This is a genomic window from Tropicimonas aquimaris (assembly GCF_042676185.1).
Taxonomy (GTDB): domain Bacteria; phylum Pseudomonadota; class Alphaproteobacteria; order Rhodobacterales; family Rhodobacteraceae; genus Tropicimonas; species Tropicimonas aquimaris.
In genome coordinates this window covers 163,463-221,133 of record NZ_JBHTJT010000051.1, presented here as the reverse complement: position 1 = coordinate 221,133, position 57,671 = coordinate 163,463, and the positions used below count along the sequence as shown (strand labels likewise).

Sequence of the window (57,671 nt, the reverse complement as noted above, 5' to 3'; positions counted from 1 at the left end):
ACGGCGAGCGCAACCGTCGCCTGGCGAACCAGCTCGCCGAACTTGCCCTTGCCCTCAACAAGGTCGGCGTCACGCCGATTGTCATAAAGGGCGCGGCGATCCTCGCGAACGCGCCTCACCCCGAGCACTGTACCCGTATGCTGGTCGATCTCGATATTCTCGTGGAACCCTCGGAAGTCACGGCCTCCGACGAGGCGCTGCGTGGGATCGGCTACAAGATCTTCGAGGAAAGCGAGGACGAGCATTCCTCCGGCAGTTACTACCGCAACCGCGATGTCGGGGCGGTCGATCTTCATTTCTGCCTCGCGGACCGCATTGCCGAGGTGATCACGCCGGAAGACCTCGAAGCCCGCACGCGCGACGTTCCCTTCGGCAACGCCCGCATCCGGATTCCGGATGCGAGCCTGCTCTTCGTGATGAACATCGCCCACGAGATGCTGCACGACGAGGTGCTGTCCAAGGGGCGGGTCAGTCTCCGCTACCTGCTGGATCTTGTCGACCTGTCAACCGACGACGAGGCCGCCCTGGATCTTGGCTGGATCGAGGCGAAGTGCGCGCATTGGAAGTTCGACCTCGCGCTGGAACTCCAGTCCCGCATGACCGACGAACTTCTCGGCCTCCCGCTCGCAGCCGGCAGGAAACGCACTCGGCTCGGCGCGCTGCTGCATCGCCGGCGATTGCTCAAGGCGCACAGCCAGACGCTCGACGAGTTGGAATGGACGCTGATCTGGCGCTTCAAGAACCTGCTTCGGGCGACCCGTCTCGACCCGACACCGCTCATCGCCCGGCGCCACCACGGCGAACGCTAGGCCCTCCCTTTCGTCCTCACCCAAAGGTGCCACCCAGAGTCTCTCCGGTGTCGACCGTCAGCGGCACCAAGCCACGACGGATCAGCTCCAGTCGAGCACGACCTTGCCGGAGGAGCCGCCACGCATGGTCTCGAATCCTTCGCGGAAGTCGTCCACCCCGAAGCGGTGGGTGATAACGTTGCGCACATCGAGCCCGTTCTCCAGCATCGCGATCATCTTGTACCACGTCTCGAAGATCTCGCGGCCATAGACGCCCTTGATGGTGATCGCCTTGAAGACGATCCGCGACCAGTCCACCGGCGACTTGCCCGGCGGGATGCCGAGCAGCGCGATCCGCCCGCCCATGGTGAGGGATTCGACCATCTGGTCGAGCGCCGCCTGGTTGCCGGACATCTCCAGACCGACGTCGAAACCCTGCTTCATGCCGAGTTCGTGGACCACATCGGCCAGATCTTCCTCCAGCACGTTCACCGGACGCACGTCAGCCACCTGCACGGCTAGCGCGAGGCGGTCGGAGTTCACGTCGGTGATGACCACGTGGCGGGCGCCGACGTGGCGCGCGACGGCCGCCGCCATGATGCCGATCGGGCCGGCGCCGGTGATCAGCACGTCCTCGCCCACCAGATCGAAGGAGAGCGCCGTGTGCACGGCGTTGCCGAGCGGATCGAGGATCGCCCCGATCTCGTCGTCGATCCCGTCCGGCAGCGGCACGACGTTGAAGGCCGGCAGGCAGAGGTATTCGGCGAAGGCCCCCGGCACGTTGACGCCGACCCCCTTTGTCTCCGGGTCGAGGTGGAACTTGCCGGCGCGGACCTGCCGCGAATGGTGGCCGATCAGGTGGCCCTCGCCAGAGCAGCGCTGACCGATGCGAAGATCTTCCACGTCGCGGCCGATCTCGACGATCTCGCCGGCGAATTCGTGGCCGGTCACCATCGGCACCGGCACGGTGCGCTGCGCCCACTCGTCCCAGTTCCAGATATGGATGTCGGTGCCGCAGATCCCTGTCTTGCGGATGCGGATCAGCACGTCGTCCGGGCCGATCTCGGGTACCGGCACCTGCTCCATCCACAACCCGACCTCGGGCTTCGCCTTGACCAGCGCCTTCATCTGTTTGCTCATGACCCTGGGCCCTTCTTCTGCAATGCAAGCCAGGTCCAGGTGATCCCGGCGGCAATGTTTTCCGGCTGGAGCGAGGGCGCGGTCGCCTCCCGAGCGAGCGACAGACCCGCGGCCTCCGCCATTTCGATCTCCTCGGCCAGATCGAGGGAGTAGACCGGCTGGCCGCCATGGATGGCCCCGTGCCGAAGCGACAGGACCAGAACCCCGTTCGGTTCCAACAGCGCGGCGACGCGCCCATAGGCGGCGCGGCGAGCCTCCGGCGGCAGGTGGTGCCAGACCGCGACCGCAAGCACGATGTCGAACGCCCCTGCGACCCCCTCCAGCTCGGGCAGTTGCGCGGCGAGGCAGACCGCCTCCGGCATCCGCGCCGAGATGGCGTCCCGGAAGGCCGAGACCGGCTCCGCCGCCGTCACCGGGTGGCCGCGCGCCGCGAACCAGGCGAGGTCACGGCCACTGCCTGCCCCGATATCGAGAACTGTCGCCGGGGGCGGCGGCAGAAGGTCGGCCACGGGCGCAAAGAGGTCCTCCGCCGAGACGGCGTCGTATCGATGGCGCAACGCCTCCGAATGGGCTTCGTAGATCCCGATGGCCGCGTGATCGCTCACTGGAGCACGCCCGTTTCCCGCCCGGCCCTGCCGAAGGCGTCGAGTGCCCGGTCGAGGTCCGCGCGGGTCAGTGCGGCGTTCATCTGCGTCCGGATCCGCGCCGTGCCGCGCGGCACGACCGGGAAGAAGAAGCCGGCCACGTAGACGCCGTGCTCGTAGAGCCGCGCCGCCATGTCCTGGCTGAGCTTCGCATCGCCCAGCATCACCGGCACGATCGGGTGCTCGCCGGGCAACAGCTCGAAGCCGAGGGACTCGAGCCCCGCCCGCCAGTAGGCGGCATTGTCGAACAGTTGCGCCCGCAGGGCGTCTCCTTCCTCCACGATCCTCAGAACCTCCAGCCCGGCCGCCACCACGGACGGCGGCAGCGAATTGGAGAAGAGATAGGGGCGCGCGCGCTGGCGGAGAAGGTCCACCACCGCTTGCGGCCCCGCGATATATCCGCCGATCGCCCCGCCAAGCGCCTTGCCGAGCGTGCCGGTCAGGATGTCGACCTTGTCGGCGACCCCGTGGTGATGCGGCGTGCCCCGGCCCTGCGGCCCCATGAACCCGGTGGCATGGCAATCGTCCACCATCACCAGCGCCTCGTAGCGTTCGGCGAGCGCGGTGATCTCGGGCAGCTTCGCAAGGTAGCCGTCCATCGAGAACACGCCGTCGGTGGCGATCATGATGTGCCGCGCGCCGCCGTCACGCGCCGCCCTGAGCTGCGCCTCCAGCTCGTCCATGTCGGAATTGGCGTAGCGATAGCGGCGCGCCTTGCAGAGCCGGATGCCGTCGATGATCGAGGCGTGGTTCAGCGCGTCGGAGACAATCGCGTCCTCCTCGCCCAGAAGCGGCTCGAACAGCCCGCCGTTTGCGTCGAAGCAGGCGGCGAAGAGGATCGCGTCGTCCTTGCCGAGGAACCGCGCGAGCGCCTGTTCGAGCTCCCGGTGCAGCGGCTTGGTGCCGCAGATGAAGCGTACCGAGGCCATGCCGAAACCGTCCCGGTCCAGCGACGCCTTGGCAGCGGCGACGAGCCGCGGATCGTCCGCGAGGCCGAGGTAATTGTTGGCGCAGAGGTTCAGCATGTCCCGCCCGGCGACGTCGATATGCCCACCCTGCGGCGAGTCGATAGGGCGCTCGCGCTTCAGAAGGCCCTGGGCCTCGATCTCCTGAAGCGTCTGTGCGAGATGGCTGGCGAAGTCGGGCGTCATGAGGCCTCCTGCGGGTTGGCGGCAGTCTGGCGCATCGTGTCCGGTTTCGCACCGGAAGGCGAGCCCGCTTGACCATTTCGCCCGCTTGTCGCAGCTAGGGCGCGACAGACGAAAGGCACACGGCATGAGCGACTTCGACCTCGACAGCTTCCTGCCCTACCGGCTGGCGGTCCTTGCCGGACAGATCAGCCGCGAGTTCTCCCGCCGCTACAACGAGCGCTTCGGCATATCGCGCCCGGAATGGCGGGTGGTTGCGCACCTGGCGCAGTCGGGGCCGGCCAGTGTCGGCGAGATCCACCAGCGCGTCGACATGGACAAGTCGCGCGTCTCCCGCGCCGCGACGCGGCTGGAGCAGGCGGGCTATATCCGCAAGGACGCGCACCCGACCGACGGCCGCCTGGTGACCCTTCGGCTGACCCAGGCGGGGCGGGCGATGATGCAGGAGCTCAGCGAGATGGCCCGCGCCTACCAGGCCGAACTGGCCGAACGCCTCGGTCCGCAGGCCGAACATCTCGACCTCGCGATGCAGAAACTTTACGTCAGCGAGGACTGAGGGGCGGCGAGAGCCCTCCCACCATCGGCGCGCGCGGGCTATGCTGGCGGCTGAATGAGGGAGGATTCTATGGAAGATATCGTGATACTGGGCGGTGCGCGCACCGCCATCGGGACCTTTGGCGGATCGCTCGCCGGCACGCCGCCGATCACGCTCGGCAAGGTCGTCGCCGGGGCGGCGTTGGAGCGGGCCGGGGTGGAGCCCGGGCAGATCGGCGCGGTGGTCTTCGGCCACGTCATCAATACCGAGCCGCGCGACATGTACCTGAGCCGCGCCGCCGCCATCGAAGCGGGCATCCCCGACACCGCGCCCGCGATGAACGTCAACCGGCTCTGCGGCTCGGGCGCGCAGGCCATCGTCTCGGCGGCGCAGTCGCTGATGCTGGGAGACGCGGATTTCGCGCTGGCCGGCGGCGCCGAGAACATGAGCCGCTCGCCCTATGTCGTGCCCGCCGCCCGCTGGGGCGCGAAGATGGGCGATGCCGGCGGCGTCGACATGATGCTGGGCGCGCTGACCTGCCCGTTCGGCACCGGGCACATGGGCGTGACGGCGGAGAACGTGGCCGACGAGAACGGGATCGACCGCGCGGCGCAGGATGCCTTTGCGCTCGAAAGCCAGAGCCGCGCCGCGCGGGCCATCGCCGAGGGCCGCTTCGCGAGCCAGATCGTGCCGGTGGAGGTGCGGGTGAAGCGCGACACGGTGGCCTTCGACACCGACGAACACCCCAAGGCGACCACGCTGGACAAGCTCGCCGCCCTGCGCCCGGCCTTCCGCAAGGAGGGCTCCGTCACCGCCGGCAACGCCAGCGGGCTGAACGATGGCGCGGCGGCGCTGGTGCTGGCCCGCGCATCGGCAGCGGAGGCGGCAGGGCTGACGCCCAGAGCGCGGCTTCTGGGCTATGCCCATGCAGGTGTGCGGCCGGAGGTGATGGGGATCGGGCCGGTTCCGGCAGTTCAGAAGCTGCTCGAGAAGACCGGACTCTCGATCGCCGATTTCGACGTGATCGAGTCGAACGAGGCCTTCGCGGCGCAGGCGCTGGCGGTGAACGCGGGGCTCGGGCTGGATCCGGCCAAGGTGAACCCCAACGGAGGCGCCATCGCGCTCGGCCATCCGGTGGGCGCCACCGGCGCGATCATCACCGTCAAGGCGCTCTACGAGCTTGAGCGGATCGGCGGCAGAAAGGCGCTCGTCACCATGTGCATCGGCGGCGGCCAGGGGATCGCGCTGGCGCTCGAACGGATCTGAGGCTCACCGCAGCAAAACGGAGGCGCGCGCGGCCATGCCTCGCGCGTCGATCACCGAGAGGGTGACGAAGCCCTTGCCGGGGCTCTCGACGAAACTCTCCCGACTGCGCGCCTGCAGCACCAGCGGCGCGCCGTTGACCAGCCATGTGAACGGCGGCGTGCCGTCCCGCACCTTGAGCACCAGACCGTCCGGCGCCTCGATCTCGGCGCCATCGGGCGGAAAGGCGAGCTTGGGTGCTTCTGGCGGCGGCTGGAAGGCAGCGGAACGAGAGCGGAAGCGCTGCAGCGGCTGCGGCAAGCTGGCCGTCGGCAGCAGCAGGACCCCGTCCGGTGGCGGCGGCAGGGGCTCGGCGCGCGGCGCGATGGTGTCGAAGACCCGGAAGAGCAGCGGCGCGGCCAGCCCGCCGCCGAACGCGCCGGGAACGGAGGTGCCGTCCGGCCGCCCCAGCCAGACCCCGACGACATGCCGCCCGTCGAACCCGATCGCCCAGGCGTCCCGGTGGCCGTAGCTCGTGCCCGTCTTGTAGGCGAGTTTGACCCGCGCGGCGTGCGGCGGGGGGGCGATGCCAGCAAGGATATGGCCGACCTCCCAGGCCGCTTCCTCGGAGAGCACCTGCTTCACGGGTTCGGACGGCACGTCCGAGGCATAGCGCAGCGCCATCGCCTCCCCGCCGCGGGCCAGCGCCCCGTAGAGCCGCACCAGATCCTCCAGTGTCACGCCCACGCCCCCGAGCGCGACCGCGAGGCCCGGCGCGCCCTCCGGCAGCACCGGCGTCACCCCAGCCCGCCGTAGCCGCGCCATCAGCCGCGCCGGGCCGATGGCCTCGGTCAGCGCCACGGCCGGGATGTTGAGCGACAGCTCCAGCGCCTGCCGGACCCGGATCGTGCCGCGATAAAGGCCATCGAAGTTCACCGGAGCGTAGCCGCCGAACGCGGTCGGGCGATCCTCGATCAAGGTCTCCGGATGGGCGAGGCCGAGGTCGAAGGCGAGCCCGTAGATCAGCGGTTTCAGGGTCGAGCCGGGCGAACGCAGGGCGCGGGTCATGTCGAGCCAGCCGCCGCGCCGCTCGTCGAGGTAGCCGGCCGATCCGACACTGGCCAGCACCTCGCCACTCCGATGATCCGCCACGAGGATCGCCGCCGAAAGCTGCTCGCCGGCCGTCCCGGCGGTCTCGGCGGCCAGCCGTTCCAGCGCCGCCTGCAGGTCGCGGTCGAGCGTGGTGTCGTGGCTTCCCCTAAGCGGTTGGTCTGCGCGCAGCCGTTCGGCAAGATGCGGCGCGAAGGCCGGGAAGCTGCGTCGGATCGCCGGAATCGGCGTGGTCCGTGCCGCCGCCGCGGCCTCCGCCGCGAGCACGCCGGCGCCTTCCATCCGCGACAGAACCCGGTCGCGGGCGATCGTCGCCGAGCCCGTGTCGCGGTCCGGCCGGCGGCTCGCCGGCGCCTGGGGGATCGCCACCAGCAGCGCCGCTTCTGCGGGGGTGAGCCGCCGCGGCTCCTTGCCGAAGTAGGCCAGCGTCGCGGCGCGCACGCCCTCGAGGTTGCCGCCGAAGGGTGCCCGGTCGAGATAGAGCCCCAGGATCCGCTCCTTGGAAAGGCGCCGTTCCAGCGCAAGCGCCACCCGCATCTGCCGCAGCTTGCCCTTCATCTGGCCGGTGGTGCCGTCTTCCAGCAGCCGCGCCACCTGCATCGTCAGGGTCGAGCCGCCGGAGACGACCTCGCCGTTCCGGACCGCCTGTCCGGCGGCACGCATCATCGCGATCCAGTCCACCCCGCCGTGCCGGTAGAAACGCTTGTCCTCGAACGCGACCAGCATCTCCAGGTAGAGCGGGTCCACGCCGCCCGGCCGACTGGCCAGACGCCAGCGGCCATCACCGACGGTGAAGGCGCGGAGCAGCCGGCCCTCCCGGTCGAGCACCTCCACCGAGGTCTCGCTCACCAGCACCGGCAGGTCGGTGGCGTCGACCCAGGCGTCGAAGCCATCGCGCGCCGCCGCACCCAGAAACAGCAGCAGCGCCAGCAGAAGCAGGCCACGCCGCTTCACGGCGTCACCGTCACCCGGCCGGCCTCGGTGCTGGCGCGGAACTGCGGCCGGTACATGTCCTCAACGCTCGCAGCCGGGTGATGGTAGCTGCCGGGCGAGACCGCCCGCACCACATAGGCGAGGCGGAACGGATCGTCGGAGCGCCAATCGACGGCGGCGAGGAAGCGCTCCTGCCGGAACTCCGCGGTGCGGGTCTCGGCCGTCTCCAGCCAGGGGAGCGCACGGATGTCGCCGCCCTGCACGAGGCTCGGATTGTCGATCTCGAACCCGGCGGGCAGCGGGTCGTCGACCATCAGCCGCGCCTCCACCAGGTCGAAGGGCGTGACCGTCAGCACCGCGACCAGTCGCGTGCCCTGCGTCACCTGCGCGGGATCGGCCGGCGCGCCCTCGGTGGTGAAATACTCCCGGGTCAGCGCATAGCCGTCGCTGCGGCGCGTTGCGGGATCGGAGGGCACGCCAAAGGTGGTCAACGTGAGTTCCGTGTCGCGGCCGGAAGTGTTGGCGACCACGACGGGCTCGGCCCTCGCGTCATCCTGCAGAACCCAGACAAGCGGCCCCGTGGCCGGCTGGCCGTCGATCATGAAGCCCTCGCCGGCGCTGACCACCAGCGCATGGGCGGCGAGCAGCGACCAGGCGGATTCCTGGGTCGAGCGGGCGCGCGAAGCGGAGGCAACCCGCTGGCTGAGCGCCTCCCGGTCCACCGCCATGCTGCCGGCCTCTGCAGCAAGCGCCAGAACGCCGGCGCTGTCGCGCAGGTTGGTGCCGTAATCGGCGCGCCAGAGCTGCTCCGACTCGTCCTGCAGACGCGGCAGCAGTTGCGCCGCAGCGCGGGCGAACATTGCGTCGGCCCGCTTCTGATCGCCGTAGAGCGCAAGCGCGGCGCCGATCTGCGCCGTGGCGAGCGGCGTGGCAAAGGCCGCGCCCTTGACGTCGGCATAGTAGCGCAGGTCGCCGATCGGGGCAGCGCCCTCGCGCGCGAGCACTAGCAGCGCATAGGCCAGATCCTCGCCGCCCTCGTCGAAATCGGGCGCGTAGTTGAGCTTGTTGCGCAGGTTGTCCAGCGCCTGGGTGAAGGCGCGCTCCGGCACCTCGTGCCCCTGCGCCCGCGCCCGGCTGAGGAAGTCGGAGACATAGGCGTCGAGCCAGAAATCGTCGTCCCCCGGCCGCCAGAGGCCGAAACCGCCGGTGCCGGACTGCCGCGACAGAACCCAGTCGACCGCCTCCCCGATCCGGGCGTCGACCGCCTCGCGGTCGCCGAGGCCGAGCGCCTGCGCCATCTCGTCGAAGTAAAGCAGCGGCAGCGCCTGGCTGGTGACCTGTTCGGTGCAGCCATAGGGATAGCGGTCGAGCGCTTTGAGCAACCCGGGCGCGTCGAACCGCGCCACCGGGCCGAGCGCCAGCGTGGCGGAGCCGGTGCCGGGCCGAAGTCCCGCGAAGACATCGCGCGAGAGCATGAAGCTGTCGCCCGCGGCGAGCGGGAAGCGATGGGTCGTGGCGACCTCTGGATCGTTGACCTGCACCGGAAGCGCGAGCGTCTTGTCGAGCACCTCGCCGCCCGGCGTGGTCAGGGCGATCTCGACAGTGGCAAGGCCCGGCGCACCCGCCCGGATCGGCACCTCGAAACTCCGCCGCCCCTGTTCGGAAAGCTCGATCTCGGCGGGTACGGCCGCGCCGTCCAGTGTCAGCCCTTCGGCCGTGATCGCGAGGCCGGCCTGACCAATGGGTCCCTCGGCGTGAACCAGTTCCAGCAGCAACCGGCTCTCGTCGCCCGGCGCGAGGAACCGCGGCAGCGACGCGGTGAGCACCACCGGGTCGCGCACCAAAATGTCGGAAGCGGCCTTGCCGACCCCGCTGTCGGACCAGACCACCGCCATCAGCTTCACCTGCCCGTTGAAGGCGGGCAGGTCGAAACGCGCGCGGGCGTAGCCGTCCTCCCCGACCTCCACAGGGCCGAAGAAATAGGCGACCAGCTCCTCGGTCGGCGGCGGGCTTTCCATGCGCATCTCGGCCAGCGCGTCACCGCCAGAGCGGATCAGCCCGCGGGCGCCGGTCTGGCCATCGATCAGCCTGCCATAGATGTCTCGCAGCCCCATGCCGAGCTTGCGCTGACCAAAGTAATAGCCCGGTGCGTCGGGCGGCTGGTGGCCGGTGAGGTTCAGGATACCCTGATCCACCGCCGCGATGGTGGCATAGGCGCGCTGGCCCACCACCAGCCCGTCGACCTTGAGCGCAACGTCCAATGGCGCGCGCGGTCGTGCGGTCTCCGGCACGTCGAAAGCGGCTGCGAGCCGGGCATCACCCGGGTCCACCGCGGCATGGGCCAGCCCGAGGGCCCGGGTCGGCCCGCGCCCCTCGGCGCCCTCCATCGGCCGGATCAGGGTGGCGGTGACATAGGCGCCAGCGCCCCAGTCATCGGTCACCGGCAGCTCCACGGTGCTCTCGCCCTCGGGCAGGTCCAGCGTCTTCATGGCGATCAGCCGGTTGGAGACGACCGTGACCAACGCCTTGCCGGCCTCGCGCGGCACCACTCGCAAGCGGGCGGTTTCGCCCGGAAGGTAAGCGGACTTGTCGAGCGAAACCTCCAGAACGTCCGGCGTCACGCTGGCATCGGCCGGCGCATACCAGCCGGCTTTGAAATCGATCGAACTGGCCGCGTAGGGCCCGTCGATCCGCTCCACCACCAACTCGTACTGGCCCCAGTCGACCGGTGCGGCGACGCGGGCCGGCTCTGCGCCCAGGGCCACGTCGCCCGAAGCGACGCGGCTGCGGCGGGTGATCGGCTCCCAGTCCCAGCTGCCGTACTGGGAATACCACTGGTACCGGGTCTCGATCCGGTTGAGCACCCATTTCACCCGCATCGGCATGGCCGCGCCATCCGGACCGACCCCCAACAGGTCAAATGCCGCCTCGGTGCCTTCTGCGACAACGCCGTCAAAGGCCGGGCGGATGCCGATCATCGGCAGAGACGGGGTGAGCGCGCGGGTCAGGCGGCGCTCCACCGGGCGACCGGAGCCTTCGGAGACGCGCAAGGTGAGCCGGGCTTCCAACGGCCGCGCCGGGTCGGCGATCTCGGGGAAGGCGAGCGGAAGTACAGCGATACCGGCCGCATCCGTCCGGGCGTTCTCCAGCACCTCCATCCGCGGTTCGAACGGGGCATCGTGGAGGCCGAAGCGGTAGCCGGGCAGCCCCGCAAGCCCCTCGGCCGCGCGCAGGTGCACCTCGCCCTCGACAGGCAGCTCGGCCCCCGGCGCACCGAAAAGATAGCGCGCCTCCACCCGAAGCGGCGGCGTGTCCTCCAGCCGGATCTCGCCCTCGGGCAGGCGCATCTCCACGTCGATCCGCTCGGGCAGGAAATCCTCGACCAGCACCGTCTGGCTGGCCAGCGCCGGCGCCTCCGGGTCGGCATGGAGCGCGAGCGTCCAGGTGCCGCGCGGTGCCGTCCCACCCACTGGCAGGGCAAAGACATGGCCACCCGCGACGCCGCCATCGCTGACGAGGCGGCTGTACTCGACGCCATCGGGCCGGGTCAGGATCGCGGTCAGCGGCAGCCCGTCAATGGCCTTCGCCTCGCCATCGCGGGCGAGCGCGGTGACGTGGATCGTCTCTCCCGCCCGGTATGCGCCGCGGTCCGTGGCGAGGAACACGTCGATCGGCCCGGCGGCCGGCCGGCCCTCGACGCCGCGGTCCGACAGGTCGAACTCCGGATCGGTCAGCGGCAGGAAGCCGAGATCCTCCTCCCCCAGCTTCGCCAGCACCAGAGCCGGTGCGGCCCCGCCGCGTCCCAGCGTCAGGCCGGGCGCGAACCGGGCGTAGCCCTCGGCATCGGCCTCGACGGTCGCGAGCACCCGGTTGGAACGGGACAGCAAAGAGAGCTCGACGCCGTCCAGCGGCTCGGCGCTGGCGAGGCTCCGCGCGAACACGTGCAGACCGTCGGCGCCGCTCATGCTGGCCAGCCCGATGTCGGAGATCACGAACCACTGGGTCGCGGGCGGCGCGTCGTAGGGGTCTGCGCCCGGAATGGCGGCCTTGAGCGCATAGAGCCCCGGCGCCAGCCCCGCGATGGCCTCGCCCATCGGAAGGAGGGTCGTGACATCGCGGTTCAACTCCGAGACGACCTCGCCCGTGCCGCTCCAGACCTCTTCCGCCAGCGTGCCGCCGAGCCGGCGGTCCTCCCATTCGGAGACCGGCTGGCCGAACATGTTCTCCTGTATCATCTGGAGGATGTTGCGGTCGCTCACCCGCCGCAGGGCCAACTCCACCTCGGGAAGGTTCACGGTCACGATCGGAAGGGCGGCGTCCCCGGTGCGGGGCAGTACGAAGGCGCGGCCGGGAAAGCGGACCGACGGCGCACGGTCGCGTACGTAGATGTCAAGCGGCATGTCGCGGATCAGCCCCTCGCCGGACGCCGCCGGCAGGCCGGCCCGGAAGGTCACGCGGTAGCGTGCGCCATGCTCCACGCCCTCGATGCAGAGTTGCCGGTCGCCGGGCTCCACCGCAAGGCTGACCGCCGGAAGCTGCACATAGGGCTCGAACTCGACGCCCTTCGCCAGCGGCTCGCTGAAGGTCACGCAGAGGTTCGGTACGGCAAGGTCGCTGTTGACCTGGTGATCGACGATGCGGAATCCGTATTTCCCGATGGCGGCATCGAGCGCCCCGGCCACGCGCGGGCCGGGCGCAAGCCGCTCGGCCAGCCGCAGGGCGGGCAGCATGTCGCCCCCGCGCCGGGCTGCCTCCAGCGCCTCCGACAGGGTGATGAGCGACTCGGCCTGCGCCGCTGGCGTGGCGGAGCGGAGATAGGCGTTCACCGCAGCCGGCAGGGCGCGGGCCCGGTAGGTTTCGGTCTCCTGTCGGGAGTTCCCCTCGGCGGCCAGAGCCTCGCTGGCGTAGGCGCGCCAGTGGTCCGCGCTGTCGGTGACGACCAGCGCCAGACCGATCCAGCGCATCCGCTCGGCGGCAGAGCCCGCGCCGCGAATGGCGGCCTCGATCTCGTCCAGGCCGACACCCCCGGCCAGATGGCGGCGCGGCAACGCCTCCGCCTCCCGAAGTCCAGCGTCGAGGTCCTCGGGCCGCAGGAAATCGAGCTCCGCCGCCCGCTGCCGCGCGGCCTCCAGCATCGCCGGCGGCGTTTCCAGCACCACCGCGGACATCGCCCCCTGATACGGCTCCCGCCGGGTCATGCCCCGCTTGGGAAAGCAGCTCCCTGAGCGCGCGTTGAAGGTAAATGCCCCGCATTCGGCATCCGTCAGACAGGCGGTGCGGCAGGCCTCGTAGCTGGTGTCGAACAGCGCCCGCAGGTCCGCGCCGTAGTAATCCATGTCGCGCTCGACGATCACGCGGCGCGCGGGCACCGGATCGGACACGGGCTGCGCCAGCGCCGGGCCGGGACGTTCGATAAGCAGAACGAGAGCGAGGAAAAGCAGAACAAGCTGTCGCATCGGGACGCGGCTCCGTGAATGATCGGGCACCCCGAGCGTGACACAGCGTGCTTTCGGTTGGCAACGATTCCCCCACCGCATCGTCAACGCCTGTGCCGGGCTGCGGTTAAAGCTCCCTTCACCATCAGTCGGCAGGATGCTCGCCAGATCCCGTCGGCTCATTTCCAGGGAGAGTGCACCGATGAACATCACCGAGCGACTGGCCGCAGAACGCCGCGGACGCCTTGCCGCGGAACGTCTCCTCGAGCTCAAGAGCCGGGAGCTGTTCGAGGCCAACCGCAAGCTCTCGCAACACGCGCTCGAACTGTCCGGGCAGATTGTGGAGCAGCGCGAAGAGGCAGCAGAGCTGAAGGACAGGAACGTGCGCGCCGAGGCCGACCTCAGGCGCGCCGAGGCGCAGGTGGGTATCGTGGAGCGGCGGCTGTGGGACTCGGTCGAGACCATCGCCGACGGCTTCGCTGTTTTCGACGCGCAGGACCGGCTGATCGCCGCCAACCGCGCCTGGCTCTCGCTCTTCGACCATGCGGACCTGATCCAGCCGGGACTCTCCTACCTCGAGCTCCTGCGCTTCGCCACCGAACAGGGGATCGTCGACATCGGCGATGCCGCGCCCAGCGAATGGATCGGCGCCATGCTGGATCGCTGGGACGCCGTCCCGGTTTCGGAAGTCACGGTCAAGCTGTGGAACGGTCGGCACTACCGGATGCTCGACCGCCGCTCGCGCGATGGCGACATGGTCTGCCTTGCCCTCGATGTCACCGCGACCATCGCCCGGGAGGCGGAGCTGCGTGAGGCCCGGGCGCGCGCCGAGGCGGCCAGCCGGGCCAAGTCCGCCTTTCTGGCCAACATGAGCCACGAGCTTCGCACGCCGATGAACGGCGTGGTGGCGATGACGGATCTCCTGCTGGAGGGCGACATGGACGAGGAACAGCGGCTCTACCTCCGCACCATCCGCAGCTCCGGCGACGCGCTGCTCGCGATCATCAACGACGTGCTGGATTTCTCCCGTATCGAGGCCGACCAGATGGCGTTCCGCCCTGAATCTTTCGACATGGAGCGGATGCTGCACGAGGTCCTGACCCTCGTGGCCCCTCTCGCGCGGGAAAAGGGTCTGGATCTGCACGTGGACTACGACCTCTTCCTGCCAACGCGGCTGATTGGCGACCCCGGGCGTATCCGGCAGGTGCTCACCAACCTGATCGGAAACGCCGTGAAGTTCACGGACGAGGGGCACGTCCTGATCCGCGTCGTCGGCATGGAGGCCGCCGATAATACCTGGCAGATCCATCTCACGGTCGAGGACACCGGGATCGGCATCGATCCCGACATGCAGGAGCATATCTTCGCCTCCTTCGCCCAGGTCGAACAGGACAGGAACCGCAGCTTCGAAGGCACCGGGCTCGGGCTGGCGATCAGCCGGGAAATCGTCGCGCGCATGGGCGGGCAGATCTGGGTCGAGTCGGAGAAGGGCAAGGGCGCGTGTTTCGGGTTCCGCGTCACCCTGCCCGGGGCCGAGCAGCGCCACCCCGCGCCGCGGGGCCTGAACCCCGGGGAGGTTCGCGCCATGATGGTGGGCAGCGGCGAAGATCTCGACCAGGTGATCCTGTCCCGGCAGTTGCGGCAGCTCGGGCTGGAGGTGCGACAGGTGGACACCGGCGCCAAGGCAATGCAAGCGCTCCGGACCGAGGCGCTCCCGCAGATCGTCCTGATCGACGAGCGCCTGCCGGACCTGCTTGGGTTGGACCTCGCCGCCGCGATGCGCGAGGCCGGCCTGCATTCCGCGACCGTGCTGCTCTGCGCCGATCCGCATCACGCCGCAGCCACCGCCGGGCAGGAGAGCGTCGACGCCACGCTGGTCCGTCCCATCCTGAGAAGTGCGCTCTTCGACACCCTTACGAGGCTGGCCGCGCGGCAGGAGCCGAGCCCGATAACGCATGTCCCGCCGTCCGGCTTGCCCGCCGCCGGGTCGAACACTCCAGGCAAGACGCAAGCTGACCCGGGGGCGACGCCCCTCCACCCGGTCCAGCCGCCCCGGATGCGGGTGCTCGCTGCCGAGGACAACCGCACAAACCAGTTCGTCTTCCGCAAGATCGTCAAGGAACTCGACATCGACCTCGCCTTTGCCGGCACCGGGCGCGAAGCGGTGGACCTGTTCCGGTCCTTCGCACCGGATCTCGTGTTCATGGACATCTCTATGCCGGAGATGGACGGCAAGGAGGCCACGCGGCGCATCCGGGCGCAGGAGGCGGCCGGCACGCGTATCCCGATCATCGCGCTCACCGCCCACGCGCTCGCCGGGGATCGGGAGGAAATCCTCGCCGCCGGGCTGGATTCCTACCTCACCAAACCCCTGAGGAAGTCCGAGATCGTCGAGGCGATCCTCGCCGGCTGCCCGGAGAGCTGCCGCCCCCCGCTGGAGGCCCTTCCCGCCGCGGTCGAGTAGAATAGCCTGCACCGAAGGTGCCACGCCCAACCGCCGGGGCCCCGCCTCTGGCGGGGTTCTGGTGGGCGGGAGCCTTTCCCCGTCCGCGCCCGCGACCCGACGTCAGGCGGCGCTCTGCTTCGCCTCGGCCCGGAGGAACACCGGCCGGTCCGGATCCGAAAGTTCGGGCCGGTAGGCATAGCCGCCAAGGTCGAACCCGGCCAGGCCCTCGGGGTCGGTCAGCCGGCGCTGCACGATGAAGCGGGCCATCGCGCCCCGCGCCTTCTTGGCAAAGAAGCTCACGATCTTCGGCCCGCCCGGCTTGTCCTCGAGAAACACCGGCGTCACTACCCGCAGCCCGAGGACCTCCGGCTTCACCGCGCCGAAATATTCCTGGCTCGCGCAGTTCACCAGCACGCCGGTCCCGGCTGCCTCGGCGGCCTCGCGCAGGGCATGGGACAGCGTATCCCCCCAGTAGTCGTAGAGGCTGGCGCCCCGGCGGGTCTTGAGACGGCTGCCCATCTCGAGCCGGTAGGGCTGGATCCCGTCCAGCGGGCGCAGCACACCGTAGAGCCCCGAGAGGATCCGCAAGTGATCCTGCGCCCAGGCCAGCTCCTCCGCGTCGAGCGACTTCGCTTCCAGCCCGGCATAGGTGTCGCCGGCAAAGGCGCGAACGACGGGGCGCAGATCCTCCTTCCCGGGCGCGTCGGAAAAGGCCGCGAACCGCTCCCGGTTCAGCTTGGCGAGGTCCGCGCTGATCCCCATCAGCGCCTGCAACTTCGGCGCGGACAGCCTGCGCGCCACGGCGGCAAGGGCGTTCGCATCGTCGCGGAGCGCCGGTTCGGTCATGTCGATGCCGTCGGTTTCGGACCAGTCGAGCCGTTTGGCGGGCGAGATGACGACGAGCATGAGGATCCCCTTGTGGTTTGCAGCAGCGCGGATCATAGCGCCCGTGACGGCGGGTTCCAGCGCTTCAGGACGCCTCGGCCAAGACTTCGAGGAACGCCGGGCCGAAACGCTCGACCTTCTGCGTGCCCATTCCCGGGATCCGGGCGAGGTCGTCGAGCGACCCCGGGCGCCGTTCGGCGATCTGGCGCAGCGTGGACTGGGTGCAGCTGAGATACTTGTCGACCCCGTCGGGCCCGCGCGCCAGGTCGCTCTGCACCTCCTGGAGCCGGTCGAACACGCCACCGGCCGCGCGCCCGGCCAGCCGCCGCCGGGCGGGATGCATCGGCGCCTCGCCGGCACCGGTGATCACCTCGAGGAACAAGGTGCCGTATCGTTCGAGCTTGCTCGCCCCTACGCCGCCGATCCGCGCCATCTCGTCGAGCGTTCCGGGGCGGGTCTCCGCCATCTCGATCAGCGTCCGGTCGTTGAAAACGACATAGGCCGGCACCCCCGCGGCCTCGGCCAGCGCCCGCCGCTTCGCCTTCAGCGCCGAGAGAAGCGGCGCATCCTCCTCGCGCACCAACGCCTTGACCACGGGCCGGTCCTTGGCGCGCTGCACGCTGTCCTTGCGCAGGGTGATCGAGGCCTCGCCGCGCAGGATCGGGCGGGCCGGATCTGTCATCCGCAGAGCGCCATGCCGCTCGGGATCGGGGCGCACCAGATCATGGCCCATCATCTGCCGGAACACCGCCTGCCACTGGCGCTTGTCGTATTCCGTGCCGACCCCGAAGGTCGGCAGGCCGTCGTGGCCGCGCTCCCGCACCTTCTCGGTCGCGTTGCCTAGCAGAATGTCGATCAGATGACCGCTGCCGAAGTATTCGCCGGTCCGCAGGATGGCCGAGAGCGCCTTGCGCACCGCGGTCGTGCCGTCGAACAGCTCCGGCGGCCGGTCGCAAAGGTCGCAATGCCCGCAGGGGTCCGCGCGCTCCTCCCCGAAATAGGCCAGCAGCGCCTGACGCCGGCAACCAAGCGCCTCGGCAAGCCCCAGCAGCGCGTTGAGCCGCCCGTGATCGGCCGCCTTGCGCTCCTGTGGCGCCAGCCCCTCGTCGATCTGGGCGCGGCGCAGGCGGATGTCGTCCGGGCCGAAGAGTGTCAGCGTCTCTGCGGGCGCACCGTCGCGGCCGGCGCGGCCGATCTCCTGGTAATAGGCCTCGATGCTCTTGGGCAGGTCCGCATGGGCGACCCAGCGGATATCGGGCTTGTCGACCCCCATGCCGAAGGCGACAGTCGCCACCACGATCAGCCCGTCCTCGGTCTGGAAACGGTGCTCCACTGCGCGCCGCGCGTCCGGCTCCATACCGCCGTGGTAGTGGCAAGCCAGGTGCCCGGCATCGCTCAGCGCTTTCGACAGGCTTTCGGTCTTGGCGCGGGTGCCGCAGTAGACGATCCCGGAGCGTCCCTTGCGGGCGGCCGCGAAATTCAGGATCTGGGTGCGCGGCGAGTTCTTGGCCTCGAAGGCGAGGTGGATGTTGGGACGGTCGAAGCCGTGCAGGAACACCCGCGGCGTCTGGCCGTCGAACAGCCGGGTGACGATCTCGCCCCGCGTCTCCTCGTCGGCGGTGGCGGTGAAGGCGGCCAGCGGCACGTCGAGCGCCCGCCGCAACTCCCCGATCCGCAGGTAGTCGGGCCGGAAATCGTGGCCCCACTGGCTGACGCAATGCGCCTCGTCCACCGCGATCATCGAAACGCCGGCCCGCCGCAGCATGTTCGCCGCCGCCCCAGAGGCCAGCCGCTCGGGCGCCATGTAGAGCAGCTTCAGCTCGCCACGGTCGAGCGCCTCGAAAACCGCGTCCGTCTCTTCCGGCGTGTTGCCCGAGGTGAGCGCACCGGCGGCGACGCCGGCCTCCCGCAGCCCCCGAACCTGGTCGCGCATCAGGGCGATCAGCGGCGAAATGACGACGGTCACGCCCTCGCGGCAGAGCGCAGGGAGTTGGAAGCAGAGCGACTTGCCGCCGCCCGTGGGCATGATCGCGAGCGTGTTCTCGCCCGATGTCACGGCCTCGACGATCTCCGCCTGTCCCGGGCGGAACGCGCCGAATCCGAAGACCGACGACAGGAGGTCAGATGGGGAGGGCGCGGCCATGGCCGATCCTGCGGATTGTGTTCAACTGCTCGTTATGGCCTGGAACATCCCACACCGGGAATCGGTGCACAAGGCCCCGAGGGGTCTCAGTAGACCGAGCGGGCGAGGGCCGGCAGGAAGATGTCGCGCGCCGCGATGATCAGAACGAAGACCGCGAGCGGCGCCAGGTCCAGCGGACGGGTGTCCGGCAGGATGCGCCGGATCGGGCCATAGATCGGCTCCAGCAGCTTGTTCAGCCCGTCCCAGATCCCACGCACCAGCGGCTGGTTGTAGTTCAGCACGTTGAAGTTCAGCAGCCAGCTCATGATGATGTGCACGATCATGATGAAGAAGGCCACGCTGAGCAGCAGGTCGATGAACTGGATGATCGCGATCATGGGGTCGGGCTCCGGGTTATCCGCGCGAAGGATGTAAGGCCCGACGGCGGCGCGCGCAACCGTCCTGCCCTCATGTAATAGTTGACGTTCGCGTAAAGATTGGATTGACACGGGGTGGAAAAAGGAGCCGCGCATGTATCCCGTCATCCGCCTCGTCAAGGAAGTGATCCGCCACCGCAACGCGCCCCGGCTGCCGCTGACCGGCACGCATGTGGCCCATCATATCTGCTGGCCGTGGGACATCGATCCGTGGATGGAGCTGAACAACGGCCGCACACTGACGCTGTACGATCTCGGGCGGGTGGTCCTGTTCGAGCGGATCGGGATCGTGCCCCTGATGCGGGAGAACCGCTGGGGCGGGACGATCGCCGGCTCCTCATTCCGCTATCGCAAGCGGGTGCGCGCCTTCGACCGCTACGAACTGCGCACGCGGATGGTCGGATGGGACGACAAGTTCTTCTACGCCGAGCAGGCGATGTGGCGGAAGGGCGAGTGCTGCTCGCACGGGCTCCTGCGCATGGCGATCACCGACCGCAACGGGCTGGTCCGGACCGCCCAGGTCGCCGCCGCGCTTGACGCCGCGCCCGAGAGCCCGCCGCTGCCGGACTGGATCCGGGCCTGGATCGCGGCCGAGGCGGAGCGGCCCTGGCCGCCCATGCAGGCCGAACCCGCCGCCCGCGAGATTGCAGCCTGAGGTCAAAGCGGCTAGGCCAGCGGGGCACTGCCCCGAGGACCTTCCATGACCGACCCCGTTGATCTCACCGCCGCTCTCGTCCGCTGCCCCTCGGTGACCCCCGAGGAAGGCGGCGCGCTGGTCCTGCTCGAAGAGCTGCTGCGCGAGGCCGGGTTCGACTGCACGCGCGTCGACCGCAACGGCACCCCCAACCTCTTCGCCCGCTGGGGTGCGAAGGGCCACGCCCGGAGCTTCGGCTTCAACGGCCATACCGACGTGGTCCCGGTCGGCGATGCCGGCGCCTGGAGCGCCGATCCCTTCGGCGCCGAGATCAAGGATGGCGTGCTCTGGGGGCGCGGCGCGGTCGACATGAAATCCGGTGTGGCGGCCTTCGTCGCCGCGGCGGTCGACCTCGTCTGCGATGCGCCGCCGGACGGGGCGATCCTGCTGACGATCACCGGCGACGAGGAAGGCGACGCCCGGGACGGCACCACGGCCCTGCTCGACTGGATGGCCGAGACCGGCGAGGCCATGTCGGTCTGCCTCGTCGGCGAACCCACCTGCCCCGAAGAGATGGGCGAGATGATGAAGATCGGCCGCCGCGGCTCGCTCACCGCGCGGTTCACCGCGCGCGGCGTGCAGGGCCACGTCGCCTACCCGCACCGGGCAAGGAACCCGGTCACCGCCATCGCCATGCTGGCCGCCCGCCTCTCGGCGCATGCGCTGGACGAGGGGACGCCGCATTTCGATCCCTCGACGCTTGCCCTGACCACGATCGACACCGGAAATCCGGCCACCAACGTGATCCCGGCCACGTGCCGCGCCACCGTCAACATCCGGTACAACGACCTGCATGACGCCGCGAGCCTCACCGGTTGGCTGCAATCGGAAGCGGATCGGGTCGCCGAAGAAACCGGCGTCGAGATCGACATGGAGGCGCAGAGCTCCGGCGACGCCTTCGTGACACCGCCCGGCGCGCTCTCCGAGATCGTGGCCGAAGCGGTGGAAGCCGAAACCGGCCGCCGACCCGCCCTCTCGACCTCCGGCGGCACGTCGGATGCCCGCTTCATGAAGAACCACTGCCCGGTCGTCGAATTCGGCCTCGTCGGAAAGACCATGCATGCCGTGGACGAGCGGGTGCCCGTGGAGCAGATCCGGCAGCTCAAGGCGATCTACACCGGCATCCTCGAGCGCTATTTCGCCTGAGACCGCACCCGAACTGAGCCGGCTGCAGGACACGCCGGCTCAGACCCGATGCATGGGCCGGACCGCCTGCAAGGACAGTGCAGCGGGGATGCGGGGTATTTGTTGCCAGAAAGAAGGCTCAGGCTTTCAGATCTTCTTGGCCGAAATACCCAGACCCACCGGATCGGGAAGGACTGCCGCGCGAATGCCGGGCGCGGCCTGCCTCTTGGAATGGATCCCCGGATTATGTATATGCGGGGCTTCAACCCCGAAGGATCTGCCCCATGCCCGCCAGCGCCCCCATCACGCAGGACGTTGTGACCATTGCCCGCAAGCTGCCCGAGACCGACCGGATCAACCTGGTCGGGCTGACCCGTGCGCAGTTGCGAGAGGCGCTGATCGCGGGCGGGACGCCCGAGAACAAGGCGAAGATGCGGGTCGACCAGATCTGGCAGTGGATCTACCAGAAGGGCGTGCGCGAGTTCGACGCCATGACCAACCTCGGCAAGGCCTACCGGGCCGAGCTGGCGGAGCGGTTCACCATCGAGATCCCCGAGGTGGTGTCGCGGCAGGTGTCGGCGGACGGCACGCGCAAGTACCTTGTCCGTATCGCCGGTGGCCACGAGGTGGAGACGGTCTACATCCCGGAAGCCGATCGCGGCACGCTCTGCATCTCGTCCCAGGTCGGCTGCACGCTGACCTGTTCGTTCTGCCACACCGGCACGCAGAAGCTGGTGCGCAACCTGACCGCCGGCGAGATCGTCGGCCAGGTCATGCTGGCGCGGGACGACCTCGGCGAATGGCCGGAGCCGGGACGCAACCCGAAGGACGAGACACGGCTCATCTCGAACGTCGTGCTGATGGGCATGGGCGAGCCGCTCTACAATTTCGAATCGGTCCGTGACGCGATGCGCATCGTGATGGATGGCGAGGGCATTTCGCTGTCGCGCCGCAGGATCACGCTGTCGACCTCGGGCATCGTGCCGGAGATCGCGCGCACCGCCGAGGAGATCGGCTGCATGCTTGCGGTCAGCTTCCACGCCACCACCGACGAGGTGCGCGACAAGCTGGTGCCGATCAACCGCAAGTACAAGATCGCCGAGTTGCTGGACGCGCTGCGCGCCTATCCGAAGCTGTCCAACTCCGAGCGGATCACTTTCGAGTATGTGATGCTCAAGGACGTGAACGACACGGACGCGGACGCCCGCCGCCTGGTGAAGCTGATCCAGGGCATCCCGGCCAAGATCAACCTGATCCCGTTCAACGAATGGCCCGGCGCGCCCTACGAGCGCTCGGACTGGGAGCGGATCGAGAGCTTTGCCGACATCATCTACAAGGCCGGCTACGCCAGCCCGATCCGCACCCCGCGCGGCGAGGACATCATGGCCGCCTGCGGCCAGCTGAAATCCGCCACCGACCGGGCACGCAAGACGCGCGCCGAGATCGCGGCGGAGGCCGGGCTGAACACCTGAGCCACGGGCCCAAAGGCCCGCGGCGCGGTCTGTAAGATCAGCTCTCGGCTTCCTGGCCGTCGCTGCTCAACGCCATGGCGAGCGACCAGACGCCGTCCGACAGGAGCTCCACCCCCAGAAGGATTCCGAGCACCACCGCGGCGGATTGCGGGAAGTTGGTGAAGACCATCACCGCGAGGATCACTGACACGACGCCGGATAGCAGGATCGCCCAGAAGAAGCGCCGGTCCTCGAGCGAGAAGGCGAGGATGATCTTGGTGATCCCCCCGGCCAGGAACAGGATGCCGACCATCATGGTCAACGTCACCATGCCCCGCAGCGGATGCCCCAGAATCGTGATGCCAAGGTAGATCGCGAGCGCGCCCATCAGCAACGTCCAGATCTTTGCGCCGGCGCCGGGCACGCGGAACCCGGCAATCACCTGCAGCACGCCGAAGATCAGGAACATCCAGGCAGCGATCGTTGTCGCGGCAAGGCTCGCTGCAAACGGATTCATCAGCGCGAAGATACCACCGGCGATGGCAAGAAGCGCCATGATGATCCACAGGATTCGATTGGTCATCTATTCCCTCCCCAATCTGGAAACCTGTCAAAGTCGTGCGCCTAAAAGCCCGAAAAATCAACAATTCCCGTTGGATTCAGGAAATTCCTCTGCTGGCGTGGTGCCGGAGCAAGGTAATCCGGTAGGGTTGCTCCACCCCTGAAGGCGTGCGGTGCACGTGGCGCCGGCCATCGATCAGGGCAAACCGTTCCGGGGCGATCCGGTGCAGTTCGGCGGCAAGCGCCTGCGAAGACCACCGCTGCACGGCCAGGCCGGCGCAGCGTTCCGGGCCATCCTCGGCGAAGGTCGCCATGATCGCGAGCCCTCCAGGTGCGAGGGCCGCGCGCATGGCGCTGACGTAGAGCGCGCGATCCGCGGGCTCCGTGAGGAAGTGGAACACCGCCCGGTCGTGCCATATGGACCAGTCCCGGCCGGGCGTCGGCTGCCATTCGGTGATGTCGGCCTCGATCCACTCGACCTCCGAAGCGCGGGCGCCCAGCCGCGTCCGGCTGCCCTCCAGCGCCGTCGCCGAGAGGTCGAGCACCGTGACGGGACCGAGGCCGCGGGAGAGCAGGCCGTCCACCAGCCGCGACCGGCCACCGCCGGCATCGATGATCGCCTCCCCCGGCTGCGCATGTGCCGCGATCAACTCCAGCGAAAGCGCAGCCTCCGCCTCGTACCAGCCCAGGTCGTCTTCGGCCCTGGACCGGTAGATCTCCTCCCAATGTCCGCGCCTGCCGGCCACTCCTACCTCCCCGGAACGACATCCCTCTTGAGCCCGGCGCCATTCCAGTTGTCGATCGCCGCCACCGCCTCCTCCGCGGTTTCGACGATCCGGAACAGGTCGAGATCCTCGGGACTGATCGTCCCGACCTCGGCCAGCGCCTCGAAATCGATGACCCGCTCCCAGAACTGCCGCCCGAAAAGCAGGAACGGAACCTGCCGCATCCGGCCGGTCTGGATCAGGGTGAGCGCCTCGAAGAGCTCGTCCATGGTGCCGAAACCGCCGGGAAAGATGGCGATGGCACGGGCGCGCATGAGGAAGTGCATCTTGCGGATGCCGAAATAGTGGAAGTTGAAGCAGAGCTCCGGCGTGACCCACTGGTTAGGCGCCTGCTCGTGCGGCAACACGATGTTGAGCCCGATGGACTTGCCGCCCGCATCGGCCGCGCCGCGGTTGCCGGCCTCCATCACGCCCGGGCCACCGCCGGTGACGATGATGTCCTCCCGGCCGCCGGAGTTCGCCAAGCTGCGCTCGGTCATGATCCGCGCGAAGTTGCGCGCGACGTCGTAGAAATGGCTCATCGCGGCCATCTGGGGTGTGGGGGCACTGTCGGCGTCCTCCGGCGGGCGAATGCGGGCGCCGCCGAACAACACGATGGTCGACTGGACGTTCTGCTCGGCCATCATGATCTCGGGTTTCAGCAACTCCAGTTGCAGGCGCACCGGGCGCAGCTCGTCGCGCAGGATGAAATCCAGATCGTCATAGGCGAGGCGATAGGCGGGGGAGAGGGTCTGCTCGGTATCCGGCTGCCCGAAGGTGGAGCGCATGTCCTCCTGAGCATCACGGAAGGATCGTTTGGACTGGTCGTCTTTCATCGCGCCTTTTCCTGTATGAACGGCCCAAGGCTAGCCCGGTGCGCCGGCAGGGGAAAGTGTCATCGCGTGGCGCTTGTACCAGAGGGGATGCAGCGATCAGGCGTCGAACCGGATCCCGTCTGGGCTCTGGGGCCTCACGTCCATTTCGCTGATCGAGAAGAGATCCTCGAGGAAATAGGCCGAGAGCTCCGCCCGGCTGGCAAGTCCGGATTTCCGATAGACGGACTGCGCCTGCTGGCGAGTGGTCGCCTCGGAGGTGCGGCGCAGAACGGCGATCTCGCGCAGGGTGGCTCCCTTGAGCAGCAACCCCGCAACGTCGGCTTCGGCGGGCGTCAGATCCCAGTCAGAAAACTGTCGCTCGATGGCGGCGCTCAGACCATCGAGAAACCGGCGGCTCTGCGCCCTCCAGGCCTTCCCCTCACGGGCGGCGCGTTCGACGTTCAGTTCGAGCCGATCCGTCCGATCGCTCAGGTGCGCGAGGCGCAACACCATCAGGGTGGCAACGACGGCCGCACCAATGAGGATCAGCCGGTCGAAGAAGTCGACTGCCAGCCCGGGGAGCCATCCTGCCCCCTGCTCCACCAGCAGATCGAGCAAGGTGAGCAGCAACGCAAGCGTCGCAACGCCCGTGGCGGCCAGAATCGACAGGATCGGTCGCGGCACAGCAGGGTCCTCGCTGCAAGCGGTCTCCATGTGCCGCCTATCCTACCCGCCTCGGCCCGATACGCCCATCCGTCAAATGGCGGATGGCGCCGTCCGGCCGCGACGGAGGGGCCTGTCGCCCGGATGGCGGATGGACCGCCAGCGCTCCGGGTGGCGTTGTGAAACGGCGATTCCGCGCGTCACGCAGTGCGACGGATCGATCTCTCGCAAACAGGAAGGACTCCAGTCATGCTTCTCGACATTCCACAACCCGATCCGACGAATTTCACCACAATCATCGACAATCCGTTCATGACGCTCCGCCCGGGCACAACCTTCTTTCTCGAGAAGCCCGAGGACGGCGAGCAGGTCTCCGTGACCGTCACCCACCAGACCCGGGTGGTAGACGGTGTGACCTGCGTTGTCGTGCACGACGTGGAGCGTGTGAACGGCCTCGTCGTGGAGGACACCTACGACTGGTATGCCCAGGATGCCGGCGGCAACGTCTGGTATTTCGGCGAGGAAACCGCCGAATACGAGCCGGGCTCCGACACGCCCGAGACCACGGACGGCTCGTGGGAGGCCGGGATCGACGGCGCGCGCGCCGGCATCGTGATGCTCGCCGAACCCGAGGTCGGCCTGCGCTACTACCAGGAATTCTACGAGGGCGAGGCCGAGGACTGGGCCGTGGTGCAGTCGCTCGACGACACCGTCAACGTGCGATACGGCGACTTCGAGGAGGTGCTGCGCACCCGCGACGTCAACCCCCTCGACCCGTCCGAGGAGCGCAAGTTCTACGTCGAAGGCGTGGGCTTGGTGCTGGCGACCGACGAGGAAGGCGGGCGCGAGGCGCTGACCCGGATCGAGGTGCACGGGCGTGATGGCGACGACCGGCTGCTTGGCTATTCCGGCGGCGACAGCCTGTTCGGCCGCGGCGGCTCCGACATTCTGCGCGGTTTGGAGGGCAATGATATTCTCGCCGGCCAGAGAGGCGCCGACAGCCTGCGCGGTGGCAAGGGCTTCGACGTGCTCAGGGGCGGCGGGGGCAACGACACGCTTCGTGGCGGCGTCGGCGGAGATACCTTCGTCTTCGGACGGTTCGACAACGGCCGGGCCGAGACAGAAACGATTGCCGACTACGACATCGAGCAACTCGACATGATCCGCCTCGCCGGCGGTTCCGCATCGGTGGCCAGCCAGGTCGAAACCGCCGATGGCTGGGAGCTGACGATGGCGGGCGACGGCGACGTGCTGCGCATCCTCGGTGTCGAGGACGCCGAAGGCGATGGCCAGATCTTCGACGATCTGCTCTTCGTCTGAGCCCTTCAGATTGCCAGCACGCGGTCTGCACACTATAGCCTCGACCCCAAGCATTGCACCAAAGGGGAAGGGGCCGCCGATGTCGACCGCTCAGACCAACGCACAGCTCGAAGCTGCCATCGAAGCTGCCTGGGAGATCCGGGACACGATCAATCCGCACACTGGCGGCGAGACGCTGGAAGCGATCGAGGACACGCTCGCCGCGCTCGACAGCGGCACGCTGAGGGTGGCCGAGAAGCTCGAGAGCGGCGACTGGCACGTCAACCAGTGGGCCAAGAAGGCGGTTCTGCTGGGCTTCCGCGTCAAGGACATGGAGCAGCAGGACGGCGGCCCGCAGGGCGGTCACTGGTGGGACAAGGTCGACAGCAAGTTCAAGGGCTGGGGCGACAACGAGTGGAAGGCAAGCGGCTTCCGCGCGGTGCCCAACTGCATCGTCCGTAAGTCGGCCTACATCGCGCCCGGCGTGGTGCTGATGCCCTCCTTCGTGAACCTCGGGGCCTATGTCGACGAGGGCACGATGGTCGATACCTGGGCCACCGTCGGCTCCTGCGCCCAGATCGGCAAGAACGTGCACCTGTCGGGCGGCGTCGGCATCGGCGGCGTGCTGGAGCCGATGCAGGCAGGCCCCACGATCATCGAGGACAACTGCTTCATCGGTGCCCGCTCCGAGGTCGTCGAGGGCTGCATCGTCCGCGAGGGCTCGGTGCTCGGCATGGGCGTCTTCATCGGCAAGTCCACAAAGATTGTCGACCGTGAGACCGGCGACGTGATGTACGGCGAAGTGCCGCCCTATTCTGTCGTCGTCGCCGGCTCCATGCCGTCGAAGAACGGCGTGAACCTCTACTGCGCGGTGATCGTGAAGCGCGTGGACGCCCAGACCCGCTCCAAGACCGGCATCAACGAGCTGCTGCGGGACTGACCTTGGGTATTGCAGCGGGCCAGCTGACGACGACTGGCCTGCTGTTTCTAATTTTTACACAATGGGCCGCGTTTCGACATTTTGTGCGGCATGCGGCGAGATTTTCGCGCGATCACGTTCAATTCGGGGCGCTTCCCGAAAATGACCTTTATTCCGAGATAATCCGCCATCTTTCCGGCGAATTTGCCTTGCATTCGAGACAATCATGCAGGCACCCAACCCACCCCTTCTCGGCTTCCGTGCGCTTCAGGCGATCATGGACCTGAGAGCGGCTGCCGGACGTCAGCCGCAAGCGGCGATCCGCGGGATCGTCGCGCATTTGCCGCCGGGCGACCGCGAACGCGGTGCCGACGCGCGCACCCTGAGCCGGGTGATCCTGCGACAGGGGTGCCGGCTGGAAACCGCGGACGACCTGCCCCTGCGCGACGCCCTGCTGCTGACCGCGACGCAGCCGGAGCGCGACCTCCGGGCGTTTGCCTGCGCGACCGCCGTGCTGCTGGCCGACCGCTTGCAGGACGGGCTCGGCCATGACGACCTCGGCTCCTACTGGGACGCGTTTCGGACCGTCTACTTCGCGATGGAGCCGGCCGACCGGGCGGCCATCGTGCAGGGTTTCCTAACCGGCAGCGCCATCGGCCGGGTGCGCTGCGCCGATCTCCCACCACCCGAGATGCGGGTGACCCTCGGGCTGGACGCGTTGCGCCGCGACCTGATCGGGCTGTCCCGCACCGAGGCCACGGCATTGGCGGAGGCTGTCGAACGGACCTTGCCGGGCAATGGGGCGGAACCGGCGCTCCGACACCTGCACGCCCTGCTCGCCGGCATCTCCGTCGAGCCGCTCACGGGCGACAGCCCGCTCTTTCCGCCGCTGCTGGCGCTTGCGAGCTACTCCGAAACGCCGCTCCTGGCCGCCGCGACGGCGCTCCTGCTCTCCGAGGCGCTGATGACCAGCGACGACGAAGGCTGGTTCGGCATCACGCTCTGGTCCGAGATGGCCCCTGTCTGGCTCGCTCTTCCCGAGACCGAAGGGCGCGCGATCCTCGGTGGACTGCGGCACCTCTACGAGACCGATCCGCACTGGGTGCCGATGCCTCAGATCCACGCCAGCCCCGAGAACGCCGGCCGCCTGCCTCTTCTGCCGGTGCTCGATACTTCCTACCAGCCGCGCCGCCCCGATGGCGCGGACGGGCGACCCCGGCTCTAGCGGGGCTTGGCAACCGCCGCCAAAGCGCCTAAGCCGCGCAACATGACCGACACGAGCCCCGATACACCGAAGAAGAAGAAACGCCCGCAGGAGGTGTACACGCTGCTGGTCGAGGTCGGCCGGCACGACGGCGACGGCCTGCCCGAGGGCGCGACCGGCGCGGCGCTGATGTGCTACGCCTCGGGCGTCGACGAGGCGGAAGCGGTGCGCGAGACCGTCGCGATCCTGAAACAGGCCGACCTGGCGCCGCTCGACGTTACCGGCTACGGGACGCTGGAAGAGCGACTGGCCGACGGGCACGAGGTGCCGGACGAGGAGCGCGAGCTCATGGCCCGGGCGCTGGCCGAGAACTCGGTCATCGTCGCCCAGATGACCCCGTTCTTCGACTGACCCAGCGGTATTTCGCGCAGTCTCAGGCCGCGGTAAGCGGCTTTTAACCTGAATGGCAACAGTATGGCGCCGTGACCGCATTGGTTCGGCATGGTGCCCCATTGCTGCCCAAAGCGCGTGTCACGCTTGACGGGAACCGAAACCTCGGAGCTCAAGATGCGCCCATTCAATCTCGCATATGCCCTTCTCGGCGGCGGCGTCGTGACCACGGGACTTCTCGGACTGACCCTGTTCCTGTTCCCCGTCGCCATCACGGATCCCGCCGACATCGATCTTGCCCACTACTATCCGTCCAACGTGTCGGAGCCCGATCCCGTCATGGATGCGACGGCGAGATCGGAGGCCAACCCGGCGAACGGGCCGACCGAACTGGCGCTCGCCAACTCCGTCACCGGACAAGGCCCGACGCAGGCGGCGCCGGTCCGTGTGCGCCCATCCTCGTCGGACCATCGCGCGCTCCTCGCCCGTCCGTCGCTTCCGGAGGCGGACATTGCCCCGACAGTTCCCCAGCCGGTGCTCCTGCGTTCCAAAACCGAAGAACGAAAGATTGCCGTCGCCGCGCCCCCGGAGCCCGCACGGCAACCCCGCATCCTCCGCGTGGCAGATGTCACCACACCGGAAATCGCCAGCGTATTTCCCGAGCAATCCGATGCGGACCCGCACCGGGCAACCTTCGGTACGCCGGTTGCCGAACGCAAGGTGCTCCGCATCACGCGCTGATAGCGGTCCGACGGGCGGCGGACGCGGGCCAGCTTGCCGGTGATCGCCGGTTGTTCTAAGCCGAAGGCTGGCGCCAGCGGCAGGGCAGGACAGCGAATGGTCACCAGCTCCCATCGGAAACGCATCTGGGGATGGTTCTTCTTCGATTGGGCCAGCCAACCCTACAACACCCTGCTCCTGACGTTCATTTTTGCGCCCTACGTCAAGGAACTGCTGGACGACGGCGCCGCTGCGCAGGCCGCGTGGGGCTATACCATCGGCCTTGGCGGCGCCCTGATCGCATTGCTCGCGCCCTTTCTCGGAGCAATGGCCGACAAGGGCGGGCATCGCTTATCGTGGGTCGCAGCCTTCTCGGTTCTCTACGTCCTCGGCGCCAGCGGCATCTGGCTGGCGGAACCCGGCACCACGAACCTGACGCTGGTCCTCATCCTGTTCGGCCTCGGGCTGCTCGGGATGGAATTCGCGACGATCTTCACCAACGCCATGCTGCCGGACCTCGGAGAGCACGACGAGATCGGGCGGATCTCCGGCAGCGGATGGGCCTTCGGCTATGTCGGCGGGCTGCTTTCGCTGGTGATCATGCTGCTCTTCTTCGCCGAGAGCGCCGCCGGAACGACGCTTCTGGGATGGGCGCCCGCGTTCGGACTGGACGCCGCGGCCCGCGAGGGCACGCGCTTCGTGGGCCCTTTCACGGCGCTCTGGTACGTCGTCTTCATGGTCCCGTTCTTCCTCTGGGTGCGCGAACTGCCGGGACACGCCCACGAACCGCTGCGCCAGGCCGCGCGCGATGCCTGGCCGGAGCTTCGCTCGACCCTCCGGCAATTGCCATCGGCGCCCTCGCTCTTCGCCTTCCTCGGCTCCTCCATGTTCTACCGCGACGCGCTCAACGGCCTCTATGTCTTTGGCGGTCTCTACGCGGCGGGCGTGCTGGGCTGGAGCGTCGTCGACACCGGCGTCTTCGGGATCCTCGCGGTCATCAGCGCCGCAGTCTTTGCCTGGATCGGCGGCCGCGCCGACAGCCGCTTCGGGCCGAAACCGGTCATCACGATCTGCGTCCTTCTGCTGACCGCGATCTGCGTGTCGATGGTCTTCGTCTCGCGGGAGGCGCTGTTCGGTGTTCCCCTGGCACCGGACTCGCGCCTTCCAGACGTCGCCTTCTACGCCCTCGGCGCGGCCATCGGGGCGGCGGGCGGCGCGCTCCAGTCGGCCAGCCGGACCATGATGTGCCGGCAGGGCGACCCGGAACGGATGACCCAGGCCTTTGGGCTCTACGCACTTGCGGGCAAGGCGACCTCGTTCCTCGCCCCCCTCTCCATCGGCCTCGTGACCGACCTCAGCGGCTCCCAACAAATGGGAATCAGCCCTCTGATAGGCCTTTTTTTATTGGGGCTGATCCTGCTACACTGGGTAAAACCAGATGGGGAGAGAGCAGCATGTCCACCATCCGCACAATCCTCGCCGGCGCCCTGATCGGGCTTCTGGCGTTGCCTGCGGCCGCAGAACCCAAGGCCAATCAATTGTTTGGCGCAAAGCCGACCGCTTCTCAGCAGAAGTCGCAACCGATCGGCTTCTATTCCAAGGGCTGCGCCGCCGGAAACGTCGAACTTCCCGAGACCGGCCCGACCTGGCAGGCGATGCGGCTGTCGCGCAACCGCAACTGGGGCCAGCCGGTGATGATCGAATTTCTCCAGGACCTCTCGGCCTTTGCGACGAAGGTTGGCTGGCAGGGGCTTTATATCGGCGATATCTCGCAACCGCGCGGCGGGCCGATGACCTCCGGGCATTCCTCGCACCAGATCGGGCTCGACGCCGATATCTGGATGAAGCCGGCCACCAACCTGCGCCTCAGCCGCCGCGACCGGGAGAACATCTCCTCCATCGATGTGCGCTCCTCCGACCAGCGCAGCGTCAACGGCAACTGGACGCCAGCCCATGCCGCCATCCTGAAGCGCGCTGCGATGGACCCGCGCGTCGACCGGATATTCGTGACCCCACCGGTGAAAATCGAGTTCTGCAAGACCGCGAAACGCAGCGACGCGAAATGGCTGCAGAAGATCCGTCCGATCTATGGCCACAATTACCATTTCCACGTTCGTCTCAAATGCCCGAAAGGGGCGCCCGGTTGCGTCACCCAGAGCCCCTCTGTCAACGAACTTTCCAAGGGCGGAACCGGATGCGATGCCTCGCTCCAGTGGTGGGTGACCGACTACCTGAACCCGCCGAAATCCACCAAGCCCGCAGCGCCCGCACCGAAGAAACGCGGCGCGCGTGACTACACGATGGCCGATCTGCCCAACCAATGCGGCGCTGTCCTCGCCTCGCGCTGACGCTGCTCGTCGCGCTGGCCGGTGTCGCAGGCGTCGCGGCGCGCAGCCACGCGCCCGCGACGGTGGCTCGCGTGGATTGGCATGGCGATGCGGAACTCTTCGGCGGCTGGTCTGGTATCGACGTGTCCGACGACGGCGAAGCCTTCTGGGCGGTGAGCGACGCGGGCCTGATCACCCGCGGGCGGCTGCTGCGGCAAGACGGCCAGCTTGTGGGCGTCGAGGCGCAGACCCCCTGGGCGATTGCCGGCGAGCGGACGCCGGAGAACCTGTTTCTCGGTTCGGATTCAGAGGGGATCTCGATCGCGTCCGACGGCTCGCTCGCGATTTCCTACGAGGGGATGAACCGGGTCTGGCTCTACGACGATCCCCACGCGCGGGCGACGCGGCTGGACCAGGCGGGTGCGTTTCTCGAGCTCGAGAACAACAAGGGGTTGGAGGCCGTCGCCACCGCCCCGGACGGCGCGCTTCTGGCGATCCCCGAGAACCTGCCGGAAGGTTGGGAGGATTACCCGGTCTTCCGCCATGCCGGAGACCGCTGGGACCAGCCGTTCGCGCTGGAGCAGGAGGGGCTCTGGCGCTCGGTCGGGGCGGATTTCGGGCCGGACGGCCGGCTCTACCTCCTCGAACGGAAGTTCGTCGCCATCGGCTTCGCAAGCCGGATCCGCCGTTTCGACCTGTCCGACCCGGCGGAGGTGAAGCCGGGCGAGACGATCTTCTCCTCGCCGGTCGGGCGGCACGACAACCTCGAAGGAATCGGCATCTGGCGTGATCCCGACGGCCGGCTGCGGGCCGTCATGGTCTCCGACGACAATTTCCTGCCCTTTTTGCGCAGCGAGATCGTCGAAGCCATCCTGCCCGATTGATCTTGCCGAACAGGCGCCGGACCGCTAAGAGGCGGTCTTTCCCCACCGGGGACAAGTCGCCGCAACCTTGTCAAAACGGGCATCCGATTCATGACGCGCAAACATCTTCCCGGCATTCTTGCCATGGCCGCCATCGTCGTGGCCTCCAATATTCTCGTGCAGCATCTCCTCGGCCAGTGGCTGACCTGGGGGGCGCTCACCTATCCGTTCGCCTTCCTCGTGACCGACCTTATGAACCGGCTCTACGGCGCCGCAGCGGCACGCCGAGTCGTGCTCGCGGGCTTCGTGGTGGGCGTGGTCTGCTCGCTGATCGGCAGCCAGATCCATGGCGAATTCGGTCCGCTGGTAACACTGCGCGTGGCGATCGCATCCGGCACCGCCTTCCTCGCAGCGCAAATGATGGACGTAGCGATTTTCGACCGCATGCGCGAAGGGCATTGGTGGCGTGCGCCGCTGGCCTCCACGCTCGTCGGCTCGACGCTGGACACCGCCCTGTTCTTCAGCATTGCCTTTTCCGCCGCCCTGAACGGCATGGAGCCCGCCAACCCGCCGCTCTGGGCCCAGGAAACGCTGCCGCTGCTGGGCGCCGGGCCGGTTGCACCGCTCTGGGCTTCGCTCGCCATCGCCGACTGGTCTGTCAAGCTTGCCCTCGCCTTGATCGCCCTGATCCCGTTTCGCCTCATCGTTCAGCGCTTGTCGCCTGCCCGCGTGGAAATTCATTGACAGGTAAGCGTTCTGTGTCACGCTGAAGGGGACAGAAACAACTGAAAGGAGGTGATCCAGTGTCGAGAGTCATGCTGGAGAGGGGTGTCGTGAAATTCGGAAGGACGTGCCACTAAGGCAGCCTTCGAGGTAGTCTTCCGACGGGCTTATGCGCCCATGACACCTCACCTCCAAGATAGCTCGGAGAGCCGTTTCCCGACCGGGAGACGGCTCTTTTCGTGTCCGGGCAACGCCTGCCGGACGTCGCGGACTAGGCGCGATTGCCCCAGCGCCAACGGAAGCCGCTTTTCCGAGACTGGCGCGGCAGCGGCATTCTGGCCTAAGGAAGCACTGGAAAGGACGGTGCCATGCTCAGGGTCACGGACGACATCGCGATCGAGGATTGGGAGCTGACGGAGCAGTTCGTCAGGTCGTCGGGCCCGGGCGGGCAGAACGTCAACAAGGTATCGACGGCCGTCGAGCTGCGGTTCGAGGCCGCGCGCAGCCCGAACCTGCCAGACCCGGTGAAGACCCGGCTGCGCAAGATCGCCGGCCGGCGGTGGACAGCCGATGGCGCGCTGATCCTGCGGGTCGAGGATACGCGCAGCCAGGCCCGCAACCGGGAAATCGCCCGCGAACGGCTGGCGGAACTCATCCTCAAGGCCACACATCGGCCGAAACGCCGGGTCGCGACCCGGCCCACGCTCGCTTCCAAGCGCAGGCGGGTCGACGCCAAGACTCGGCGCGGCACGGTAAAGGCGTTGCGCGGCAAGGTGTCGGACGAGGACTGACGCAGATGGAGAGCCTTGCCGAGCGCCGCCAACGGCTGATGGGGCCGAACGTGCCGACGTTTTACCGCGACCCGGTGCACATCGTGCGCGGCGAGGGCGTCTGGCTCTGGGATGCCGACGGCCGGCGCTATCTCGACTGCTACAACAACGTGCCGCATGTCGGGCATTGCCACCCGCGCGTGGTGGAGGCGATCAGCCGTCAGGCCGGCATTCTGAACACCCACACGCGCTACCTGCACGAGGGGATCCTGGACTACCTCGACCGGCTCACGGCGCGGTTCGATCACGGGCTGACCCAGACTATCCTGGTGTGCACGGGGTCGGAAGCCAACGACGTCGCGCTGCGGATGGCGGAGGCCGTGACCGGCAAGACTGGGATCATCGCGACCGACAACACCTACCACGGCAACACCCGCGCCACGAGCCAGCTCTCCACCCGGCGGCCCCCCATCGGTGGCTATCCCGGCCATGTGCGTCTGGTCCCCGCGCCCGACAGCATGCATCCGGTGGGTGGATCGCCAGAGGGGCAGGCGCAGGCTTTCGCTGCCGAAGTTGCCCGCGCCATCGGCGAATTGGAGGAGGCGGGGCACGGGTTCGCGGGCTTCATGCTCTGTCCGGCATTTGCCAACGAGGGGCTGCCGGTGCCGCCGCCGGGGTTTCTCGACCCGACGGTCGCGGTGGTCCGCGCGGCCGGCGGCCTGGTGCTCTGCGACGAGGTTCAGCCGGGCTTCGGGCGACTCGGGAGCGCGTGGTGGGGGCATTCGCATATGGGGTTCGCGCCGGACGTGGTGACGCTCGGCAAGCCGATGGCGAACGGGCATCCCGTGGCCGCGGTGATCTGCCGGCCCGACGTCATGGCCGCCTTTCGCGGCGCCTTTGGCTATTTCAACACCTTCGGCGGGAACCCGGTTTCTGCGGCAGCCGCGCTGGCAACGCTGGACGTGATCGAGGCGGAGGACCTGGTCGGGAACGCGCGGGACGTGGGCGCCCAAGCGCTCGGTCTGCTGCGTGGCCTGTCTCATCCAAAGATTGCCGAGGTGCGCGGGCAGGGGTTTTTCCTCGCGGTCGAATTCGCCCTTGAGGACGGCACGCCCGCGACCGCCTTTGCCGAAGAGGTGGTGGAAAGGATGCGGCAGCGGGGGGTGCTGCTCAACCGGATCGGGCGGAAGATGAACATTCTCAAGATGCGCCCGCCGATGGTCTTTGCCCGGGACCACGCAGAGATGCTCGCCGCAACGCTGGCGGACGTGCTGGACGGGATGCCCGCGTGAGCACGGCGGCGATGACTGCGCTCGCCATGGCGGCGGCGGAGGCCTGGGGCGGATGCCTTGGCACGCCGAGGCTGGTCGCGCAGCGCGAGAATACCGTGTTCGACCTTCGGCTCGCGGACGGCGCCCGGGTTGCCTTGCGGCTGCATCGACGGGGCAACGTCGATCCGGTTGCGGTTGGAGCGGAACTGGCGTGGACGGAGGCGCTTGCCGAGGCGGGTGTCGCCTGTCCCGCACCGCGTCGCACCCGTACGGGAGAGTTGGCGATCGACTGCGATGCGCAGCTCGTTTCGGCCGTGGCCTGGATCGATGCGCCGCCGCTTGCCGAGGCGCCGGGCGACCCCGTGCAGCAGCATCACCGGCTCGGCGCCACCCTCGCCGACCTGCATTCGGCCGCCGACAGGCTCCGCCTCTGCCCGGTGCCGCGCCGGACCTGGAAGCGGGACGACCTGATCGGCGAGGTGCCACGGTGGGGCGGCCATTGGCTCAATCCCGCCCTGGACGACGCGGAGCGCACCTTGCTCGCGGAAGCAAGGGATGCGGCGCGCCGGCAACTCGCCGCCGTTTCGCATCCGGATGTGGGACTGATCCATGCCGACACGCTGCGGGAGAACGTGCTCGACGACGGTGCGCGGCTGTGGCTGATCGATTTCGACGACAGCGGGTTCGGGTATCGCGGCTACGACCTCGCCACCGCGCTGATCCAGCAGATTGACCTGCCGGGATGGGAGCTGCGCGCCGAGGCGCTGCTGGAGGGTTACCTGTCCCGCCGGCCCGACGCCGCGCGGCTGCGCGACGACCTCGCGATGTTCGTGCTGATCCGTGGGCTGGCGACGGCTGGCTGGATCGTCAACCGGGCGCCGCACGACGACCCGCGCCAGAGGCTCTATGCCGAGCGGGCGCTTGCCGCGGCGCGGCTTTATCTCGGCGGGTAGGCGGTCAGACGATCACCTCGAGCGCTTCTTGCTCGCCCACGCCGAAGACCCGCTTGTAGCGCGCAACCTCGTCGGCCGGTCCCATCGACTTGTTGGGATTGTCGGAGAGTTTGACGGTCGGATTGCCATTGGCGCTGACCGCCTTGCAGACCAGCGAGAACGGGCGCAGCGCGTCGTTCGGCACCAGCCCGCGGAAATCGTTGGTCAACAGGGTGCCCCAGCCGAAACTCACCCGGACCCGGCCCTCGAACTGGCGGTGCAGCTCAAGGATCTTTTCCACGTCGAGCCCGTCCGAGAAGATCACCAACTTCTTTCGGGGATCCTCGCCACGGGATTTCCACCACTCGATGGCGGTTTCGGCGCCGGTCGCCGGGTCGCCACTGTCGATCCGCATGCCGGTCCAGCTCTCCAGCCAATGCGGCGCGCGTTTCAGGAAGCCCTTGGTGCCGAACGTGTCGGGCAGGATGATCCGCAGGTTGCCCTCGTGCTCCTCCTGCCAATCCTCGAGCACCCGGTAGGGCGCCTTTGCCAACGCCTCGTCGGTCTCGGCGAGCGCTGCGTAGACCATCGGCAGTTCATGCGCATTGGTGCCGATCGCCTCCACCTCCTGGCGCATCGCGATCAGGCAGTTGGAGGTGCCGATGAAGGTGTCGCCCAGGCCTTCGATCAGCGCCTGCACGCACCAATCCTGCCACAGGAAGGAATGCCGGCGGCGGGTGCCGAAATCGGCGATGCGCAACGCGGGCACCTTGCGCAGGCGCTCGACCTTTTCCCAGAGCTTGGTCATGGCGCGGGCGTAGAGCACCTGCAGCTCGAACTTCTCCATCCGGTTCAGGACCGCGCGGCCGCGCAACTCCATCAGGACGGTGAGCGCAGGGATCTCCCACAGCATGACCTCGGGCCAGCTGCCTTCGAAGGTCAGTTCGTATTGCCCGTCGCGTTTCTCCAGGTGGTAGTCGGGCAGGCGCAGCGCTTCGAACCACTCCATGAAGTCGGGGCGGAACATCTGGCGCTTGCCGTAGAAGGTGTTGCCGCGCAGCCACGTGCTTTCGCCCCGGGACAGCGACAGCGACCGGATATGATCGAGATGCTCGCGCAATTCGCCCTCGTCGATCAGTTCGGCGAGCCGCACGTCCTTGGTCCTGTTGATCAGGGAAAAGGTGACGCGCGCGTCCGGCTTGTTGCGAAACACCGACTGGCACATGAGAAGCTTGTAGAAATCGGTGTCGATCATCGACCGGACGATCGGATCGATCTTCCACTTGTGGTTCCATACCCGCGTGGCGATATCGATCATGAAGCCCCCGTTGCGCTGATGCGGAGCAGGCTATCTTTCGCGCACGCCGAAGAAAAGGGCCGTCACCCGGTTCCTGCCCCGGCCATTCGGCTTAGCGGAACGATCCGATGGAGACGGGGACCTCGTGGCCGTCAGGGCCGATCACCTCCGCGGCGGGAGACCGTTTCGGCCGGTCGACCGGCGTCGCCGTCTCGGCCAGGCGGACCTGCTGGACGGAGCCGGGATCCGGCGCGTGCCGCAACGCGCCATCCTCCGTTGATCGGGTCCGGGCGCTATGGAACCCACGCGCTTCCAGCAGTGCCTGATGCAGATCGTGCTTGCGGAAAGGCTTGGTCACCACGTCGTCCATGCCGGCCAGCAGGCACATCGTGCGGTCCTCGGGAAAGGCATTCGCGGTCAGGGCGATGATCGGGGTCGGGGCGTCGCCGTCCTGCGCCTCCTTCTCCCGGATCTCCCGCGTTGCCTCCAGCCCGTCGAGGATCGGCATGTGCATGTCCATCAGCACGATATCAGGCCGGCGCAGGACAAACAGATCCACCGCCTCGCGGCCGTTCACGGCAAAGACGGTTTCAAGACCCATGGCCGACAGCATCTTGTCGATGAGCAGGGTATTCGTTTTGTTGTCCTCGGCCACCAGCACGACCAGCCCGGCAAGCTCTTCCACATTGGGGAGGACCGCAGCCTCGGATGTTCTCGGCGCGGCAGCCTCGGTTGCGGCCGCAATTGGCACGCTGAAAGAGACGTGAAAGACCGAGCCCTTGCCAGGGCGCGACTCCGCCGAGATCTCACCGCCCATCGCCTCGGCCAGAAGGCGGGAGATCGACAGGCCGAGCCCGGTTCCGCCAAACCGGCCCGCGACATTGGCGTCGGCCTGGGTGAAGCTGTCGAAGATGTGGTCGATCCGTTCCATCTCGATCCCGATGCCGGAATCGCGGATCGAGATCAGGAAATGGCACTTGCCACCGTCCATGCGCAGGCTGACCTCCACGCGGACGAACCCTTCCTCGGTGAACTTGATGGCGTTGCTCAGCAGGTTGAGCAGGATCTGCCGCCACCGGCCGTCGTCGCCAACTACACGCTCCGGCAGGTTCGGCGGAAGTACGAGGCTCAGCTCCAGCCCCTTTGCCTCGGCCAGCGGGAACACCAGCTCGAGCGCGTGGCGCAGGCATTGCTCCGGCGAGAACGGTTCGGCGACCACGTCGAGCCGGCCGGACTCGAGCTTGGAGAAATCGAGGATGTCGTTGACGATGGCGAGCAGCGCTTCCCCCGAGGAGGTGATCGTGCGAACGAGGGTCCGTTGCGCCTCGTCCAGCGGGGTCTCGAGAAGCAGATCGGCCGTTCCGATGACGCCGTTCATCGGCGTCCGTATCTCGTGGCTCATGGTGGCGAGGAAATTGTGGCGCGCCCGCACGGCATCCTCGGCCGCCTTCCGGGCCGCCGCCACCGCATGTTCGCGGCGCTTGGCTTCGCTGATGTCCCGCTCGACGCTCACCATGTGTTCCAGCTCGCCGGAATCGTCGAACACCGGGGCGATGCTGACCTCGACCCAGATCGGATGCCCGTCCTTGTGCCGGTTGACAATCTCGACCCGGACCGGCCGGCGCTCCGCCCGCGCACTGTTCAGCTGCCGGATCGCCGCTTCGCTGGTCTCCGGGCCGTTCAGGAAGTTCACGTTGCGCCCGACCGCCTCGGAGAAGCTGTAGCCGGTGACCTCGGTGAAGGCGCGGTTCACCCAGGAAATGCAACCGTCGCTGTAGCTGATGATGACGCTGTCGTTGGCGCGCTCCGCGACATGGGCGAGCCGGCGGGTGGTTTGCCGCGAGCTTTCAAGAGCGACGTTGGCATGGGCGAGGTCGCGCGCGCTCTCCAGAGTGGCCAGTTGCATGACGCTTCGGCGCTTGCGTGTCTTGTGAAGGTGGCGGGCGAAGACCCAGACCACATAACCGATGAGCAGAGCGGCAGCCACGTCGTAGTAGCTCGCCCGATCGCCGCCGAACGGCCCGACGATCGCGTAGACGAGGATCACCGCCAGAGTCACGCTGTAAATCATGATCCGGACCAGGGCAGCCTTGCTGTGCACGCCGTAAAGCAAGGAGGCGTCCAGTAGGGCCGCCATGCAGAGGGCCCCTGCCAGCGTCTGCGCATCATGGCCGCCGAGCCGATGAACCAGCGCCACGAAAAGGCTCAGGGACAGGGCCTGCAGCCCGCCCAGCGCCGTGGTGACGACCTGGGCACGCGGATAGTCCGCCCCCATCGTGCTGCGCTTTCCGTAATGCCGGAGGACGGCGCAATCCAGCGCGTCGCCCAGGAACACGATTGCCGCGGTCAGCAGCGCCGTGCCGGTGTCCGCCATGGTCAGAAAAATCGGGAAGCAGACGACAACGAGCAACTGCCGCGTCCAGAAATGCCGCGAACGGCCACGGCAATAGGACAGGAAACGGCCTTCGAGGCTACGGCTGGCGCGGAATTCGGCAAGGCTTCGGTCTGCAGCCTCGGTTCTCGGGTCCATTCCGTCTCCGTTGGGTCAACGCGCAGAGATCTGTCTGCAGCCACGGCAGGCAGGAAACCAGAAACTGGTTCCCGATTGCTTAATTTCCGGCAAGCCGGACAATCAGCGGCCGTCCAGCACGATTCCGGCGTCGAGCATGGCTTCCAGGGCCGCTTCCCGCGAGCCGTCGAGGTCGATCGCCCTGCAGCAGGCGAGATCGACCGTCACCGCGTAGCCCAGCCGCGCCGCGTCGACGGCCGAGTAATGGACGCAGAAATCGGTGGCGAGGCCAACCATCCGGAGCCGCTCGACCCCGCGGGTGCGCAGGTAGCCGTCGAGCCCGGTGGGGGTCTCGTGGTCGTTCTCGAAAAAGGCGGAATAGCTGTCGATCTCGCGCCGGAACCCCTTGCGGATGATCAGGTCGGCCGGGTCGGTCAGGAGATGGGAGTGGAACTCCGCACCCCTGCTTCCCTGCACGCAATGATCTGGCCAGAGCACCTGCGCGCCATATGGCATGTCGATCACCTCGAACGATTTCTTGCCGGGATGCCGGGAGGCGAAGGAGCCATGATCCGCCGGGTGCCAGTCCTGGGTGAAGACGCGAACCGGGAAATCGGGAAGCATGGCGTTGATGGCGGGCACGATCTCGTCGCCGCCGGGGACGGCCAGCGCGCCGCCCGGGCAGAAGTCGTTCTGGACGTCGATCACGATCAGGGCTTCGGTCATGGCAGGCACCTCCTGCCCTATTGGCTAGGCAAGCCGGGGCCCGGGGTCAATCGGGCTTGTTCTTTCGTGGTGTTCCGGCCTAGGGAAACGGCCATGCTGACCATCGCCGCACTCTATCATTTCACCCGCTTCGATAACCCCGACGCGCTGCGCGCGCCGCTCAAGGCGCTGTGCGAGGCCGAAGGCGTGCGCGGCAGCCTGCTGCTGGCCGCCGAGGGGATCAACGGCACCATTGCCGGACCGCCGGACGGGGTCGCCCGGGTTCTCGCACATATCCGCACCCTTCCCGGGTGCGAGGGGCTGGAATGGAAGGAGAGCCAGGCAGAAGAAATGCCGTTCGGCCGCATAAAGGTCCGCCTCAAGCGCGAGATCGTCACCATGGGTCAGCCACAGGTGGACCCGACCGCCGCCGTCGGCCGCTATGTCGACCCGGCGGAGTGGAACGCGCTGATCTCCGCACCGGATGTCGCGGTGATCGACACCCGCAACGACTACGAGGTCGCCATCGGCACCTTCGAGGGAGCGGAGGACCCCGGCATCCGGTCGTTCCGCGATTTCCCGGCCTGGTGGGAGGCGAACCGCGAGCGGTTTCACAACAAGCGGATCGCGATGTTCTGCACCGGCGGCATCCGTTGCGAGAAATCGACGAACTACCTGATGGGCCTTGGCGAGGCGGAGGTGTTCCACCTCAAGGGCGGGATCCTGAAATACCTCGAGGAGGTGCCGGAGCGGGACAGCCTCTGGCACGGCGAATGTTTCGTCTTCGACCAGCGGGTCGCACTCAAACACGGGCTCGAGCAGGGCAGCCACGCGATGTGCCACGCCTGCCGCCGCCCGGTGTCCGAAGACGACCGCCGCTCCGATGCTTTCGAGGAGGGCGTTTCCTGCCCGCGCTGCATCGAGGAGTTCTCCGACGCGGATCGCGAGAGGTTTCGGGAACGGCAACGCCAGGTGCGTCTCGCCGGAGAGCGCGGCGAGAAACATCTGGGCGCCGAGGGCTGATCCCTTTCAGTCACCCGCCGCGATGCCGGGCAGCCAGTCGAGGATGTGGCCGGCGGTCTCCGACAGGAACGCAGGCTCGTACATCGGCATGTGCCCCGCGCCGGCGACGATCCGGGGGCGGCTGCCGTAGTAGAGACCGGTCAGGTGGACATCGAGCGGCGGCACGAAGCGGTCCTTTCCGGCGCCGATCACCAGCAGGTCGGAGCGGGGGCCGGGCAGCGGCGCGAAGGGCGGGAAGCCCGAGGTGCGCGCCGTCGCGGCGAGCGCCTCGTCGGTCAGGCGGCTGAGAACGGTGCGGAACTCCGCCTCGGAGATACCATTCGGAAACATGTTGTCCCGGATCACCCGCGGGTCGGTCGCGGCGACCCCGAAGAAGGACAGGTCGAACATCGCCTTCCAGAGCGCAAGGTTGGTCGTGGCCATCTCCATCGACGCGCGCCAGAGCCCGTAGGGCGGCGCCGAGCAGAGCAGCACCGTCGCCGCCGGGCGCCCGCCGCGCCGCAACAGGTTCTGCGCGACGGCCCCGCCCAGCGAATGACCCACGACGACAGTGGGCCGGCCAATGGCGGCCAGGGCCTCCGCGAGGGCGTCGGTGAGCGTGTCGAGACCCCCGGCCCGTCGAAGAGCGATGCGCCCGGGAGCGCTGCCGCGAGGGCGTCGAGCGCCGCGCCCGCATCGCCGCCCTGCATCGCTTGTGACAGCACGCGGTCCAGAACGCCGGGATCCGTGGCCATGGTCGCGCCAGCGGGGCGGCCCGGCAGGCTCATGGTCCAGCAGCGGTGCCCTGCTTCGGTAAAATGGCCGAGCCAGCGCTCCGTCCAGACCCAGCCGCCCGCAGACATGCCGTGCAGGAACAGCAGGTCGGGCAGATCTCCCGCGCCTGCCGCCTCGTGGCGGGTCAGGGACCAGCTCTGGTAGCTGTCGAGCGTGATGTCTTCGGAGGGGCTTGCTGTGGTGTGCATCGTGATCCGTCCTGACGCGACCTGTGTCCACCTGCAGGATATCGCATGTCGCGCCAGAACATGCTGCGACGCAGCGTCTATGGTGGCGTATCCAACCACCGCCCTGTGACAGCATCACCACCATCGGGGCAAAACCGCCGATGGAGCCCGCACACGCTTTGCCACCGCAGCGACCCGCGTCCTAGATTCCGGCCAGACAGCGCGGGGCGGTGCGCCGCCTCCGATAAAAGACGTGCCCGACGAGCAGGACGTAACCCGTGCAAGACACCACCAGTTCCGCCGACCAACCGGTGGACCACCCGCCGCTTCTTGCCGTCGATCTCGACGGCACGTTGATCCGCAGCGACATGCTTCTGGAAAATTGGTGGAACGTGGTCTCCCGCGATATTCCTGCCGCCGCGCGGGCGCTCAGGGCGCTGCCGGAGGGCAAGGCAGCCTTCAAGAAGGCGCTAGCGGATACGGCCAAGGTGGATGTCAGCAAGCTGCCCTACAACGACGAGGTGCTGGCGCGTATCCAGAGCCACCGCGACGCCGGTGGCCGGGTGGCGCTGGTGACGGCCTCCGACCGGCAGGTCGCGCAGCAGATCGCCGACCATCTCGGCATCTTCGACGAGGTGCATGGCTCCGACGGCGAGACCAACCTCAAGGCGGACCGCAAGGCGGCCTTCCTGATCGAGCGGTTCGGCCGTGGCGAATACGACTACATCGGCGATCACGAGGCCGATCTCGAGGTCTGGAAAGGCGCCCGCAAGGCGATCACCGTCAATGCGCCCGACGATCTGCGCACCGGCGCGGAAGCTGCAGCCGCCGAGGGTGCGGATCATCTGGGGCGCGCGGAGCTCGCCGGCCCGAACAAGTCCTGGCTGCGCGCGGTCCGTCCGCACCAATGGGCGAAGAACGTCCTGATCTTCCTGCCGGTTCTGATGGCGCACAGCCACGATCCGCGCGACTGGGTGGCTGCGATGCTGGCCTTCATCGTGTTCAGCATGATCGCCTCCAGTGTCTACCTGCTGAACGACCTTCTGGACCTGTCCGCCGACCGCGCGCACCCGCGCAAGTCGAAACGTCCGCTGCCCTCGGGCGAGATGGCGTTGCTGCACGGGTCGCTGCTGGCGCCGGCACTGTTGCTGGGCGGGCTGCTGCTGGCTCTGCTGCTTCTGCCATTCGACTTCTTCCTCGTCCTGCTGGGGTATTTCATCCTCACCACCGCCTATTCGCTCAACCTCAAGCGCCGGCTGGTGATCGACATCTGCACCCTCGCCACGCTCTACACGGTGCGCATCATCGCCGGCGGGGCGGCGACCGGCATCCTGATCTCCCCTTGGCTGCTGGCCTTCTCCGGCTTCCTGTTCCTGTCGCTGGCGGCCATCAAGCGGCAGGCCGAGCTGATCAGCGACGTGGCCGCAGGGCGCGAGGGCTCCGCCGGGCGCGCCTATGTCACCTCCGACATTCCCGTCGTCTCAGGCATGGCGCTGACCGCCGGCTACGTATCCGTGCTGGTCCTCGCGCTCTACATCAGCACACCGTCGGTCTCGCTGATCTACGAACGCCCGAAGCTGCTTGGCGCGGTTTGTGCGATCCTTCTCTACTGGATCAGTCGCGTCGTCATGCTCACCCACAGGGGCAAGATGCACGACGATCCGGTGGTCTTTGCCCTGAAAGACAGCACCAGCCGCATTTGCGGCGTCATGATCTTGCTGATCGCCGCCGCTGCCTCCTTCGGCTGAGCCTCCGACCGGGTCGAACTTGAAATTCGTCCCGGAAGCCGCTTTACCGGTGTGAAACACGGGGAACCGTCCCATGACCCTCAAGAGTCCGAAGTTCAACGAAAAGCTGGCGGCGCTGCTGGCGCAGATCTATCCGGACGCGGATATCCCGCAGCTCCGGGAGGACACGATCGCGGCGTTCTGGCCCGAGGGCACCGCCTCGCGCAGTCGTACCCGGCCGCCGGGCAACAACCTCTGGGACGAGACGGACACGCTGGTCATCACCTATGGCAACAGCATCGTCGACGGCGAGCATCGCCCGCTCGACCTGCTGCGCCATTTCCTCCAGGAGAACGTGTCCGCGGTCATCAGCGGCGTGCACATCCTGCCGTTCTTCCCCTTCACCTCGGATGACGGCTTTGCCGTCACCGACTATCGCAGCGTGAATTCGAACCTCGGCAACTGGTCGGACATCAACCGCATCGCCTCCGAGTTCAAGCTGATGTCGGACCTGGTTCTGAACCACGTCTCCAGCTTCTCGATCTGGTTTCACGAATACCTGCAGGGGCACCCACCCTACGACAAGTTCTTCTTTGAAGCCTCGCCGGAGGACGACCTGAGCGCGGTGGTTCGGCCCCGCACGTCGTCGCTGCTGCGCGAGGTCCAGACGGCCAACGGCCCCCGCTGGGTCTGGTGCACCTTCAGCCACGACCAGGTCGACCTCGACTTCCGCAACCCCGAGGTGCTGCTGGAGTTCCTGCGGGTGATGCGGCTGCATATCGACAACGGTGTGCGGATCATCCGGCTCGACGCCGTGGCCTTCATCTGGAAGGAGGTTGGTACCTCCTGCATCCACCTGCCACAGACCCACGCAATTGTCCGGCTGATGCGGCTTCTGTTCGACTATGCCTCCGAGCCCGTGGTCCTGCTGACCGAGACCAACGTGCCCAATGCCGAGAACCTTTCCTATTTCGGCAACATGAACGAGGCGCATTCGGTCTACAATTTCTCGCTGCCGCCGCTGATCCTGCACGCCATGCTCAACGGCACCAGCAGCGCGCTCAGCCGCTGGCAGATGGCCATGCCCCCGGCCCAGCTCGGCTGCGCCTACCTGAACTTCACCGCCTCCCATGACGGGATCGGCGTGCGCGGCGCCGAGGGGCTCTTGCCCGACACCGAGATCGGATCCATGGTCAAGGCCGTGCGCGATTTCGGCGGGCTGGTCTCGATGCGCTCGATGCCGGACGGCAGTCAGAAACCCTACGAGCTGAACATCACCTGGTTCGACGCGATGAAGGGCACGGTCGACGGACCGGACGACCTGCAGTTCGAGCGTTTCCTCTGTAGCCAGACCATCGTGATGGCGCTGGAGGGGCTGCCGGCCTTCTACATCCACTCCCTGCTCGGCACGCCGAACGACCATGCCGGCGTCGAGAAGACCGGGGTGAACCGCGCCATCAACCGGCACCGCTGGGACTACCCGACCCTGCGCGAGGCGCTGGCAGATCCCGAGACGATCCACGCCCGCGTGCTGGCCGAGATGAAGCGGCGGATCTCCATTCGCATCCGCCAGAAGGGATTCCACCCCAACGCCACGCAGTTTACCCTGCACCTCGGGGAATCCCTGTTCGGCTTCTGGCGGCAGAGTATCAACCGGGAGCAGTCGATCTTTGCCATCCACAACGTGACCCGCGAGCCCGTCACGATGGCGCCTCATGCGATCAACCTGATCGGCGGCGAATCCTGGGTGGATCTGCTGAGCGGCGAAGCCATCGACCCGCTCGGCGAAGACGTGACCTTCGCCCCCTACCAGTGCCGCTGGATCAGCAACCGCCACTGAGAACGGCAGGCCGATACGTCATTGACGGTCTGCCAAGAGCACGTCCAAGTGCCGGCCACAAACGGTCGCGCAGTTTTTCTGCGAAATGTCGGGAGGGACGCGCGACCGATCCTTCTTTCACAAAAATGACCTCGTTCCCGAAACGGCACTCGCCCGTGTGCCCGCCGGCGCCGGTTCGGCCAGCGAGACGCATTTGACCGACATCATGGTTGCCGCAGACTCACTGACTTAGGGTCATCGGTATGGGGAGTGGGAGGTTCAGGTGGCGATCCAGACAGGCCAGAAGAATATCCTCCTGATCACAATCGACGACATGCTCGATGTCGTCCGTTACCGGGATGCGTTTGGCGTTCCGATCCTTACGCCGGCAATCGACGAATTGATGCAACGCGGGGTGACCTTCGAGAATGCATCGACGGCAGTGCCGCTGTGCGTCCCGTCCCGGACCGCCGTCCTGACCGGTCGCAGCCCGTTCCAGACGGGCGTTCATGACAACGGCGGCCCGCAGACACAGGATATCGTCACGGCCAGTCAGACGTTGATCGGTCAGGCACACGAAGCCGGTTGGTTCACAGCATCGCGCGGAAAGCTGTTTCACGGCCAACTCGCGAACCTCTCGGTGCAGGAATACCTCGATCCCGTTCTGGATCTCGCTGATTGGAGCGATGGATATTACCGATCCGATTTGCCGTTTCCCTATCCTCTCGGAGATTCGCCTGTTCCCGAGGACGAAACCTACGATGCTCTCACGGCTGAATTCGCCGCAGCGTTCCTGAAGGACCATTCCGGCGAGGCGCCCTTCTTTCTTTCAGCCGGAATCGTGAAGCCTCACTTTTCCTGGGACGTCCCGAAACAATACTATGACCTCTACGATCGCGCCGAGATCCGGGTTCCCGACGATCCCCTGATTTTGCACGAGGATCTGCCCGAGTATTTTGCCGATGTCCTGAGTGGCGGAACGTTCCGCCATGACAAGATCCTGGCGAGTGAGCCCGAACTCTGGGGTGATGCGATCCATGGCTATCTTGCGGCGGTGAGTTTTGCGGATGCGCAAGTCGCCAAACTGCTCGAAGCCATGGACGAACAGGGCCTTTGGGACAGCACGACGGTCCTTCTGTGGTCCGACCACGGCTTCCATCTGGGTGATCGGGAGCACTGGGGGAAGTTCACGCTCTACGAGGAAGCTGTTGCCTTGCCTTTCGTGGTCGTGGATTCGGACATCGGGGCGCCGGGGACGAAAGTTTCGACGCCAGTCAGCACGCTCGACATCTGGCCGACATTGTCGGCGCTCGCCGGCATTCCCGCCCCGATCGATGCGGCGGGACTCGATCTTTCACCTTTGATCTCCAATCCCGATGCAGAGTTTGATCGACAGGGAGTCATCACGTCGCTTTACGGCAACCTGTCGGTCCGAACGGAAGCTGCGCGCTACAACCTTTATATGTCAGGCGAGGAGGAGCTCTTTCTTCTCGACAGCGGCCAGGTGTTCGGCACGGACCTGTCGAAAGACGATCAATACCTCCCGCTGCTCCAGGAGATGCGCGCGACGCTGAAGCAAGAGGCTGGGGCGTTGGGCGTGGAACTCGTAAGAGACGGGGAAACCGGACGGGGCACGGACGGAAACGACGTATTCGTTCTGATCGGCACGACCGAAGTCGAGGATCAGGGAGGTGACGACGCCTATTACCTGACCTCGCAGGCAGTGGTGATCGAGCCCGAGAACGGAGGCATGGACCGAGCTTACATAGGCGAGCCCGACCTTGTGCCACTTCCCGAACACATCGAGTTCGGCGAGATCGTCGGGACGGCCCCCGGCGGCTTGATCGGTAACTCCGAGAACAACGAGCTGATCGGAAACAACAAGGACAACGCCCTCTACGGAATGACAGGCGATGACAGGCTCGTCGGGCTGAACGGAAATGACGTCCTGAAAGGCCAGTTTGGAAACGACCATCTCTACGGGGGAGAGGGGAACGACGTTCTCTGGGGCGGAAAGGGCGACGACATCATCGAGGGTTACTTCGGCGACGATACCCTGCTCGGCGGGGATGGCGATGACATCCTGCACGGCGGCAAGGGCGTCAACCAACTGACCGGCGACGAAGGAACCGACATGGCCTCCTATTCGGGTCCGGTCGGGGTCACGGTGAGCCTCAGAAACCACGATTTCCAACAGGTGAACATCGACCGGACGGATCTGTTGGCCGATATCGAGAACATCCGTGGCAGCAATGGCGACGACACACTCGAAGGCAACCGTTACAGGAACTACCTGATTGGCGGCGACGGAGAGGATCAGTTGCATGGCATGGGGGCGAACGACGTGCTGAGAGGTGGCGACGCCGCCGACCTCGTCGCCGGCGGTGAAGGAGCCGACAGATTGTTTGGCGGAGCTGGAAACGACACTCTCATTGGCGGAAATGGCAATGACCGGATCGAAGGCAATTCCGGAACCGATATTCTCAAGGGAAAGCGGGGCGATGACAGTCTGATCGGCGGCGTTTCCTCCGACACATTCGTCTTGAAGCCGGGTTACGGAAACGACGTGATCCTCGACTTCGAGAACGACCTCGACAGGATCAAACTGGACGCCCTGCTTTGGACGGGCGCGCTTACCAGGGTCGAGGTAATCCGGAACTTCGCCATTTCGGCAAACGGCGACACCGTGCTGGATTTCGGAGACGACAGCCTGACGGTGATCGGAATCGACGATCCATACGACCTCGTGGACGACATGGTGATCGTCTGAGGTCAGAGATACAGTCCATCAACAGGTGAATGCCGCTCGCGCGTGCCTCACCGCAGCCTTCCTGTGGACATGACCAGGGCGGCACTACCTGGTTCGGCGCACCTGACGCGGTTTCGGCGACACGCCACCCTCTACCCGGGTTGGCGTCATCGGATCCTCCACATAGACCGGAAGTCCCGAACGGGCATTCGGAATAGCGAGGCCCGGCTGAGTGCCTACGGGCATTGCAAGGCTCGTGGTTGAAGCGACACCTAGAACCCGCGAGCTGCCGATCAGGGCATAAACCAACATCGGAACGAAGGTGGTATGCAATCCGACACTGAAGGGCGGCGCTGCCACGGTCGTATGGCCCAGGAACTTCGGCAGCACCACCGAGGAGCCTCCAAGCCCGGCGATGGGATCTTGGCGAATTCGTTGACGAGAGCGAAAGAGATCGACCTTTTCAACCTGACGGCAGAATGGAGTCAGGTGGAAGACGAGCCGCTTGGGCGCGGCGATTTCGTGGTGTTCGTCGGTCGCACCGGGCGACGCTGGTATCCTCGTCCAGGCAGAAGCTTAGTCAGAACCGGGCCGACCGCCACCGATACCCGGAACAGATCGATCCTGGCCGCGTGGAGCAGTGGCTCAGACGATTTTTCGCGATCTGCGTTGCCGGAACGACGCCGAGCCGATATGCCAGCGGGCCCGGCTCCGCCAAATATCCACTCTCGATACGAAGATTGAGTCAGCGGCCTGCCCCTCGATCGAGGAAGAGTTTTCAACGCACACCGCCCGATCCAACGGCTGTTGCCTGTGGCCGGAATTCAGCAGTGAGCCACCGTTCGGTCATCGCTTCGCTTGGGCTGGATGATCGGTCCGACAGGGCCGTTCTTGACCTTGTATCCCGACGTCGCGATCCTCGGCCAGCCGCCAAGGAAGCAAAACTCCTCATGGAACACCATCTCGTCTACATCGTCTTCGTGATGCTCCTCTATTGCCTTTTCTCCGCCAGGGTCGAGGGACTCGGCATCACGATGCCTATGGTGTTTCTCTCCCTCGGCGTGATCATCGGCATTGGAGGCGTGGACCTCGATCTGGAATCGGCAACCTCGTTTCACCACCTGGCCGAGGTGACCCTCGCGCTGGTGCTGTTTGCGGATGCGACCACACTTCGAAGGGGGGCCGTGGACCGCATCAGCATGAGAACCATGAGAATGCTTCTGCTCGGCCTGCCGCTTGCGATCGGTCTTGGAGCTTTGGTCAACATGATCTTCCTGCCCGACTGGCCGTTCTGGGAACTCTGCCTCCTCGCCGCGCTACTTGCCCCGACCGATGCGGCACTTGGTCAGTCCATCCAGTCCAATGACCGGATTCCTCAGACGTTCCGTGACGCGATCAATGCCGAAAGCGGGTTGAACGACGGTCTCGCGCTGCCTTTCGTGATCTTCTTCGCCGGGCTCGCCGCAAGCGAGGCCGATCCGATCCATGGTGACCAGCGACTTCTGACGCTGGTCGCAACGCAGATCGGCATCGGGACCGTCTTCGGCCTCGCCGGCGGCGTGTTCATAGGAAGGCTTCTCAACCTTGTTCTTGCACGGAAGCTGATGGACCCGGGGCTCGGCCAGGTGGCGTCGTTGTTTCTTGTCGGGTTCATCTTCTTCGGCGCGGAGCATTTCGGAGGAAATTCCTTCGTTGCGGTCTTTATGGCAGGGATCGCATTTGCAAACGTTGCCAAGGGGTCTGCCCAGCATGCCAGGCACTTTCTCGAAGGCGACGGGCAGTTTCTGGCGATGCTGAGTTTCTTCTTCATAGGCGCGCTTTTCGTGCCCGTGGTGCTGGATCAACTGACGCTTGCCGGCCTGCTGGTTGTGGCCCTCTCGCTGCTGGTCGTGCGGCCGGTTGCGATCTGGCTGTCGCTCCTTGGGACTGACACCACCATCAACGAACGGCTGTTTTACGGCTGGTTCGGTCCGCGCGGTCTTGCAACGGCGCTGTTCGCCATCTTCGTCGTGCTCGACTTCGATGGGCTTCAGAAGATCGACGGGGTTCTGGTCCTGGCGATCACTGCCGTGCTGACCTCGGCCTTCGTGCACGGCTTTTCCGCCAAGTATGCATCTGAGATATTCAAGCTCGAAAAGACTGGTGACGGCTAGCAGGCGATAGCAGAAAAGCCTGTCAGCGCTTTCCCTCGAACCGTCGACGCAGCCGGGACATCGAGTTAAAACAATGGGCAAACGGAACCTTCAAGGAGGTCACCGCGCATGCTAGGAGTCCGCCCTTCTTTTCCGGTGCTGCCGTGCTCTAGGCAAGTTTTCTCGATTGCCGCTAAGGTCGGGCCTGTTGACATAACCGAGGCTGGTGCAGCCCACGGCACGGGGAAGAAGCGGTCTTTCCAGTCCTTCGCCGAGCCCTTCGTATCCGTCAGTTTGCACGCCAGAAACCGCGCAGATCCGGGGGGGGGGGCGCGCGATGAAGGGACCCCTCGTACCGAACGGAGTGGCTTTATCGGCGGATTGACGAGTCCAACCACCCCGTAACTCTTTTGATTTTCGTGTTCTGAGAAGGATGGTGCCGGTGAAGGGACTCGAACCCCCGACCCCATCATTACGAATGACGTGCTCTACCAGCTGAGCTACACCGGCATCCTTCTCTACTCCGCCCGAACACTTGGGATCGGTGGCCCACACGAGGACGTTGCGGGACGTTCCCGAGGGGGTCGTGTGGCCTCTCTCCGGAACGCCGGCGTGGCATACACCGCATTTCGGGCGGTGTGTAGCCCTATTTTTCGACCTTGCCTTCGAGAACGGTCTCGTCCTCATGCGCCCCTTCGGTACCAGGCTCCACCGGCGCATCCACCGGAGGCTCGACGGATTCCGCCATCTCCGCAGCGGCTTCGGCGGCGGTTTCATCGGCCGACTTGCCGACGATCAGCGGCAGCATCTCGCTGCCGGTGGGCATGGTCAGTTCCGATGTCTCCAGCTCGCGCCAGCTCAAGGTGTCGAAGCCGCCGCAATGGGAGCAGACCGGCGTCCAGGTCGGCTCGGTGTGCTGACAATTGTCGCAGATCCACTGCGGGCCGCGCGGCGCGATGACAGCGCGGGCAAGCCAGCCGCGGACCACGGCGTCGTCGGCACCCTCGCCCCGTTCCACCGCAGCCATGATCGACAAAGACCGGGCGGTCGGCGTGGTGGTGGCAAGATCGCCAAGGGCACGGCGCGCGGCGGGAAAATCCTCGGCGGCGATGTTCAGCTCGGCGAGGAGCATCTTGGTTTCCGGGTGGTCCGGCTGGATCCTGGTCAGCTCCATGAACCGCTTCAGGCGCGCCTTCGGATCGTCGTCCGGCACGATCTCGGCAAAGGCCACGGCCAGTTCCGGATGCGGGTTCATTTCCCAGGTCTTCTTGAGCACCCGGGCCGCGTGGCGCGGCTTGCCCTTGTCGATGTAGCCACGCGCGGCCATCATCGAGGCCGGGATCAGGTCCGGCGACAGTTTGTTGGCCTCGATCGCAGCTTCCCGCGCCTCGATCGACTTGCCGGCATCCAGAATATCCTTGGCCTCGGAGACGGCCAGGACGGCATCCCGGCGGCGGTGCACGTCGCGCGGCATGGTGCCGGTCTTGAGCTTGGTGCCGAGCGTCTTTCGGGCGCCGCTCCAGTCGTGCTTCTCCGCCTGCAGCTTGAGCAGCGTGTCCTGAACCTCCTCGTGCCGCGGCTTCAGCGCATAGGCCTTCTGGGCCAGCGCCAGCGCGGTGTCGGTGTCACCTTCGGACAGCTTCTGCTTCATGATCCCGCGGATGCCGACGAAGCGAGTCTTGTCGTGAGCCAGCAGCGCCTTGTAGGCCTCCTCGGCCTTCTTGCGCTCGCCGATCATCTCGGCGGCCTCGGCGGTGATCACGTTGGTCACCTGCGGAAGCTGGAGATACTTCTCAGCCTTCGCAGCCTTGGCCATCGCTTCCTTGCCCTCGCCGGCGGCCAGCGCCAGCAGCGAGTCGACGAGCATCCGGTAGCCCTTGCGCTCGCGGTTGCGGTCGAAATAGCGCGACAGCGCGGTTTCATCACCGAGCAGGAACTTGATGAACGCGAGCAGCAGGCCGACCAGCTTGAAGATCAGCCAGAGCAGCCCAAGACCGGCCAACGCCGCCAGGACCGCCTGCAGCGGACCGAGTTCGAACTCGTAGACGCCGACCGAGATCAGGACGCTGGGCCCGGTCTCCATGATGTATCCGGCGCCAATGGTCAGGGCCACAACCACCGCAACAAACAACAAAATCTTGATTAGGGACCAAAGCATCGCGGGCGTCCTCAGTTGGTGGCCAGGGTGGCGGCAAGTTCATCTGCGGCGGCTACCGCCTCGGCACGTTCGGTGGCAAGCGCCACCCAATCCGTCATTTCCTGCTGCCCAACCTCAGGCAGGGTGGAAAGTTCGGCGACGGCATCCACGAGGCGGGCCTCGCGGGTTGCTGCCTCGGCACGGCTCAACACCGCGTCGGGATCGTTCCCTTCACGGGGGGCGAGCGAGCGGAAACCAGATTGCGCCTTCAGGAAGGTCGTCAGGCGCCCCTCCATGCTCTCCTGCTCAGCCACCTGGCGAGAGGCGGCGAGGGCGGCACGGGCGGCCGGTGCGAACGCCTCCTGCAGCTCGGCCAGCGTCGAGACGCCGTTCTCGGCCGCGGCGCTGAGCGCGCCGGGGATCTCGATGCCCTCGAGCTCCGCAAGGGTCTCGGCATAGGGCGCGCCGGTTTCCAGCGCGGCCTGGATGTCCACCATCGCCTGCGCCCGGGCGGCGCGCTCCGCGCGCTCGGCGGCGGCGGCTGCCTCTGCCTCGGCGGCGGCAATCGCTTCCTGCGATTCGCTGGTGGCCACCTGCACGGCCTCTTCCGCGGCGGCGGCGGCCTGGGCCACCATCTCCTCGGACCGGCTCAGCATCGCCTGAAGCTCCTCGCGCATCTGCGCAACTTCGCGACCGTAGGCTTCCACCGCGGCAATCGACGCGGGATCCGTGGCCTCGGCGATCGGTCGCTTCTCCAACTCATCGATACGGCCGGTGATTGCCGCGGTCTCGTCGAGCAACGTCTGAACGGAAGAGCGGGTCTCGCCGAAAGTGACTATATCGGATTGCACGCCGGACAGCGTTTCCCGAAGTGCGGTCAATTCGCTTCCCGTCTCGGCCTTAGTGGCTTCGAGATCGGCCTGCTTTGCCGCTTCGGCAAGATTACCCTGCAGGGTGGCGACTTCGCCCTCGAGCGACGCGATCTCTTCCTTGAGCGCCGTGGTCCCGAAATCCGGCATCATGCTCTGGGGGATCACGAAGGGCGCGGCAAAGGCAAGCCCGAGGGTTGCGATCACGCCACCGAGGAAACCGGAGAGCACACCGCCGCGCCTTTCGACGACGATGGTCTCCTTGCCGGTCACCGGGAGCGGCTGCTCGTCCGCGATCCGGTCGGGCTCGAAGGTGAAGCGGCTGCGCTCGCCGGAAGCCTCCTCGACCTGCTCCGGAGTTGCGCCGTCAAGCGCTTCCAGGTCGGCAACATCCTGATCGGAAACAGAGTCCGGTTCGACTTCGTCTTCCGGCGCCGCGTCCGTCCCGGTTGCAGCGTCCACGAAATCGGGATCGGATTCGACGGGTTCGGCCGTCTCCTCGTCCGCGGCGATATCCTCGAGCACCTCGGCATCGAAGATCTCGTCGGATGCCGCGACCTCTTCGGGCTCCACCCGGTCGACCTCCGGCAGGTCCTCGGCATCGGGCGTTTCCTCAACAGGTTCCGCCGCATCCTCGACGGCGTCCGTCTCGACCGACTCCGCCGCTTCTTCGGCAGCAACGTCCTCCGAAATCCGGGCCTCGTCGACCGGTTTCTCGTCTGTTGGATCGATCTGGTTCGAAGCCGTTTCGGACTTTTTCTTGTCGGCCAATGAAATCACTCCCCGAATCTGGGCAAACGCAGCGGAACTTGTCCCGCAGGGAACTTAGCTTGGGGAGTGCAATGCCTCAAGCGGAGCGATCTGCGTCAAACAGACTGACCATTGCTTCCAGAACACCGTCGGCATCCGGCGTCCGGGCGATTTCCAGCCTTTCACGCGGCATTGCCTCCCATTCCTCAGCCGCCGCCTGGCTGATCGCGACCGCGTGCAGGCGCGCAACGTGCCCGCCGGCCGCCTGCCGCAACAGACGCGCCGAACGAGGGGAGAACAGGGGCGCCAGCACGTCTCCGGGCGTCATCAGGCATTCCTGCGCTTCCGGCGAAAGTGGTCGCTCCAGCTGGTCATAGACGGTCACCGTCTGCGCTTGCAGACCGGCGGCGCTCAACTCGCCCACAAGGTCCCCCCGCCGGTGGCGGCCCGCCGCGTGCAGGATCAAGCCGTCAGGACGCGCCGCCCGGATCCGCGCGGAAAGCGACGTAACGTCAGGCTCGACCGAGCACAGGCCGAACCCCGCATTGCCTGCTGCCTGGGCGGTCCGAGCGCCCACACACCAGGCCCTTCGGCCCCGAGCATCGATCCGCGCCGCGATCTCGGGGATCGCATGCGCGGAGGTGAACACCCAGTCTGCGGGCAGCGGCTCGGGCAATTCGAAATCGACCGGCACGATCTCCATCAGCGGCGAAATCACCACTGCACCGAACGCACCCAGCCGCGCTTCAGCCTCGTCCCGAAACCGAAACGACGCCGCCTCCGGGCGGGTCAGCAGCAGTGTGGTGCGGGAGATGTTCACTTTTCACGCCTGCGGGACTATCTGGGCCTGATCTTCCTTGCCCCAGGGACCTCCGCCTTGCAACCGCCCGCCTTCTCCGCCGACCGGCCGATCACCCTGCTGGGGATCGAGAGCAGCTGCGACGACACCGGCGCGGCTGTCGTGCGCCGTCATCCCGACGGGCGGGTCGAGATCCTTTCAAACAGAGTGGCCGGGCAGGAGGACTTGCACGCGGCCTTCGGCGGCGTCGTCCCCGAGATCGCCGCGCGCGCCCATGCCGAGAAGCTCGACATCATCGTCGAGGGCGCACTGGACGAAGCCGGGCTGACGCTCGATGCGCTCGACGGGATCGCGGTGACGGCCGGGCCGGGTCTGATCGGCGGCGTGCTTTCGGGCGTGATGTGCGCCAAGGGGCTCGCGACGGGCGCCGGCCTGCCGCTGATCGGGGTCAACCACCTCGCAGGCCACGCGCTGACCCCGCGTCTCACTGACGGTCTGGCCTTTCCCTACCTGATGCTGCTGGTCTCCGGCGGGCATTGCCAGTTTCTGCTGGTGGAGGGCGCAGACAGCTTCCGCCGACTTGGCGGCACCATAGACGATGCCCCGGGCGAGGCGTTCGACAAGACGGCGCGCCTCCTCGCCCTGCCCCAGCCCGGCGGGCCCCACGTGGAGCGCACCGCCGCCGACGGGGACCCGGCCCGCTTCGCCTTTCCGCGCCCGCTGCTCGACCGTCCGGGCTGCGACATGTCCTTTTCGGGCCTCAAGACCGCCCTGCTGCGCGCCCGGGATGCCTGCATCGCCGAGACCGGCTGCGCAGGCCTGCGCAGCCGCGACAGGGACGATCTCTGTGCCGGGTTCCAGGCCGCCGTGGCGGACGTGCTGGAGGAAAAGAGCCGGCGCGCCATCGCGATCTATCTCGACAGCGCCCCCGCATACCCCGCGCTCGCCGTGGCTGGCGGGGTCGCCGCCAACCGGCTGATCCGCACCCGGCTGCAGGCACTCTGCGACGAAACCGGCCTGCGCTTCACCGCGCCGCCGCTCCGGCTCTGCACCGACAACGCCGCGATGATCGCCTGGGCGGGGATCGAACGCGGGCTGGTCGGGCCGGCGGACGACATGACGCTCGCCGCCCGCCCTCGCTGGCCGCTGGACACCTCGCAGGCCGGTATGCTCGGCTCGGGAAAGAAGGGCGCCAAGGCCTGATTGGGCGTTTAGGGACTTGTCAGGCCTGACCGCGCACAAGATTGTGCCAGCAAAACCGACAAGGAGACCCCCATGCTCTATGCCCTGATCTGCCAGGACAAGCCCGGCGCGCTGGAGACCCGGAAATCGAACCGGAACGCTCATCTCGACTACATCGCCGCCACCGGCGTCGTGTTGCAGGCAGGCCCGTTCCTCGATGCCGCCGGCGAGATGTGCGGCTCGCTGGTCGTCCTCGACGTCGAGGACCTGGCCGCCGCCGAAGCCTGGGCGGCGAACGACCCCTATGCCAAGGCGGGTCTGTTCGAGAGTGTCGAGATCCGGGCTTGGAAGAAGGTCGTCGGCTGATGACGTACTGGCTCTTCAAGTCGGAGCCCTCGACCTGGTCCTGGGAGGACCAGGTTGCAAAGGGCGCGGCCGGCGAGCAATGGGACGGCGTGCGCAACTACCAGGCCCGCAACAACATGCGGCTGATGAAGCTGGGCGACCGCGGGTTCTTCTACCATTCGCAGAAGGACAAGGCGGTGGTCGGCATCGTCGAGGTCTGCGCCGAAAGCCACCCCGACAGCACCACCGACGATCCCCGCTGGGAATGCGTGGACATCCGCGCCGTGGTGCCGTTCGCCCGCGCCGTCACGCTTGCCGAAATCAAGGAGCA

Annotated in this window: 47 protein-coding genes and 1 tRNA gene (2 of these 48 running past the window's edge); 27 read left to right on the top strand and 21 right to left on the bottom strand. The window is 67.1% G+C overall.

The window, feature by feature from the left end; genetic code table 11:
* Positions 1-809: the 3' portion of a nucleotidyltransferase family protein gene (locus tag ACFQ2S_RS22140; RefSeq protein ID WP_386078143.1), read on the top strand. It extends 184 nt beyond the left edge of the window; 809 of the gene's 993 nt are visible here — the last part of the coding sequence; its start codon lies off the left edge, out of view; the stop codon is at positions 807-809.
* An 81-nt stretch (positions 810-890) separates the two neighbouring features.
* On the opposite strand, the gene tdh is transcribed toward ACFQ2S_RS22140, so the two are convergent.
* The 3 genes from tdh to ACFQ2S_RS22125 are packed head-to-tail and all read right to left on the bottom strand — an operon-like array spanning position 891 to position 3,723.
* Positions 891-1,916, bottom strand: coding sequence for an L-threonine 3-dehydrogenase (tdh, locus tag ACFQ2S_RS22135; protein ID WP_386078374.1), 1,026 nt, complete (start codon positions 1,914-1,916; stop codon positions 891-893).
* Between the two features lie 8 nt (positions 1,917-1,924).
* The gene (locus tag ACFQ2S_RS22130) at positions 1,925-2,533 is read right to left on the bottom strand and encodes a class I SAM-dependent methyltransferase (protein WP_386078141.1); all 609 of its coding nucleotides are present in this window, start codon (positions 2,531-2,533) and stop codon (positions 1,925-1,927) included.
* Positions 2,530-3,723, bottom strand: coding sequence for a glycine C-acetyltransferase (locus tag ACFQ2S_RS22125; RefSeq protein ID WP_386078138.1), 1,194 nt, complete (start codon positions 3,721-3,723; stop codon positions 2,530-2,532). The genes ACFQ2S_RS22130 and ACFQ2S_RS22125 overlap by 4 nt, the downstream gene beginning before the upstream one ends.
* Positions 3,724-3,847: 124 nt before the next feature.
* Here ACFQ2S_RS22125 and ACFQ2S_RS22120 point away from each other — a divergent pair, with 124 nt between their 5' ends.
* Both ACFQ2S_RS22120 and ACFQ2S_RS22115 read left to right on the top strand, forming a co-directional pair.
* The gene (locus ACFQ2S_RS22120; protein WP_386078135.1) at positions 3,848-4,276 is read left to right on the top strand and encodes a MarR family winged helix-turn-helix transcriptional regulator; all 429 of its coding nucleotides are present in this window, start codon (positions 3,848-3,850) and stop codon (positions 4,274-4,276) included.
* 69 nt (positions 4,277-4,345) lie between these two features.
* Complete coding sequence (locus ACFQ2S_RS22115; RefSeq protein ID WP_386078133.1) at positions 4,346-5,521, top strand: acetyl-CoA C-acyltransferase family protein; 1,176 nt, start codon at positions 4,346-4,348, stop codon at positions 5,519-5,521.
* Between the two features lie 3 nt (positions 5,522-5,524).
* On the opposite strand, the gene pbpC is transcribed toward ACFQ2S_RS22115, so the two are convergent.
* The gene (gene pbpC / locus ACFQ2S_RS22110) at positions 5,525-7,561 is read right to left on the bottom strand and encodes a penicillin-binding protein 1C (RefSeq protein ID WP_386078130.1); all 2,037 of its coding nucleotides are present in this window, start codon (positions 7,559-7,561) and stop codon (positions 5,525-5,527) included.
* Positions 7,558-12,996 (bottom strand): alpha-2-macroglobulin family protein, encoded by a 5,439-nt coding sequence (locus tag ACFQ2S_RS22105; protein ID WP_386078127.1) that lies wholly within the window; start codon positions 12,994-12,996, stop codon positions 7,558-7,560. Before ACFQ2S_RS22105 ends, pbpC begins: the two co-directional genes overlap by 4 nt.
* A 181-nt stretch (positions 12,997-13,177) precedes the next feature.
* Between ACFQ2S_RS22105 and ACFQ2S_RS22100 the strand changes: the two genes are divergently transcribed.
* On the top strand, positions 13,178-15,439 hold the full coding sequence (locus ACFQ2S_RS22100) for a response regulator (protein ID WP_386078124.1): 2,262 nt from the start codon (positions 13,178-13,180) through the stop codon (positions 15,437-15,439).
* Positions 15,440-15,541: 102 nt separating this feature from the next.
* Here the strand turns inward: ACFQ2S_RS22100 and yaaA are convergent, their stop codons facing one another.
* From yaaA to ACFQ2S_RS22085, 3 genes are all read right to left on the bottom strand, one after another.
* Complete coding sequence (gene yaaA / locus ACFQ2S_RS22095; RefSeq protein WP_386078122.1) at positions 15,542-16,327, bottom strand: peroxide stress protein YaaA; 786 nt, start codon at positions 16,325-16,327, stop codon at positions 15,542-15,544.
* 64 nt (positions 16,328-16,391) lie between these two features.
* Positions 16,392-18,449: a DNA helicase RecQ gene (recQ, locus tag ACFQ2S_RS22090; protein ID WP_386078120.1), complete on the bottom strand. Its 2,058-nt coding sequence runs from the start codon at positions 18,447-18,449 to the stop codon at positions 16,392-16,394.
* Between the two features lie 86 nt (positions 18,450-18,535).
* Positions 18,536-18,826, bottom strand: coding sequence for a YggT family protein (locus ACFQ2S_RS22085; RefSeq protein ID WP_089234544.1), 291 nt, complete (start codon positions 18,824-18,826; stop codon positions 18,536-18,538).
* 133 nt (positions 18,827-18,959) lie between these two features.
* Here ACFQ2S_RS22085 and ACFQ2S_RS22080 point away from each other — a divergent pair, with 133 nt between their 5' ends.
* From ACFQ2S_RS22080 to rlmN, 3 genes are all read left to right on the top strand, one after another.
* On the top strand, positions 18,960-19,520 hold the full coding sequence (locus ACFQ2S_RS22080) for an acyl-CoA thioesterase (protein WP_386078117.1): 561 nt from the start codon (positions 18,960-18,962) through the stop codon (positions 19,518-19,520).
* Between the two features lie 45 nt (positions 19,521-19,565).
* Positions 19,566-20,705, top strand: a complete 1,140-nt coding sequence (gene dapE / locus ACFQ2S_RS22075; RefSeq protein WP_386078115.1) for a succinyl-diaminopimelate desuccinylase — start codon at positions 19,566-19,568, stop codon at positions 20,703-20,705.
* Positions 20,706-20,968: 263 nt separating this feature from the next.
* Complete coding sequence (rlmN, locus tag ACFQ2S_RS22070; RefSeq protein WP_386078112.1) at positions 20,969-22,156, top strand: 23S rRNA (adenine(2503)-C(2))-methyltransferase RlmN; 1,188 nt, start codon at positions 20,969-20,971, stop codon at positions 22,154-22,156.
* A gap of 37 nt (positions 22,157-22,193) precedes the next feature.
* On the opposite strand, the gene ACFQ2S_RS22065 is transcribed toward rlmN, so the two are convergent.
* The 4 genes from ACFQ2S_RS22065 to ACFQ2S_RS22050 all read right to left on the bottom strand — a co-directional run bounded on the left by ACFQ2S_RS22065 (position 22,194) and on the right by ACFQ2S_RS22050 (position 24,989).
* Positions 22,194-22,718, bottom strand: coding sequence for an HdeD family acid-resistance protein (locus tag ACFQ2S_RS22065; RefSeq protein WP_386078110.1), 525 nt, complete (start codon positions 22,716-22,718; stop codon positions 22,194-22,196).
* A 76-nt stretch (positions 22,719-22,794) separates the two neighbouring features.
* Positions 22,795-23,442, bottom strand: a complete 648-nt coding sequence (locus ACFQ2S_RS22060; RefSeq protein ID WP_386078108.1) for a class I SAM-dependent methyltransferase — start codon at positions 23,440-23,442, stop codon at positions 22,795-22,797.
* A 2-nt stretch (positions 23,443-23,444) separates the two neighbouring features.
* Entirely contained in the window at positions 23,445-24,296 is an 852-nt protein-coding gene (locus tag ACFQ2S_RS22055; protein ID WP_386078106.1) for an LOG family protein, read from the bottom strand.
* A 96-nt stretch (positions 24,297-24,392) separates the two neighbouring features.
* Positions 24,393-24,989, bottom strand: coding sequence for a helix-turn-helix transcriptional regulator (locus tag ACFQ2S_RS22050; protein ID WP_386078103.1), 597 nt, complete (start codon positions 24,987-24,989; stop codon positions 24,393-24,395).
* 198 nt (positions 24,990-25,187) lie between these two features.
* Between ACFQ2S_RS22050 and ACFQ2S_RS22045 the strand changes: the two genes are divergently transcribed.
* The 12 genes from ACFQ2S_RS22045 to ACFQ2S_RS21990 all read left to right on the top strand — a co-directional run bounded on the left by ACFQ2S_RS22045 (position 25,188) and on the right by ACFQ2S_RS21990 (position 36,377).
* On the top strand, positions 25,188-26,258 hold the full coding sequence (locus ACFQ2S_RS22045) for a calcium-binding protein (RefSeq protein ID WP_386078100.1): 1,071 nt from the start codon (positions 25,188-25,190) through the stop codon (positions 26,256-26,258).
* 79 nt (positions 26,259-26,337) lie between these two features.
* Entirely contained in the window at positions 26,338-27,177 is an 840-nt protein-coding gene (dapD, locus tag ACFQ2S_RS22040; protein WP_386078098.1) for a 2,3,4,5-tetrahydropyridine-2,6-dicarboxylate N-succinyltransferase, read from the top strand.
* 205 nt (positions 27,178-27,382) lie between these two features.
* Positions 27,383-28,381, top strand: a complete 999-nt coding sequence (locus ACFQ2S_RS22035; RefSeq protein ID WP_386078095.1) for a hypothetical protein — start codon at positions 27,383-27,385, stop codon at positions 28,379-28,381.
* 42 nt (positions 28,382-28,423) lie between these two features.
* Complete coding sequence (locus tag ACFQ2S_RS22030; RefSeq protein WP_386078092.1) at positions 28,424-28,771, top strand: hypothetical protein; 348 nt, start codon at positions 28,424-28,426, stop codon at positions 28,769-28,771.
* A 156-nt stretch (positions 28,772-28,927) separates the two neighbouring features.
* Entirely contained in the window at positions 28,928-29,491 is a 564-nt protein-coding gene (locus tag ACFQ2S_RS22025) for a hypothetical protein (protein ID WP_386078090.1), read from the top strand.
* A gap of 96 nt (positions 29,492-29,587) precedes the next feature.
* On the top strand, positions 29,588-30,961 hold the full coding sequence (locus ACFQ2S_RS22020; RefSeq protein ID WP_386078088.1) for an MFS transporter: 1,374 nt from the start codon (positions 29,588-29,590) through the stop codon (positions 30,959-30,961).
* Positions 30,925-31,818, top strand: a complete 894-nt coding sequence (gene mepA, locus ACFQ2S_RS22015; protein ID WP_386078085.1) for a penicillin-insensitive murein endopeptidase — start codon at positions 30,925-30,927, stop codon at positions 31,816-31,818. Before ACFQ2S_RS22020 ends, mepA begins: the two co-directional genes overlap by 37 nt.
* Complete coding sequence (locus tag ACFQ2S_RS22010) at positions 31,791-32,681, top strand: esterase-like activity of phytase family protein (protein ID WP_386078082.1); 891 nt, start codon at positions 31,791-31,793, stop codon at positions 32,679-32,681. The genes mepA and ACFQ2S_RS22010 overlap by 28 nt, the downstream gene beginning before the upstream one ends.
* Positions 32,682-32,771: 90 nt before the next feature.
* Positions 32,772-33,404 (top strand): queuosine precursor transporter, encoded by a 633-nt coding sequence (locus ACFQ2S_RS22005; protein ID WP_386078080.1) that lies wholly within the window; start codon positions 32,772-32,774, stop codon positions 33,402-33,404.
* 347 nt (positions 33,405-33,751) lie between these two features.
* Complete coding sequence (arfB, locus tag ACFQ2S_RS22000) at positions 33,752-34,174, top strand: alternative ribosome rescue aminoacyl-tRNA hydrolase ArfB (protein WP_386078077.1); 423 nt, start codon at positions 33,752-33,754, stop codon at positions 34,172-34,174.
* A 5-nt stretch (positions 34,175-34,179) separates the two neighbouring features.
* Positions 34,180-35,445 (top strand): aspartate aminotransferase family protein, encoded by a 1,266-nt coding sequence (locus ACFQ2S_RS21995; RefSeq protein WP_386078075.1) that lies wholly within the window; start codon positions 34,180-34,182, stop codon positions 35,443-35,445.
* A complete protein-coding gene (locus ACFQ2S_RS21990; RefSeq protein ID WP_386078072.1) occupies positions 35,442-36,377 on the top strand; it encodes a phosphotransferase enzyme family protein in 936 nt (311 codons plus the stop codon). The genes ACFQ2S_RS21995 and ACFQ2S_RS21990 overlap by 4 nt, the downstream gene beginning before the upstream one ends.
* Positions 36,378-36,381: 4 nt before the next feature.
* Here the strand turns inward: ACFQ2S_RS21990 and pncB are convergent, their stop codons facing one another.
* The 3 genes from pncB to pncA all read right to left on the bottom strand — a co-directional run bounded on the left by pncB (position 36,382) and on the right by pncA (position 40,888).
* The gene (pncB, locus tag ACFQ2S_RS21985; protein ID WP_089234562.1) at positions 36,382-37,674 is read right to left on the bottom strand and encodes a nicotinate phosphoribosyltransferase; all 1,293 of its coding nucleotides are present in this window, start codon (positions 37,672-37,674) and stop codon (positions 36,382-36,384) included.
* Positions 37,675-37,765: 91 nt separating this feature from the next.
* On the bottom strand, positions 37,766-40,183 hold the full coding sequence (locus ACFQ2S_RS21980; protein ID WP_386078070.1) for a hybrid sensor histidine kinase/response regulator: 2,418 nt from the start codon (positions 40,181-40,183) through the stop codon (positions 37,766-37,768).
* A 102-nt stretch (positions 40,184-40,285) separates the two neighbouring features.
* Complete coding sequence (pncA, locus tag ACFQ2S_RS21975) at positions 40,286-40,888, bottom strand: bifunctional nicotinamidase/pyrazinamidase (RefSeq protein WP_386078067.1); 603 nt, start codon at positions 40,886-40,888, stop codon at positions 40,286-40,288.
* Positions 40,889-40,981: 93 nt separating this feature from the next.
* Between pncA and trhO the strand changes: the two genes are divergently transcribed.
* The gene (trhO, locus tag ACFQ2S_RS21970; RefSeq protein WP_386078064.1) at positions 40,982-41,890 is read left to right on the top strand and encodes an oxygen-dependent tRNA uridine(34) hydroxylase TrhO; all 909 of its coding nucleotides are present in this window, start codon (positions 40,982-40,984) and stop codon (positions 41,888-41,890) included.
* Positions 41,891-41,896: 6 nt separating this feature from the next.
* Here the strand turns inward: trhO and ACFQ2S_RS21965 are convergent, their stop codons facing one another.
* Positions 41,897-42,967, bottom strand: coding sequence for an alpha/beta hydrolase (locus ACFQ2S_RS21965; RefSeq protein ID WP_386078061.1), 1,071 nt, complete (start codon positions 42,965-42,967; stop codon positions 41,897-41,899).
* Between the two features lie 142 nt (positions 42,968-43,109).
* Between ACFQ2S_RS21965 and ACFQ2S_RS21960 the strand changes: the two genes are divergently transcribed.
* The 3 genes from ACFQ2S_RS21960 (at position 43,110) to ACFQ2S_RS21950 (ending at position 49,147) form a co-directional block, all read left to right on the top strand.
* Positions 43,110-44,579: a UbiA family prenyltransferase gene (locus tag ACFQ2S_RS21960; protein WP_386078058.1), complete on the top strand. Its 1,470-nt coding sequence runs from the start codon at positions 43,110-43,112 to the stop codon at positions 44,577-44,579.
* Between the two features lie 73 nt (positions 44,580-44,652).
* Entirely contained in the window at positions 44,653-46,398 is a 1,746-nt protein-coding gene (locus ACFQ2S_RS21955) for a sugar phosphorylase (protein WP_386078055.1), read from the top strand.
* A gap of 262 nt (positions 46,399-46,660) precedes the next feature.
* Positions 46,661-49,147, top strand: coding sequence for a sulfatase-like hydrolase/transferase (locus ACFQ2S_RS21950; protein ID WP_386078053.1), 2,487 nt, complete (start codon positions 46,661-46,663; stop codon positions 49,145-49,147).
* Positions 49,148-49,231: 84 nt separating this feature from the next.
* Here ACFQ2S_RS21950 and ACFQ2S_RS21945 read toward each other — a convergent pair whose 3' ends face one another.
* Entirely contained in the window at positions 49,232-49,543 is a 312-nt protein-coding gene (locus ACFQ2S_RS21945) for a SulP family inorganic anion transporter (protein ID WP_386078372.1), read from the bottom strand.
* 215 nt (positions 49,544-49,758) lie between these two features.
* Here ACFQ2S_RS21945 and ACFQ2S_RS21940 point away from each other — a divergent pair, with 215 nt between their 5' ends.
* A complete protein-coding gene (locus ACFQ2S_RS21940; RefSeq protein ID WP_386078051.1) occupies positions 49,759-51,279 on the top strand; it encodes a cation:proton antiporter in 1,521 nt (506 codons plus the stop codon).
* 413 nt (positions 51,280-51,692) lie between these two features.
* Here ACFQ2S_RS21940 and ACFQ2S_RS21935 read toward each other — a convergent pair.
* The 4 genes from ACFQ2S_RS21935 to ACFQ2S_RS21920 all read right to left on the bottom strand — a co-directional run bounded on the left by ACFQ2S_RS21935 (position 51,693) and on the right by ACFQ2S_RS21920 (position 55,834).
* A tRNA-Thr gene (locus ACFQ2S_RS21935) sits at positions 51,693-51,768 on the bottom strand.
* A gap of 136 nt (positions 51,769-51,904) precedes the next feature.
* Positions 51,905-53,416, bottom strand: a complete 1,512-nt coding sequence (locus ACFQ2S_RS21930) for a heme biosynthesis protein HemY (RefSeq protein ID WP_386078048.1) — start codon at positions 53,414-53,416, stop codon at positions 51,905-51,907.
* 11 nt (positions 53,417-53,427) lie between these two features.
* Positions 53,428-55,035, bottom strand: coding sequence for a hypothetical protein (locus ACFQ2S_RS21925; protein WP_386078045.1), 1,608 nt, complete (start codon positions 55,033-55,035; stop codon positions 53,428-53,430).
* A 76-nt stretch (positions 55,036-55,111) separates the two neighbouring features.
* Positions 55,112-55,834 carry a uroporphyrinogen-III synthase gene (locus ACFQ2S_RS21920; RefSeq protein ID WP_386078042.1) on the bottom strand — a complete coding sequence of 241 codons (723 nt, stop codon included), beginning with the start codon at positions 55,832-55,834 and terminating at the stop codon, positions 55,112-55,114.
* A gap of 57 nt (positions 55,835-55,891) precedes the next feature.
* Here ACFQ2S_RS21920 and tsaD point away from each other — a divergent pair, with 57 nt between their 5' ends.
* The 3 genes from tsaD to ACFQ2S_RS21905 form a co-directional block, all read left to right on the top strand.
* Positions 55,892-57,016, top strand: coding sequence for a tRNA (adenosine(37)-N6)-threonylcarbamoyltransferase complex transferase subunit TsaD (tsaD, locus tag ACFQ2S_RS21915; protein ID WP_386078040.1), 1,125 nt, complete (start codon positions 55,892-55,894; stop codon positions 57,014-57,016).
* Positions 57,017-57,088: 72 nt separating this feature from the next.
* On the top strand, positions 57,089-57,361 hold the full coding sequence (locus ACFQ2S_RS21910) for a YciI family protein (RefSeq protein WP_386078038.1): 273 nt from the start codon (positions 57,089-57,091) through the stop codon (positions 57,359-57,361).
* A protein-coding gene (locus ACFQ2S_RS21905; RefSeq protein ID WP_386078036.1) for an EVE domain-containing protein crosses the window boundary here: on the top strand, positions 57,361-57,671 show its 5' portion. The gene runs 109 nt beyond the window's last position; only the first 311 of its 420 coding nucleotides appear in the window; the start codon lies at positions 57,361-57,363; its stop codon lies off the right edge, out of view. The genes ACFQ2S_RS21910 and ACFQ2S_RS21905 overlap by 1 nt, the downstream gene beginning before the upstream one ends.

Coding starts and splice junctions, on each gene's coding strand:
- pncA (WP_386078067.1), bottom strand. CDS start 40,888: ATGACCGAAGCCCTGATCGTGATCGACGTCCAGAACGACTTCTGCCCG.
- ACFQ2S_RS22020 (WP_386078088.1), top strand. CDS start 29,588: ATGGTCACCAGCTCCCATCGGAAACGCATCTGGGGATGGTTCTTCTTC.
- ACFQ2S_RS21910 (WP_386078038.1), top strand. CDS start 57,089: ATGCTCTATGCCCTGATCTGCCAGGACAAGCCCGGCGCGCTGGAGACC.
- ACFQ2S_RS22005 (WP_386078080.1), top strand. CDS start 32,772: ATGACGCGCAAACATCTTCCCGGCATTCTTGCCATGGCCGCCATCGTC.
- yaaA (WP_386078122.1), bottom strand. CDS start 16,327: ATGCTCGTCGTCATCTCGCCCGCCAAACGGCTCGACTGGTCCGAAACC.
- ACFQ2S_RS22115 (WP_386078133.1), top strand. CDS start 4,346: ATGGAAGATATCGTGATACTGGGCGGTGCGCGCACCGCCATCGGGACC.
- ACFQ2S_RS22010 (WP_386078082.1), top strand. CDS start 31,791: ATGCGGCGCTGTCCTCGCCTCGCGCTGACGCTGCTCGTCGCGCTGGCC.
- dapE (WP_386078115.1), top strand. CDS start 19,566: ATGACCGACCCCGTTGATCTCACCGCCGCTCTCGTCCGCTGCCCCTCG.
- ACFQ2S_RS22100 (WP_386078124.1), top strand. CDS start 13,178: ATGAACATCACCGAGCGACTGGCCGCAGAACGCCGCGGACGCCTTGCC.
- ACFQ2S_RS22055 (WP_386078106.1), bottom strand. CDS start 24,296: ATGAAAGACGACCAGTCCAAACGATCCTTCCGTGATGCTCAGGAGGAC.
- ACFQ2S_RS22065 (WP_386078110.1), bottom strand. CDS start 22,718: ATGACCAATCGAATCCTGTGGATCATCATGGCGCTTCTTGCCATCGCC.
- mepA (WP_386078085.1), top strand. CDS start 30,925: ATGTCCACCATCCGCACAATCCTCGCCGGCGCCCTGATCGGGCTTCTG.
- ACFQ2S_RS21930 (WP_386078048.1), bottom strand. CDS start 53,416: ATGCTTTGGTCCCTAATCAAGATTTTGTTGTTTGTTGCGGTGGTTGTG.
- ACFQ2S_RS22125 (WP_386078138.1), bottom strand. CDS start 3,723: ATGACGCCCGACTTCGCCAGCCATCTCGCACAGACGCTTCAGGAGATC.
- ACFQ2S_RS22035 (WP_386078095.1), top strand. CDS start 27,383: ATGCAGGCACCCAACCCACCCCTTCTCGGCTTCCGTGCGCTTCAGGCG.
- ACFQ2S_RS21995 (WP_386078075.1), top strand. CDS start 34,180: ATGGAGAGCCTTGCCGAGCGCCGCCAACGGCTGATGGGGCCGAACGTG.
- ACFQ2S_RS22120 (WP_386078135.1), top strand. CDS start 3,848: ATGAGCGACTTCGACCTCGACAGCTTCCTGCCCTACCGGCTGGCGGTC.
- rlmN (WP_386078112.1), top strand. CDS start 20,969: ATGCCCGCCAGCGCCCCCATCACGCAGGACGTTGTGACCATTGCCCGC.
- trhO (WP_386078064.1), top strand. CDS start 40,982: ATGCTGACCATCGCCGCACTCTATCATTTCACCCGCTTCGATAACCCC.
- ACFQ2S_RS22080 (WP_386078117.1), top strand. CDS start 18,960: ATGTATCCCGTCATCCGCCTCGTCAAGGAAGTGATCCGCCACCGCAAC.
- dapD (WP_386078098.1), top strand. CDS start 26,338: ATGTCGACCGCTCAGACCAACGCACAGCTCGAAGCTGCCATCGAAGCT.
- ACFQ2S_RS22105 (WP_386078127.1), bottom strand. CDS start 12,996: ATGCGACAGCTTGTTCTGCTTTTCCTCGCTCTCGTTCTGCTTATCGAA.
- pncB (WP_089234562.1), bottom strand. CDS start 37,674: ATGATCGATATCGCCACGCGGGTATGGAACCACAAGTGGAAGATCGAT.
- ACFQ2S_RS21980 (WP_386078070.1), bottom strand. CDS start 40,183: ATGGACCCGAGAACCGAGGCTGCAGACCGAAGCCTTGCCGAATTCCGC.
- ACFQ2S_RS22045 (WP_386078100.1), top strand. CDS start 25,188: ATGCTTCTCGACATTCCACAACCCGATCCGACGAATTTCACCACAATC.
- ACFQ2S_RS22050 (WP_386078103.1), bottom strand. CDS start 24,989: ATGGAGACCGCTTGCAGCGAGGACCCTGCTGTGCCGCGACCGATCCTG.
- ACFQ2S_RS22025 (WP_386078090.1), top strand. CDS start 28,928: ATGCGCCCATTCAATCTCGCATATGCCCTTCTCGGCGGCGGCGTCGTG.
- arfB (WP_386078077.1), top strand. CDS start 33,752: ATGCTCAGGGTCACGGACGACATCGCGATCGAGGATTGGGAGCTGACG.
- ACFQ2S_RS22030 (WP_386078092.1), top strand. CDS start 28,424: ATGACCGACACGAGCCCCGATACACCGAAGAAGAAGAAACGCCCGCAG.
- ACFQ2S_RS21965 (WP_386078061.1), bottom strand. CDS start 42,967: ATGCTGTCACAGGGCGGTGGTTGGATACGCCACCATAGACGCTGCGTC.
- ACFQ2S_RS21955 (WP_386078055.1), top strand. CDS start 44,653: ATGACCCTCAAGAGTCCGAAGTTCAACGAAAAGCTGGCGGCGCTGCTG.
- ACFQ2S_RS22085 (WP_089234544.1), bottom strand. CDS start 18,826: ATGATCGCGATCATCCAGTTCATCGACCTGCTGCTCAGCGTGGCCTTC.
- recQ (WP_386078120.1), bottom strand. CDS start 18,449: ATGGCCGCGCCCTCCCCATCTGACCTCCTGTCGTCGGTCTTCGGATTC.
- tdh (WP_386078374.1), bottom strand. CDS start 1,916: ATGAAGGCGCTGGTCAAGGCGAAGCCCGAGGTCGGGTTGTGGATGGAG.